Source organism: Nonomuraea sp. AD125B, assembly GCF_041402765.1.
GTDB classification, from domain to species: Bacteria; Actinomycetota; Actinomycetes; order Streptosporangiales; family Streptosporangiaceae; genus Nonomuraea; species Nonomuraea bangladeshensis.
On the sequence record NZ_JBGLOU010000025.1, the window covers coordinates 56,211 to 109,704 of the forward strand.

At 72.0% G+C, this 53,494-nt stretch carries 63 protein-coding genes (2 of these 63 only partly in view); 32 read left to right on the forward strand and 31 right to left on the reverse strand.

Annotated elements, in window-relative coordinates:
- Positions 1-401, forward strand: the 3' portion of a protein-coding gene (locus tag ACBR40_RS43180; RefSeq protein ID WP_371252483.1) for an NIPSNAP family protein. It extends 262 nt beyond the left edge of the window; only the last 401 of its 663 coding nucleotides appear in the window; the start codon falls outside the window, past its left edge; its stop codon occupies positions 399-401.
- Here the strand turns inward: ACBR40_RS43180 and ACBR40_RS43185 are convergent, their stop codons facing one another.
- Both ACBR40_RS43185 and ACBR40_RS43190 read right to left on the reverse strand, forming a co-directional pair.
- On the reverse strand, positions 402-725 hold the full coding sequence (locus ACBR40_RS43185) for a hypothetical protein (protein WP_371252484.1): 324 nt from the start codon (positions 723-725) through the stop codon (positions 402-404).
- Positions 722-1,474, reverse strand: a complete 753-nt coding sequence (locus ACBR40_RS43190; RefSeq protein WP_371252485.1) for an SDR family oxidoreductase — start codon at positions 1,472-1,474, stop codon at positions 722-724. The genes ACBR40_RS43185 and ACBR40_RS43190 overlap by 4 nt, the downstream gene beginning before the upstream one ends.
- Before the next feature lie 54 nt (positions 1,475-1,528).
- Here ACBR40_RS43190 and ACBR40_RS43195 point away from each other — a divergent pair, with 54 nt between their 5' ends.
- The 4 genes from ACBR40_RS43195 to ACBR40_RS43210 are packed head-to-tail and all read left to right on the forward strand — an operon-like array spanning position 1,529 to position 4,816.
- Positions 1,529-2,257: an enoyl-CoA hydratase family protein gene (locus ACBR40_RS43195; RefSeq protein ID WP_371252486.1), complete on the forward strand. Its 729-nt coding sequence runs from the start codon at positions 1,529-1,531 to the stop codon at positions 2,255-2,257.
- Positions 2,258-2,301: 44 nt separating this feature from the next.
- On the forward strand, positions 2,302-3,069 hold the full coding sequence (locus ACBR40_RS43200) for a CoA-transferase (protein WP_329592613.1): 768 nt from the start codon (positions 2,302-2,304) through the stop codon (positions 3,067-3,069).
- Positions 3,069-3,791, forward strand: a complete 723-nt coding sequence (locus ACBR40_RS43205) for a CoA-transferase (RefSeq protein ID WP_344205113.1) — start codon at positions 3,069-3,071, stop codon at positions 3,789-3,791. The genes ACBR40_RS43200 and ACBR40_RS43205 overlap by 1 nt, the downstream gene beginning before the upstream one ends.
- The gene (locus ACBR40_RS43210; protein ID WP_371252487.1) at positions 3,788-4,816 is read left to right on the forward strand and encodes an NAD(P)H-dependent flavin oxidoreductase; all 1,029 of its coding nucleotides are present in this window, start codon (positions 3,788-3,790) and stop codon (positions 4,814-4,816) included. Before ACBR40_RS43205 ends, ACBR40_RS43210 begins: the two co-directional genes overlap by 4 nt.
- On the opposite strand, the gene ACBR40_RS43215 is transcribed toward ACBR40_RS43210, so the two are convergent.
- Both ACBR40_RS43215 and ACBR40_RS43220 read right to left on the reverse strand, forming a co-directional pair.
- A complete protein-coding gene (locus ACBR40_RS43215; RefSeq protein ID WP_371252488.1) occupies positions 4,770-5,474 on the reverse strand; it encodes a DNA alkylation repair protein in 705 nt (234 codons plus the stop codon). The genes ACBR40_RS43210 and ACBR40_RS43215 overlap by 47 nt on opposite strands.
- Positions 5,471-6,139 carry a TetR/AcrR family transcriptional regulator gene (locus tag ACBR40_RS43220; protein WP_344205119.1) on the reverse strand — a complete coding sequence of 223 codons (669 nt, stop codon included), beginning with the start codon at positions 6,137-6,139 and terminating at the stop codon, positions 5,471-5,473. The genes ACBR40_RS43215 and ACBR40_RS43220 overlap by 4 nt, the downstream gene beginning before the upstream one ends.
- A 97-nt stretch (positions 6,140-6,236) precedes the next feature.
- Here ACBR40_RS43220 and ACBR40_RS43225 point away from each other — a divergent pair, with 97 nt between their 5' ends.
- Genes ACBR40_RS43225 through ACBR40_RS43245 form a run of 5 tightly spaced genes read left to right on the forward strand, consistent with a single transcriptional unit; the run spans position 6,237 to position 10,900 of the window.
- Complete coding sequence (locus tag ACBR40_RS43225) at positions 6,237-7,412, forward strand: acetyl-CoA C-acetyltransferase (protein WP_344205121.1); 1,176 nt, start codon at positions 6,237-6,239, stop codon at positions 7,410-7,412.
- Between the two features lie 26 nt (positions 7,413-7,438).
- Positions 7,439-8,959, forward strand: coding sequence for a glycoside hydrolase family 3 protein (locus ACBR40_RS43230; RefSeq protein ID WP_371252489.1), 1,521 nt, complete (start codon positions 7,439-7,441; stop codon positions 8,957-8,959).
- A gap of 3 nt (positions 8,960-8,962) precedes the next feature.
- Entirely contained in the window at positions 8,963-9,634 is a 672-nt protein-coding gene (locus tag ACBR40_RS43235; protein ID WP_364450474.1) for a pentapeptide repeat-containing protein, read from the forward strand.
- Positions 9,635-9,680: 46 nt separating this feature from the next.
- Positions 9,681-10,295, forward strand: a complete 615-nt coding sequence (locus tag ACBR40_RS43240; protein ID WP_371252490.1) for an RNA polymerase sigma factor — start codon at positions 9,681-9,683, stop codon at positions 10,293-10,295.
- On the forward strand, positions 10,292-10,900 hold the full coding sequence (locus ACBR40_RS43245; RefSeq protein WP_371252491.1) for a hypothetical protein: 609 nt from the start codon (positions 10,292-10,294) through the stop codon (positions 10,898-10,900). The genes ACBR40_RS43240 and ACBR40_RS43245 overlap by 4 nt, the downstream gene beginning before the upstream one ends.
- Positions 10,901-10,913: 13 nt before the next feature.
- Here the strand turns inward: ACBR40_RS43245 and ACBR40_RS43250 are convergent, their stop codons facing one another.
- From ACBR40_RS43250 to ACBR40_RS43260, 3 genes are read right to left on the reverse strand one after another with little or no spacing between them, the layout of a single operon-like run.
- Positions 10,914-11,105, reverse strand: coding sequence for a ferredoxin (locus tag ACBR40_RS43250; protein ID WP_371252492.1), 192 nt, complete (start codon positions 11,103-11,105; stop codon positions 10,914-10,916).
- A gap of 9 nt (positions 11,106-11,114) precedes the next feature.
- Entirely contained in the window at positions 11,115-11,993 is an 879-nt protein-coding gene (locus ACBR40_RS43255; RefSeq protein WP_371252493.1) for a pyridoxamine 5'-phosphate oxidase family protein, read from the reverse strand.
- Positions 11,994-12,001: 8 nt separating this feature from the next.
- Positions 12,002-12,454, reverse strand: a complete 453-nt coding sequence (locus ACBR40_RS43260; protein WP_371252494.1) for a VOC family protein — start codon at positions 12,452-12,454, stop codon at positions 12,002-12,004.
- 115 nt (positions 12,455-12,569) lie between these two features.
- Here ACBR40_RS43260 and ACBR40_RS43265 point away from each other — a divergent pair, with 115 nt between their 5' ends.
- Positions 12,570-13,157 (forward strand): CGNR zinc finger domain-containing protein, encoded by a 588-nt coding sequence (locus tag ACBR40_RS43265; RefSeq protein WP_344205133.1) that lies wholly within the window; start codon positions 12,570-12,572, stop codon positions 13,155-13,157.
- Positions 13,158-13,170: 13 nt separating this feature from the next.
- Here the strand turns inward: ACBR40_RS43265 and ACBR40_RS43270 are convergent, their stop codons facing one another.
- Positions 13,171-14,019 carry a LysR family transcriptional regulator gene (locus ACBR40_RS43270; RefSeq protein ID WP_344205134.1) on the reverse strand — a complete coding sequence of 283 codons (849 nt, stop codon included), beginning with the start codon at positions 14,017-14,019 and terminating at the stop codon, positions 13,171-13,173.
- A gap of 81 nt (positions 14,020-14,100) precedes the next feature.
- Here ACBR40_RS43270 and metE point away from each other — a divergent pair, with 81 nt between their 5' ends.
- The gene (metE, locus tag ACBR40_RS43275) at positions 14,101-16,263 is read left to right on the forward strand and encodes a 5-methyltetrahydropteroyltriglutamate--homocysteine S-methyltransferase (RefSeq protein WP_371252495.1); all 2,163 of its coding nucleotides are present in this window, start codon (positions 14,101-14,103) and stop codon (positions 16,261-16,263) included.
- Positions 16,264-16,270: 7 nt separating this feature from the next.
- On the opposite strand, the gene ACBR40_RS43280 is transcribed toward metE, so the two are convergent.
- Genes ACBR40_RS43280 through ACBR40_RS43305 form a run of 6 tightly spaced genes read right to left on the reverse strand, consistent with a single transcriptional unit; the run spans position 16,271 to position 22,053 of the window.
- Positions 16,271-17,116, reverse strand: a complete 846-nt coding sequence (locus tag ACBR40_RS43280; protein ID WP_371252496.1) for a phosphotransferase family protein — start codon at positions 17,114-17,116, stop codon at positions 16,271-16,273.
- A gap of 58 nt (positions 17,117-17,174) precedes the next feature.
- Positions 17,175-18,089: a carbohydrate ABC transporter permease gene (locus tag ACBR40_RS43285; RefSeq protein ID WP_344205138.1), complete on the reverse strand. Its 915-nt coding sequence runs from the start codon at positions 18,087-18,089 to the stop codon at positions 17,175-17,177.
- Positions 18,090-18,091: 2 nt separating this feature from the next.
- A complete protein-coding gene (locus ACBR40_RS43290) occupies positions 18,092-19,003 on the reverse strand; it encodes a sugar ABC transporter permease (protein WP_364450447.1) in 912 nt (303 codons plus the stop codon).
- The gene (ngcE, locus tag ACBR40_RS43295; RefSeq protein ID WP_371252497.1) at positions 19,003-20,412 is read right to left on the reverse strand and encodes an N-acetylglucosamine/diacetylchitobiose ABC transporter substrate-binding protein; all 1,410 of its coding nucleotides are present in this window, start codon (positions 20,410-20,412) and stop codon (positions 19,003-19,005) included. The genes ACBR40_RS43290 and ngcE overlap by 1 nt, the downstream gene beginning before the upstream one ends.
- A 36-nt stretch (positions 20,413-20,448) precedes the next feature.
- Positions 20,449-21,183, reverse strand: a complete 735-nt coding sequence (locus ACBR40_RS43300; protein WP_371252498.1) for a sugar isomerase domain-containing protein — start codon at positions 21,181-21,183, stop codon at positions 20,449-20,451.
- A complete protein-coding gene (locus ACBR40_RS43305) occupies positions 21,184-22,053 on the reverse strand; it encodes a MurR/RpiR family transcriptional regulator (protein ID WP_091092422.1) in 870 nt (289 codons plus the stop codon).
- A 79-nt stretch (positions 22,054-22,132) separates the two neighbouring features.
- On the opposite strand from ACBR40_RS43305, the gene ACBR40_RS43310 reads away from it, so the two are divergent.
- Positions 22,133-23,113 (forward strand): N-acetylglucosamine kinase, encoded by a 981-nt coding sequence (locus ACBR40_RS43310; RefSeq protein WP_371252499.1) that lies wholly within the window; start codon positions 22,133-22,135, stop codon positions 23,111-23,113.
- A gap of 59 nt (positions 23,114-23,172) precedes the next feature.
- On the opposite strand, the gene ACBR40_RS43315 is transcribed toward ACBR40_RS43310, so the two are convergent.
- The 9 genes from ACBR40_RS43315 to ACBR40_RS43355 form a co-directional block, all read right to left on the reverse strand.
- Positions 23,173-24,075, reverse strand: a complete 903-nt coding sequence (locus ACBR40_RS43315) for a hypothetical protein (RefSeq protein ID WP_371252500.1) — start codon at positions 24,073-24,075, stop codon at positions 23,173-23,175.
- Entirely contained in the window at positions 24,072-24,617 is a 546-nt protein-coding gene (locus ACBR40_RS43320) for an RNA polymerase sigma factor (protein WP_371252501.1), read from the reverse strand. The genes ACBR40_RS43315 and ACBR40_RS43320 overlap by 4 nt, the downstream gene beginning before the upstream one ends.
- An 86-nt stretch (positions 24,618-24,703) precedes the next feature.
- On the reverse strand, positions 24,704-25,522 hold the full coding sequence (locus ACBR40_RS43325; protein WP_344205147.1) for a carbohydrate ABC transporter permease: 819 nt from the start codon (positions 25,520-25,522) through the stop codon (positions 24,704-24,706).
- Complete coding sequence (locus ACBR40_RS43330; RefSeq protein ID WP_364450427.1) at positions 25,519-26,403, reverse strand: sugar ABC transporter permease; 885 nt, start codon at positions 26,401-26,403, stop codon at positions 25,519-25,521. Before ACBR40_RS43330 ends, ACBR40_RS43325 begins: the two co-directional genes overlap by 4 nt.
- Positions 26,403-27,650 (reverse strand): extracellular solute-binding protein, encoded by a 1,248-nt coding sequence (locus ACBR40_RS43335; protein ID WP_344205150.1) that lies wholly within the window; start codon positions 27,648-27,650, stop codon positions 26,403-26,405. Before ACBR40_RS43335 ends, ACBR40_RS43330 begins: the two co-directional genes overlap by 1 nt.
- Before the next feature lie 11 nt (positions 27,651-27,661).
- Complete coding sequence (locus tag ACBR40_RS43340; RefSeq protein ID WP_344205151.1) at positions 27,662-29,011, reverse strand: cellulose binding domain-containing protein; 1,350 nt, start codon at positions 29,009-29,011, stop codon at positions 27,662-27,664.
- 87 nt (positions 29,012-29,098) lie between these two features.
- Complete coding sequence (locus ACBR40_RS43345; RefSeq protein ID WP_344205153.1) at positions 29,099-29,845, reverse strand: SIS domain-containing protein; 747 nt, start codon at positions 29,843-29,845, stop codon at positions 29,099-29,101.
- Positions 29,842-30,711 carry a MurR/RpiR family transcriptional regulator gene (locus ACBR40_RS43350; RefSeq protein WP_344205154.1) on the reverse strand — a complete coding sequence of 290 codons (870 nt, stop codon included), beginning with the start codon at positions 30,709-30,711 and terminating at the stop codon, positions 29,842-29,844. Before ACBR40_RS43350 ends, ACBR40_RS43345 begins: the two co-directional genes overlap by 4 nt.
- Positions 30,712-30,792: 81 nt before the next feature.
- Positions 30,793-31,872, reverse strand: coding sequence for an acetyl-CoA acetyltransferase (locus ACBR40_RS43355; protein ID WP_371252502.1), 1,080 nt, complete (start codon positions 31,870-31,872; stop codon positions 30,793-30,795).
- Between the two features lie 256 nt (positions 31,873-32,128).
- Here ACBR40_RS43355 and ACBR40_RS43360 point away from each other — a divergent pair, with 256 nt between their 5' ends.
- A complete protein-coding gene (locus ACBR40_RS43360) occupies positions 32,129-32,977 on the forward strand; it encodes a LysR family transcriptional regulator (protein WP_371252503.1) in 849 nt (282 codons plus the stop codon).
- A 31-nt stretch (positions 32,978-33,008) separates the two neighbouring features.
- Positions 33,009-33,626 carry a MerR family transcriptional regulator gene (locus ACBR40_RS43365; RefSeq protein ID WP_371252504.1) on the forward strand — a complete coding sequence of 206 codons (618 nt, stop codon included), beginning with the start codon at positions 33,009-33,011 and terminating at the stop codon, positions 33,624-33,626.
- A gap of 4 nt (positions 33,627-33,630) precedes the next feature.
- Here ACBR40_RS43365 and ACBR40_RS43370 read toward each other — a convergent pair whose 3' ends face one another.
- Positions 33,631-34,515: a hypothetical protein gene (locus ACBR40_RS43370; RefSeq protein ID WP_371252505.1), complete on the reverse strand. Its 885-nt coding sequence runs from the start codon at positions 34,513-34,515 to the stop codon at positions 33,631-33,633.
- A 79-nt stretch (positions 34,516-34,594) separates the two neighbouring features.
- On the opposite strand from ACBR40_RS43370, the gene ACBR40_RS43375 reads away from it, so the two are divergent.
- Positions 34,595-35,014: a TIGR03668 family PPOX class F420-dependent oxidoreductase gene (locus tag ACBR40_RS43375; protein ID WP_371252506.1), complete on the forward strand. Its 420-nt coding sequence runs from the start codon at positions 34,595-34,597 to the stop codon at positions 35,012-35,014.
- On the opposite strand, the gene ACBR40_RS43380 is transcribed toward ACBR40_RS43375, so the two are convergent.
- Positions 34,998-35,672, reverse strand: a complete 675-nt coding sequence (locus tag ACBR40_RS43380) for a ThuA domain-containing protein (protein WP_344205161.1) — start codon at positions 35,670-35,672, stop codon at positions 34,998-35,000. The two genes, ACBR40_RS43375 and ACBR40_RS43380, sit on opposite strands and share 17 nt — an antisense overlap.
- 86 nt (positions 35,673-35,758) lie before the next feature.
- Between ACBR40_RS43380 and ACBR40_RS43385 the strand changes: the two genes are divergently transcribed.
- A complete protein-coding gene (locus ACBR40_RS43385) occupies positions 35,759-36,652 on the forward strand; it encodes an RNA polymerase sigma-70 factor (RefSeq protein ID WP_344205304.1) in 894 nt (297 codons plus the stop codon).
- A gap of 7 nt (positions 36,653-36,659) precedes the next feature.
- On the forward strand, positions 36,660-37,421 hold the full coding sequence (locus tag ACBR40_RS43390; RefSeq protein WP_344205163.1) for an SDR family oxidoreductase: 762 nt from the start codon (positions 36,660-36,662) through the stop codon (positions 37,419-37,421).
- Between the two features lie 43 nt (positions 37,422-37,464).
- Here ACBR40_RS43390 and ACBR40_RS43395 read toward each other — a convergent pair whose 3' ends face one another.
- Positions 37,465-38,037 (reverse strand): TetR/AcrR family transcriptional regulator, encoded by a 573-nt coding sequence (locus ACBR40_RS43395; RefSeq protein WP_371252507.1) that lies wholly within the window; start codon positions 38,035-38,037, stop codon positions 37,465-37,467.
- Positions 38,038-38,144: 107 nt separating this feature from the next.
- Here ACBR40_RS43395 and ACBR40_RS43400 point away from each other — a divergent pair, with 107 nt between their 5' ends.
- The 3 genes from ACBR40_RS43400 to ACBR40_RS43410 all read left to right on the forward strand — a co-directional run bounded on the left by ACBR40_RS43400 (position 38,145) and on the right by ACBR40_RS43410 (position 41,901).
- The gene (locus ACBR40_RS43400) at positions 38,145-39,794 is read left to right on the forward strand and encodes an FAD-dependent oxidoreductase (protein WP_344205167.1); all 1,650 of its coding nucleotides are present in this window, start codon (positions 38,145-38,147) and stop codon (positions 39,792-39,794) included.
- On the forward strand, positions 39,791-41,230 hold the full coding sequence (locus ACBR40_RS43405; protein WP_371252508.1) for an ATP-binding protein: 1,440 nt from the start codon (positions 39,791-39,793) through the stop codon (positions 41,228-41,230). The genes ACBR40_RS43400 and ACBR40_RS43405 overlap by 4 nt, the downstream gene beginning before the upstream one ends.
- Before the next feature lie 71 nt (positions 41,231-41,301).
- Positions 41,302-41,901 carry a dihydrofolate reductase family protein gene (locus tag ACBR40_RS43410; protein ID WP_371252509.1) on the forward strand — a complete coding sequence of 200 codons (600 nt, stop codon included), beginning with the start codon at positions 41,302-41,304 and terminating at the stop codon, positions 41,899-41,901.
- Positions 41,902-41,905: 4 nt separating this feature from the next.
- Here the strand turns inward: ACBR40_RS43410 and ACBR40_RS43415 are convergent, their stop codons facing one another.
- Together ACBR40_RS43415 and ACBR40_RS43420 are read right to left on the reverse strand one after the other, a co-directional pair.
- Complete coding sequence (locus ACBR40_RS43415; protein ID WP_329583460.1) at positions 41,906-42,193, reverse strand: hypothetical protein; 288 nt, start codon at positions 42,191-42,193, stop codon at positions 41,906-41,908.
- A gap of 80 nt (positions 42,194-42,273) precedes the next feature.
- Complete coding sequence (locus ACBR40_RS43420) at positions 42,274-43,065, reverse strand: trans-aconitate 2-methyltransferase (RefSeq protein WP_371252510.1); 792 nt, start codon at positions 43,063-43,065, stop codon at positions 42,274-42,276.
- Between the two features lie 173 nt (positions 43,066-43,238).
- Between ACBR40_RS43420 and ACBR40_RS43425 the strand changes: the two genes are divergently transcribed.
- Positions 43,239-43,784 (forward strand): hypothetical protein, encoded by a 546-nt coding sequence (locus ACBR40_RS43425; protein WP_371252511.1) that lies wholly within the window; start codon positions 43,239-43,241, stop codon positions 43,782-43,784.
- 370 nt (positions 43,785-44,154) lie between these two features.
- Entirely contained in the window at positions 44,155-44,694 is a 540-nt protein-coding gene (locus ACBR40_RS43430) for a flavoprotein (RefSeq protein WP_371252512.1), read from the forward strand.
- On the opposite strand, the gene ACBR40_RS43435 is transcribed toward ACBR40_RS43430, so the two are convergent.
- Complete coding sequence (locus ACBR40_RS43435) at positions 44,683-45,231, reverse strand: ATP-binding protein (RefSeq protein WP_371252513.1); 549 nt, start codon at positions 45,229-45,231, stop codon at positions 44,683-44,685. The genes ACBR40_RS43430 and ACBR40_RS43435 overlap by 12 nt on opposite strands.
- 258 nt (positions 45,232-45,489) lie before the next feature.
- On the opposite strand from ACBR40_RS43435, the gene ACBR40_RS43440 reads away from it, so the two are divergent.
- The 4 genes from ACBR40_RS43440 to ACBR40_RS43455 all read left to right on the forward strand — a co-directional run bounded on the left by ACBR40_RS43440 (position 45,490) and on the right by ACBR40_RS43455 (position 47,450).
- Entirely contained in the window at positions 45,490-46,311 is an 822-nt protein-coding gene (locus ACBR40_RS43440) for a helix-turn-helix domain-containing protein (protein WP_371252514.1), read from the forward strand.
- Positions 46,298-46,522, forward strand: coding sequence for a DUF397 domain-containing protein (locus ACBR40_RS43445; protein WP_371252515.1), 225 nt, complete (start codon positions 46,298-46,300; stop codon positions 46,520-46,522). The genes ACBR40_RS43440 and ACBR40_RS43445 overlap by 14 nt, the downstream gene beginning before the upstream one ends.
- 103 nt (positions 46,523-46,625) lie before the next feature.
- Positions 46,626-46,925: a hypothetical protein gene (locus ACBR40_RS43450; protein WP_371252516.1), complete on the forward strand. Its 300-nt coding sequence runs from the start codon at positions 46,626-46,628 to the stop codon at positions 46,923-46,925.
- Positions 46,926-46,994: 69 nt separating this feature from the next.
- A complete protein-coding gene (locus ACBR40_RS43455) occupies positions 46,995-47,450 on the forward strand; it encodes a hypothetical protein (RefSeq protein ID WP_371252517.1) in 456 nt (151 codons plus the stop codon).
- Here ACBR40_RS43455 and ACBR40_RS43460 read toward each other — a convergent pair.
- The gene (locus ACBR40_RS43460; protein WP_371252518.1) at positions 47,447-47,989 is read right to left on the reverse strand and encodes a hypothetical protein; all 543 of its coding nucleotides are present in this window, start codon (positions 47,987-47,989) and stop codon (positions 47,447-47,449) included. The two genes, ACBR40_RS43455 and ACBR40_RS43460, sit on opposite strands and share 4 nt — an antisense overlap.
- A 284-nt stretch (positions 47,990-48,273) precedes the next feature.
- Between ACBR40_RS43460 and ACBR40_RS43465 the strand changes: the two genes are divergently transcribed.
- The 3 genes from ACBR40_RS43465 (at position 48,274) to ACBR40_RS43475 (ending at position 51,475) form a co-directional block, all read left to right on the forward strand.
- On the forward strand, positions 48,274-48,510 hold the full coding sequence (locus ACBR40_RS43465) for a helix-turn-helix domain-containing protein (protein WP_371252519.1): 237 nt from the start codon (positions 48,274-48,276) through the stop codon (positions 48,508-48,510).
- A gap of 391 nt (positions 48,511-48,901) precedes the next feature.
- Positions 48,902-49,957, forward strand: a complete 1,056-nt coding sequence (locus ACBR40_RS43470) for an LLM class flavin-dependent oxidoreductase (protein WP_344205186.1) — start codon at positions 48,902-48,904, stop codon at positions 49,955-49,957.
- Positions 49,958-49,978: 21 nt separating this feature from the next.
- Complete coding sequence (locus tag ACBR40_RS43475; protein ID WP_344205187.1) at positions 49,979-51,475, forward strand: AMP-binding protein; 1,497 nt, start codon at positions 49,979-49,981, stop codon at positions 51,473-51,475.
- On the opposite strand, the gene ACBR40_RS43480 is transcribed toward ACBR40_RS43475, so the two are convergent.
- Positions 51,451-52,062: a TetR/AcrR family transcriptional regulator gene (locus tag ACBR40_RS43480; protein WP_344205189.1), complete on the reverse strand. Its 612-nt coding sequence runs from the start codon at positions 52,060-52,062 to the stop codon at positions 51,451-51,453. The two genes, ACBR40_RS43475 and ACBR40_RS43480, sit on opposite strands and share 25 nt — an antisense overlap.
- Before the next feature lie 98 nt (positions 52,063-52,160).
- On the opposite strand from ACBR40_RS43480, the gene ACBR40_RS43485 reads away from it, so the two are divergent.
- Both ACBR40_RS43485 and ACBR40_RS43490 read left to right on the forward strand, forming a co-directional pair.
- Positions 52,161-53,306 (forward strand): cytochrome P450, encoded by a 1,146-nt coding sequence (locus ACBR40_RS43485; RefSeq protein ID WP_371252520.1) that lies wholly within the window; start codon positions 52,161-52,163, stop codon positions 53,304-53,306.
- A gap of 115 nt (positions 53,307-53,421) precedes the next feature.
- A protein-coding gene (locus ACBR40_RS43490; protein WP_371252521.1) for a hypothetical protein crosses the window boundary here: on the forward strand, positions 53,422-53,494 show its start. Its footprint extends 134 nt past the window's final position; 73 of the gene's 207 nt are visible here — the first part of the coding sequence; the start codon lies at positions 53,422-53,424; its stop codon lies beyond the right edge, outside the window.

Here is a 53,494-nt window from a genome sequence, read left to right on the forward strand (position 1 = left end):
TCGACTCCGACGACGTGCTGCTGCTGCGGGCGCTCACCGAGCCCGCCCCGGGGTCACGGCCGCCGGTGGGGGCCGTCGCGCCGCCTCCGGCCGCGTACGTCGCCACGATCTACCCCGTGGACGGCGACCTCGCCGCGCATTTCGCCACCGTGGTCGCGCCCGCGCTGACGGAGGCCGGGGCGCCGCCGGTCGCGTCGTTCGTCACCGAGCACGCCGAGAACACCTTCCCCCGGCTGCCGGTGCGGAGCGGGGAGAACGTCCTGGTGTGGTTCGCCCGGTGGGAGCGGGACTCGGACGTGCCGGACCTCGCGGCCGTGGACCTGCCGCTGGTGGAGTCGCGGCTGACGGCGGCGCCCCAGCGGCTCCGGCTGCGCCCCACGGCGCGCTCCGCCATGCGCTGATCATCCTCGCGGGGACCGCTCACGCCGGCGTGCGCGGCGCAGCAGCCCCCAGACGACGGCGGGTTGCGCGAGGCCCGTGAGGAGCAGGGTCGCCCACGCCAGGTACGGGACCAGCCACCACAGCTCGTCGGGCACCGCGCCGAAGGCGGCCAGCTCGCTCCAGAGGATGCTCAGGGGAAGGCTGACCAGCGCCAGCGGCCACAGCACGACGCTGTCCTTGCCCATGAGCAGGCCGACGAGGGAGACCGCCCCGGCCGCCACGATGACGGCCGCGTAGATCGTGACGGCGATGTCAGCGGCGCTGAAACGCGGATGTCGCATCATGAGCGCTCCCCCTCGGCCTCGTTCTCCGCGAGGTTACGCCAGAGGGGGATCTCGCCGCCGCCGTCCACCCGTACCTCGGCGCCCGTCACGTAGCCGGGGGCGGCGAGCCACAGGCACGCCTCCGCCACGTCGGCGGGGGTGGCGAGGCGGCCGGCCGGGATCGCAGCCCCCAGACCCTGATCACCGCCCTGGTCGCCGTAGTGGCCGGTGGCGGCGGCCTCGGTCGCGGCCAGGCCCACCACGACCGTGTTCACCCGAACCTCGGGCGCCCACTCGGCGGCCAGGCAGCGGGCCAGGTGGTGCAGGCCCGCCTTGGCGGCGCCGTAGGCGGAGGTGCCGGGCGAGGGGCGGGTGCCGCTCGCGCTGCCGATCATCACCACGGCCCCGCGCGTGGCCGCCAGCAGGGGCCGGGCGTACTGCGCGACCAGGAGGGGGGCCGTCAGGTTGAGCTCGATGACCCGGGCGTGCAGGCGCGGCGAGGTGCCCGCGAGCGGCGCGTACGGTGATCCGCCCGCGTTGTTGACCACCACGTCGAGCCGCCCGAACCCGGCCATCAGCCGCTCGACGTCCTCCGGCTCGCGCACGTCGGCGGGGACGAACCGGAACTCCGCCCGCTCGGGCGGGTGGCGGGCGCACACGGTGACGTCGGCACCGGCCCGCGCGAAGGCCCGTGCGACGCCGAGGCCGATGCCCTTGGTGCCGCCGGTCACCAGGACGGACCTGCCGGTGTAGTCGTAAGTGACGGTCACGGGTGCTACCGTACCAAGCAAGCGTTAGGTGCAACCAGGAGGTGGGGCGGCGGGATGGGGATCACGCTGCGGGCCGGGCCGGTCGCCGAGGTCGTCATGGACGTCCCCCCGGTGAACGCGCTGACCGTACGAGCCTGGGAAAAGCTGGCCACGACCCTGCGGGCGGCCGGGGACGACCCCGCGACCCGGGTGGTCGTGCTGCGCGCCGAGGGACGCGGCTTCAACGCCGGGGTGGACATCAAGGAGCTGCGGGACTCCCCCGGCCACGAGGCGCTGGTCGCCGTCAACCGGGCCTGCTACGCCGCCTTCGCCGCCGTCTACGAGTGCGCGGTCCCGGTGATCGCCGCCGTTCACGGGCACTGCCTGGGCGGCGGGGTCGGCCTGGCCGGCAACGCCGACGTCGTGGTGGCCGCCGAGGACGCCTACTTCGGGCTGCCCGAGGTGGACAGGGGCGCGCTCGGCGCGGCCACCCACCTCGCCCGGCTGGTGCCGCAGCACCTGATGCGGGCCATGGTCTACACGTGCAGGAACGTCACGGCGGCCGAGCTGCACGCGTTCGGCTCGGTGCTGGAGGTCGCGCCGCGCGACAAGCTGCGCGAGGCGGCGCTGGAGGTGGCGGGGCAGATCGCGGCCAAGGACCCGTACGTCGTCCGCCGCGCCAAGGAGTCGCTCAACGGCATCGACCCGGTGGACGTCCGGCGCAGCTACCGCTTCGAGCAGGGGTTCACCTTCGAGCTCAACCTGATGGGCGCGGGCGAGCGGCACAGGGAGCGGTTCCGGTGACCCGCCCGAAGGCGACCGGGACGCAGGGGACCGGGACGAAGGTGATGACCGCCGAGCAGGTCGCGGCCGGGCTGGAGAGCGGCATGACCGTCGGCATCGGCGGCTGGGGGTCGCGGCGCAAGCCGATGGCCCTGGTGGCCGCCGTGCTCCGCTCTCCCGTCCGTGACCTGACCGTCGTCTCCTACGGCGGGCCCGACGTCGGCATGCTGTGCGCGGCCGGGAAGGTGCGCCGGGTGGTGGCCCCGTTCGTCACGCTCGACTCCATCCCGCTGGAGCCGCATTTCCGCCGCGCCCGGCAGGCCGGGGAGATCGAGTTCACCGAGTACGACGAGGGCATGTTCATGTTCGGCCTGCTGGCGGCGGCGCACCGGCTGCCGTTCCTGCCGACGCGGGCCGGTCTCGGCTCGGACGTGCTACGGGTCAACCCCGAGCTGCGGACGGTGTACTCGCCGTACGGGGACGGGGAGGAGCTGGTGGCGGTGCCCGCGCTCACCCTGGACGTGGCGCTGGTGCACCTCAACCGGGCCGACGCCCGGGGCAACGCCCAGTATCTCGGACCCGACCCCTACTTCGACGACCTCTACGCCAAGGCCGCGGCCCGCTGCTACGTCTCCTGCGAGCGCCTGGTCGACACCGCCGACCTGCTGAAGGAGGGGCCGGTGCAGTCGCTGCTGATCAGCCGGTCCATGGTGACCGGCGTGGTGGAGGCGCCCGGCGGGGCCGGGTTCACCGCGTGCGAGCCGGACTACGGGCGCGACGAGGAGCGGCAGCGGCGCTACGTGGAGACGGCGCTACATGGAGACAGGGCGTGATGACGAGCAGGGCTGACGTGTGCGTGCTGGCCTGCGCGGAGGCGTTCCGCGGCGACGGCGAGATCCTCGCGGCCGGGATCGGCGGGGCGGTCACGGTGCTGGCGGCGCGGCTGGCGCGGCTGACGTTCGAGCCCGATCTGCTCACCCACGACGGCGTCTGCCTGCTCACCGGCGACGTGCCCGCCCTGGGGCGGCCTCCGGAGGTCGTGGAGGGGTGGCTGCCGTTCCGCGACCACCTGTGGCTGGTGCTGAACGGCCGCCGGCACGTCATGCTCGGCGCGAGCCAGATCGACCGGCACGGCAACACCAACATCTCCTGCATCGGCGACTGGGCCCGGCCGAAGGCGCAGCTCCTCGGCGTGCGCGGCGCGCCCGGCAACACCCGGTGCGACCCGACGAGCTACTGGATCCCCCGGCACACGCCGCGCGTGTTCGTGCCGCGGGTGGACGTGGTGAGCGGGCTCGGCACCGACCGGGGCGCGTACGACCTGCGCCGCGTGGTGACGAACCTCGCCGTGCTCGACTTCGCCACCCCGGACGGGTCGATGCGGCTGGCGTCGGTGCACCCGGGGGTGAGTGTGGCCGACGTGGTGGCCGCGACCGGCTTCGAGCTGACCGTGCCCGCCGAGGTGCCGGTGACGCGGGAGCCGACCGCCGCGGAGCTGGACGTGCTCGACCGGCTCGACCCCGGCCGGGCCCGCGAGCGCGAGGTCGCGGCGTGAGGACCGCGCTGACCGCCCTGGTGGGCTGCCGGCATCCGATCGTGCAGACCGGCATGGGGTACGTCGCGGGCGCCCGGCTCGCGGCGGCCGCCTCGCGGGCCGGCGCGCTGGGCGTCATCGGCGCGGCCACCCTGTCGGTCGAGGAGATGACCGCGGCCATCCGCCGCGTCAAGGAGCGTACGGACCAGCCGTTCGGCGTCAACCTGCGCTCCGACGCCGACGACGCGGCCGAGCGGGTCGAGGTGCTGGTGCGCGAGGGCGTGCGGGTGGCCTCCTTCGCGCAGGCGCCCCGGCGGGACCTGATCGCCCGGCTCAAGGACGCGGGCGTGGTCACGATCCCGTCGGTGGGCGCGCGCCGGCATGCCGAGAAGGTGGCCGCGTGGGGTGTGGACGCCGTCATCGTGCAGGGCGGCGAGGGCGGCGGCCACACGGGGCCGCTCGCCACCACCCTGCTGCTGCCCCAGGTGGTGGACGCGGTGGACATCCCGGTGATCGCGGCGGGCGGCTTCTTCGACGGGCGCGGCCTGGTGGCGGCGCTGGCGTACGGGGCCTGCGGCGTCGCCATGGGCACCCGTTTCCTGCTGACCGCCGACTCGCCGGTGCCGGACGAGGTGAAGAAGGTCTATCTGGCCGCCCGCGAGACCGTGGTGACCACCAAGGTGGACGGGGTGCCGCACCGGGTGCTCGCCACGCCGTTCGTGGCCGGGCTGGAACGCCTGCGCCTGGCCCGCGCGGTGCTGAACGGGGCCCGGTTCAAGCGGCTGTCGGGCCTGTCCTGGGCGGCGATGCTGCGCGAGGGCCGCCGGATGCGCCGCGGCAGGGAGCTGACCTGGGCGCAGGTGCTGCAGGCGGCCAACACGCCGATGTTGCTGCGCGCGGCCATGGTGGAGGGCAGGGCGGACCTCGGGGTGATGGCGTCGGGGCAGGTCGTGGGCGTCATCGACGACCTGCCGACGTGTCAGGAGCTGGTGGAGCGGATCATGGCCGAGGCGGCGGAGGTGCTAGGCCGTCTGGGACGTTCTTGAGCGCCTCGCGGCGGCTCAGGCCCGACAGGCCCTTGGCGCGGACGTAGCGGACGACCTCGGCCGGGTTGGTCTTGGCGTATTCGCGTAACGCCCAGCCGATCGCCTTGCGGGCGAAGAAGTCGTTGTCCGACAGGCTGGGCTCGATGCAGGCGTACAGCAGGGCGGTGTCGGTGCGGGCCCTGAAGCGGTTCTGGCAGAGGATCGCGGTGCGGCGCTTCCACAGGTCGGCGTCGTGCGCCCACTCCAGCATGAGGGGGCGCATCGAGTCGGGGTAGGCGGCGAGCAGGGCGCCGACGCGGTGGGTGGCCAGCTCGTCCACGAGGTCCCACCAGGCGCCGGTGACGATCATCTCCTCGTACATCGGGACGGTGTAGAGGGTCTGGAAGCGCCGGTAGTAGTGGTGACCGGACAGGTCCACGGCGGCGTAGCGCTCCTCGCGGTATTCCGCCTCGCGCCACAGCGCGAGCACCGCGCGCCGCCACTCGGGGGCGCTGTCGATGCGGTGCTCGGCGAAGACGCGCCGGAGCGTGGCCCGCCGCGGCACCGCCTGCACGCCGAGGAACGGCATGGGCGACTTCATGTAGGCCCGCATCGTCTCCGCCTTGTCCGGCTCGGCCGCCTCCTGGAGGGCCATCCGGACCGCTTTGCCGAGGCTCATCCCTGGGGCTGGGTCGTCCGCTCGCCGGTGGCGAGGCCGTCGAACAACACCGTGATGTAGTGCTCGGCCAGGCCGTTGGTGTTGAGCCTGCCCCCCGGGCGGAACCAGCGGACGGCCACCCAGATGGTGTCGCGGATCATCCGGTAGGTGAGCTTGGGGTCGACGTCGGCGCGGAACTGCCCGGCGGCCTGGCCGGCCTTGATCTGGGTGACCCAGATCTGCTCGACCTCGTCCTCGGCCTTGACGAGGTAGTTGAAGCGCTCGAACTGGCGCAGGTAGTTCCAGTCGTTCTGCATGACGGTGATGGCGGCCCGGTGGGGCTCCAGGGTGCCGAAGCCGATGCGGACCATCTCCGACAGCACCGTGCGCGGGTCGGCGGTGGTGTCGACGGCGGCGCGGTAGCGGGCGATGAGGTCGTCGAGGAAGGTGGAGAGCACCTCGTCGACGATCGTCTCCTTGGAGTCGAAGTGGTGGTAGAGACTTCCGGAGAGGATGCCGGCCTCGTCGGCGATCTCGCGTACGGTCGTGGCCTGGAAGCCCTTGCGCGCGAAGAGCTCCGCGGCGAGCTTGACGAGGTGGTCGCGGCGCTCGGAGGCCGAGCCTGATGCGGCCCGCTGGCGCTTCGCCGATGTGGTGGTGGTGCCGGAGTTCTTTCGCGTGGTCACGTCACCATTATGAGCCCTCGCACAATCGCTTGTTCACGCTACGAGCGCAGCTCATCCGGCATTCCGCGCTTTACCAAGCGCTTGTTAGGATGCCGGGATGAGAGAGGCGTACATCGTCGGCGCCGTCCGCAGCCCCGTCGGGCGCAGGAACGGCGGCCTGGCCCGCACCCATCCCGCCGACCTCGGCGCCCACGTGCTCAAGGAGCTGATGAGCGGCGTGGACGCCGACCCCTCGGCCGTCGAGGACGTCATCTTCGGCTGCGTGGACACCGTCGGACCGCAGGCGGGGGACGTGGCCCGTACCTGCTGGCTGGCCGCCGGGCTGCCCGAGGAGGTGCCCGGCGTCACCGTGGACCGCCAGTGCGGCTCGGCCCAGCAGGCGCTGCACTTCGCCGCCCAGGCCGTGCTGTCGGGCACGAGCGACCTGGTCGTGGCGGGCGGCGTGCAGAACATGAGCATGATCCCGATCTCCTCGGCCATGCTCGCCGGGCAGCCGCTCGGGCACGCGGACCCGTTCACCGGCTCCAAGGGCTGGGCCGCCAGGTACGGCGCCCAGGAGGTCTCCCAGTTCACCGGCGCGGAGCGGATCGCCGAGCGGTGGGACCTGTCGCGCGAGGAGATGGAGCGGTACGCGTACGAGTCGCACCGCAGGGCCCTGCGCGCCATCGACGCCGGATGTTTCCGGCGGGAGATCGCCCCCTGCGACGGCGTGACCGACGACGAGGGCCCGCGCCGGGACACCACGCCGGAGCGGATGGCCGCGCTGAAGCCCCTCGTCCCCGGCGGCCGGCTGACCGCCGCGCTCGCCTCGCAGATCTCCGACGGGGCCGCCGCCCTGCTCATCGCCTCCCCCCGCGCGGTACGCGACCACGGCCTCACCCCGCGCGCCCGCGTCCACCACCTCTCGGCGCGCGGGGACGACCCGATCACGATGCTGACCGCGCCGATCCCGGCCACCGCGCACGCGCTCGGCAGGACCGGCATGTCCATCGACGACTTCGACGCCATCGAGGTCAACGAGGCGTTCGCCCCGGTCGTGCTGGCCTGGATCAAGGAGACCGGGGCCGATCCCGCCCGGGTCAACCCGAACGGCGGCGCGATCGCCCTCGGCCATCCGCTCGGGGCGACCGGCGCGGTGCTCGCCGTCAAGCTGCTGCACGAGCTGGAGCGGACCGGCGGCAGGTACGGCCTGCAGACGATGTGCGAGGGCGGTGGCCAGGCGAACGTCACCGTCATCGAACGCCTGACGTCACAAGATGCCTCTAGCAAATAAGAAACTTTCCTATTAGATTCGGAGGCATGCCACAGAGCGGTGACCTGCTGCGCCTCGCCGACGCCGTCCTCTTCCCGGGCTTCGCCGGGCGGACGCCACCCGACTGGATCCGCCGCAGGCTCGGCGAGGGGCTGGCGGGGGTGGCGCTGTTCACGCGCAACATCGCGGACCCCGGCCAGCTCGCCGCGCTCACGGCCGCGCTGCGCGCCGAGAACCCCCTGGTGCTCGTCGGCGTCGACGAGGAGTCGGGCGAGGTCACCCGCCTGGAGGTGGCCGGCGGCAGCAGCCGGCCCGGCGCGTACGCGCTCGGCGTCGTGGACGACGTGGCCCTGACCGAGGCCGTCGCCCGCGACCTCGGCGCGGACCTGGCGCGGGCCGGGATCACCGTCGACTTCGCGCCGTCCGCCGACGTCAACTCCAACCCGGACAACCCGGTCATCGGGCTGCGGGCGTTCGGCGCGGAGCCCGAGCTGGTCGCCCGGCACACCCGGGCGTTCGTCCGGGGCCTCCAGTCGGCGGGCGTGGCGGCCTGCGCCAAGCACTTCCCCGGGCACGGCGACACCTCCGTGGACTCGCACCACGGCGTGCCCGTGGTCGCCGGGGACGGCTTCGAGGACGCGCTGCTGCCCTTCCGCGAGGCGATCAAGGAGGGCGTCAGGACGGTGATGACGGGGCATCTGCTGGTGCCGGCGTACGACGCCGAGCTGCCCGCCACGCTCAGCCCCAAGGTGCTCACCGGGCTGCTCCGCGAGGAGCTGGGCTTCGACGGCGTGATCATCACGGACGGCATCGAGATGGCGGCGGTGTCGGAGGCGTACGGCATCGGGGGCGCCGCCGCCCGCGCCATCGCCGCCGGGGCGGACGCGATCTGCGTGGGCGGCGAGCGGGCCGACGAGGGGACGGCCGTGGAGATCCGCGACGCCATCGCCGCCGCCGTGGCCGACGGACTGCTGCCCGAGGAGCGGCTGGCCGACGCCGCACGCCGGGTCCGCGAGCTGGCGACCTGGGCCGCCGCCTCCTCGGGCGGCTCTACGGGCAGCTCTACGGGCGGCTCTACGGCGACCGGGACCGACTCAGGGGACGGTGGGCTTGGGCTGGTCGCGGCGCGGCGGGCCGTGCGGGTGACCCGCCGCTCCGCCGCCCCGGTGCTGCCGCTGTCCGGCCCGGCGTCCGTCGTGGAGCTGGCGCCCGAGATGAACCTCGCCATCGACAAGAACACCCCGTGGGGCGTCGGCGAGCCGCTGTCGCGCCTGCTGCCCGGCACCACCGTCGCCAGGCTGACCGCCGCCGAGGCGACGGGCCCGGCGCTGGAGCGCCTGCTCGGCGCGGCGACCGGCCGCCCGCTGGTGATCGCGGTCCGCGACGCGCACCGCTACGCCTGGCAGGGCGAGGCGCTGCGGCACCTGCTGAGCGCCCGCCCGGACGCGGTCGTGGTCGAGATGGGCCTGCCCGCGCGGGCGGACCTCGGCGCGGCGCACGTCGCCACGTACGGCTCGGCCCGGGTCTGCGGCCAGGCGGCGGCGGAGGTGCTGACCGGTAGGCTCTGAGCCGTGGAGTTCGACGGCGAGGACCTCTCACGCAAGGCGCTGAGCGAGCGGCTGCCGCCCGGCGAGCCGCACGTCTTCCGCGGCTGCGACCTCACCGAGACCGACCTGTGGGGCGCCTCGCTGGGCGGGGCCGTCTTCGAGGCGTGCGTGCTCGACCAGACCGACTTCCGCCGGGCCGACCTCGACGGGGCGGTGTTCACCGGCGGAGGCGGGATGCGGGTCCGCTTCAACGACGCCGACCTCATCGACGCCGCCTTCACCGACGTCGACCTGTCCTCGGCCCAGTTCGCCGGGGCGCTGCTCACCGACGCCTCCTTCACCGGCTGCCGCATGATCGGCGCCTCGCTGACCGCCTCGCGCGGCACCGGCTTCCGGCTGTCCCGCTCCAACCTCACCCTCGCCAACCTCGGCGGCTGCTCGCTGCGGGGCGAGCTGGTCGAGGGCGTGCGCTTCGACGACGCCGACCTGTCGGGCTGCGACTTCACCGGCGCCACCTTCAGCGACTGCCGCTTCATCGGCACCCGGCTGCTCGGCACCACGTTCGCCAAGGCCGACCTGCGGGGCGCCGACCTCGGACAGCCCGACGACGCCAAGCTGCGCGCCTTCGCGGGCGCGGTGATCAACCAGACCCAGGCCAACGCCATCCTCGCCGCCCGGGGCATCACCGTCCTCTGACGCCGATCGCACGGAACCCGCGCCGGCGTGCGGACACGGACGAGTCGTGAGCACTGATCTCGAATTATGGTCCCGCGCGGCCGAAGGGAGCGGCGAGGCCTTCGGCGCCTTGTTCGACAGGTACGCGCGCGACGTCTACAACCACTGCTTCCGCCGCACCGCGGACTGGTCGGCAGCCGAGGACCTCACCTCGGTGGTGTTCCTGGAGGCGTGGCGGCGGCGCGGCGAGGTGCGGATCCATCGCGAGAGCGCGCTCCCCTGGCTGCTCGGCGTGGCCAACAACGTGCTGCGCAACCGGCACCGGTCGCTGCGCCGCCACCGGGCGGCGCTGGAACGGCTTCCCGCCCAGGCGTACGAGCCCGACCCGGCCGAGGACGTCGCCGGACGGCTCGACGGCGAGCGCCGGATGCGCGCGATCCTGGCGCTGGTGGACCGGCTGCCGCAGGCGGACCGCGAGGTCCTGGCCCTGTGCGTCTGGTCGGAGCTGACCTACGAGGAAGCGGCCGTGGCCCTGGGGGTCCCGGTGGGCACCGTGCGGTCGCGGCTGTCGCGGGCGCGGAGCCGCCTGAAGGACCTCCTGGAGAAGGAACCCCGGCCACGGCCCGGACACGGATGGAGTGAGCGTCTCTCGGCGCTCCGCAAGAAGGGAGAGGAGCTGTGACCGACCTCCGGCCACCGGCGGAACGCGACCTTCCCGCGGCCCGGCACGCGCTCAGGAAGGCCCATCTGATGACCGTGATCGAACAGCCGGTGCGCTCGCGCCGTCGCCGGCTGGGCCTCGCCGTCCTGGCGACCGCGGTCGCCGCCGCCCTGGCGGTCGGCGTCCCCGTGACGCTGGGCCAGGGCGCCGTCCCGGCGAACGCGGTGATCCGCGAACCTGACGGGTCCATCAAGCTCTACATCACGGACTACCGGCATCCCGAGGTGATCGAACGCCGGTTGCACGACCTCGGCGTTCAGGCGGACGTCACCTTCCTGCCCACCGGCCAGGACTGCAGGGAGCCCCGGGGCACGTACCTTCCCGACAACCCCGCCCTGCTCACCAGCGACCCGCCGGCCGAAGGCGAGGACGACTACTGGAGGCTGCATCCGGAGCAGATCGGGCCGGGGCAGACGTTCGTCTACACCATGTGGTACGAGGAACAGGGAGAGAACCGCATGTTCAGCGCCCGCTACCGGGTCGCGACCGGCCCGGTGGCGCCCTGCGAGGTCGTCCCCGGCGGGCCCGTGATGGAGGAGGGCCCGGAGGGCGGCGTCGGCGGCTGACGCGGCGCACGGGTCAGTCCCCGTCCAGGAGGACGGCCTGTACGGGGCACGCCCGGGCGGCCTGCTCGACGGCGGGCCACGACACGTCGGCCGGTGCGGCGTCGTACACCAGCTCGTCATCGTCGTCGAGGGCGAACACCTCCGGGGCGGCGAAGACGCATTGGGCGTGGGTCTGGCACAGGGTCCTGTCGACACGGACGTGCATGGTCGCCTCTCAGCTGGGGTTGAAGCGGGAGTACTTGCCGAACGACCACCGTTGGGGGACGTCGCCGGCGATGTGGACGACCTTCTCGACGTCGAAGTCGACCAGGCGCTGCGCGCCCGGCACGGCGGCCGCCCTGCCGGTGTCCCAGTCCACGCGGGCGCGGCCGGTCAGATGCAGGGTGTGGCCGTTCTCCCAGTCGAGGAAGAGCAGCCCGCAGCGCGGTTCGATTGCGAGGTTGCCCAACGTCATGTACATCGCGTTGCCGGCGTAGTCGGGCCAGGTCAGCCGCCGGTCGCCGGTCACGGTGACGAAACCGGGGTTGCCGCCCCGGTGGGAGGCGTCCACGCCCAGCCCGGCCGCGTACGTGGCCACGAAGAACGTGTCGGCTTCGGCGATCCACCGCCGGTGCTCGGCGGCGAGCGCGTCGCTGACGAGCACCGACCTTCCGGTCGAGGGGGCGTCGGCGACGTAGGCGCGGGTCTGGATGTACTTCGGGCAGTTCGCATACACCTGCTCGGTGTGGAGCACCAGGCGGCCGCCGTCGTCGTGGGCGCGGCCGTTGACCCGCATCCGCCTCCGGGTGGCCGGCTCGATCGCGATCAGGCCGACCGGCCGTTCGGCGCCGAAGAGGCCGGCGAGCGGTTCTCCGGGCAGGCGGTCGGCGACGACGGTGCGGTCGTCGGGCGCGGTGACGAACCCCGGCGGGCCGGCGAGCGCGCCGGCCCACGCGGCGCCCGTCTCGTCCGCGGCCGCGACGACCACCAGGCGCTGCTGCCCCAGGAAATCCGCGGCCACCTGGGGGACGGTCGTGCCCACGCCCGCCGACCCCCAGTCGTCGGCGGTGAGACCGGCGCGGCGCTGCACGGCGTGCTCGCCTCGATGGAACACGTGAACTCCTAGAAGAAGCCGCAGGTGGGGGCGCCCTGGACGGGGGCCGCTGCGGTCTCGGCGCCGGTCGGCGCGTAGATCTCCAGGCGGATGCCGTCCGGGTCGGTGAAGAAGACGCCGCCGGAGGACGCGCCCTCGCCGTGCGGGACGACCCCGTCGTAGGCGAACCGCACGCCGAGGTCACGCAGGACGGCCTCGTGGCGGCGGACCGCCTCGATGTCGGGCACCTGGAACGACAGATGGTGCAGTCCGGGGCGATCCGCGGAGAAGGCGCCGCCGCTCTGCTGCCACAGCGTCAGGACGAGGCTGCCGTCGCGGCCGAGGAAGGCGAACCTCCGCTCGCCGTCGGTCTGCTCGGCCAGGGTGTCGAAGCCGAAGACCTGGCGGTAGAAGGCGGTGGAACGTGCCAGGTCGGTCACGTTCAGGGCGACGTGCCCGGTCTGCAGGGCCGGCGTGGTCATGAGGAATCTCCAGAGTGAGCGCGATTTCTAACGGCTGACTGCCGCTTCAAGCGTTAGAAATATCGCAGACGATTTCTCATGGTGTCAACTCGCCGGTAGCGTTAGAAAAGTGGAAGTGGCTCACCTCGCAGGCGGCGGCGCCCCGCTCCTCGGCGAACCGCCGCCGATCGAACTCGCCAACACCTCGTACGCGGTGCGGGGCCGCCCCAAGGACGGCCTGCAGAGCATCGAGCACCTGGCCGCGTGGCTGCGCGACCTGCGCCCGCGCCTGGCGGTCCCGCTCACCGACGCCGACCTGCGCGAGGTGAGCGACGGCGACCTGCACGCCGCCAGGGAGGTCAGGGACGCCGTCCGGGCCCTCGCCGTCGCGGCCGTCGACGGCCGTGACCCCGACCCCGCCGCCGTCGAGGCACTGAACCGTCACGCGAGCCGCACCCCGCGCTGGCACGAGCTGCGCATTGCTCCGGAACCCCACCTGGCGGTCCGCACCGCGGGCCGCCCTGTCGCGGCCGCGATCGCCGCGCTCGCCGAGGAGGCCGTCGTCCTGTTCGCCGGGCCGCTCCGCCATGAGCTGCGCGCCTGCCACGGCCCCGGCTGCGTGCTGCACTTCGTCCGCGACACCACGCGGCGCGAGTGGTGCTCAGCCGGCTGCGGCAACCGGGCGCGCGCCGCCCGCCACTACGCCAAGGTGCGGCAAGGCTGAGAGGTCAGGCCCCCTACCTGGTCCACAGGGCGTCCTGGACGGCCTGCACCAGGGCCATGAGCTCGGGCGTCACCCGTTCCCTCGACCACGCCAGCGCGTACGTGATCCGCAGCTCCCCCGCCTCCAGCGGCACGAAGCGTACGTCGTCCCTGCGTACGGCGCGGACCAGGAGCTGCGGGATCGGCAGCACGCCCGCGCCCGCCGCCACCAGGTCGAGCCCGGCGGCGAAGTCGTCGTCGGGCACCAGCCGCGCGTGGCCGGGCAGCCCGGCCCACGGGCGGGCGGACGGGGTGAGCAGGGTCTGGCCCGCCAGGTCGTCAGGAGCCAGCCGGGGCCGGGCGGCCAGGCGGTGCCCGGCCGGCACCGCCACGTGGTCGACGGTCACGTGGAAGCGGGCCGCCGTGACGAACGCGGCCGGGGCCGGGGTGGCCAGGATCGCCGCCGAGACCTCGCCCGCCGCCAGCGCCCGCGCGGCCTCGGCACGCCCGGCCGCCCGCAGCTCCACCCCGATCGACGGGGTGCGCCCGGCCAGGCGGCGGACGACGCGGGCGGCGAGCGTGCCGACGAGCGGTGGATAAGCCAGGTGAATGATCGGGCGGGCGAGCCTGGCGGCCTCGGCGGTGAACGCGGCGACCGACTCCAGCGCCTGCTCGGCGTAGGGCAGCAGGGCCTTGCCCGCGGCGGTGAGGCGTACCTCGCGGGCCGAACGCTCGAAGAGGCGGACCCCGGAGGCGCGCTCCAGCCGGGTGATGGCCTGGCTCATCGCCGGCTGCGACATGCCCAGGTCGGCGGCGGCGGCCGAGAAGCTCAGCCTGGCGGCGACCCGCGTGAAGCAGTGGATCTCCCTGAGCATAAGCAGCATCGATCCATGGTGCACCACCAGGCCCAGGCTCGGCACGATCACGGCGATCACTCGTACGCAGAAGAGGAAGCCGAGGGCAAGATGACGCCGTTTCCGACGTCCACCGTGCTGGGATATCCGCGGATCGGGCCGCGCAGGGAGCTGAAGCGGGCGCTGGAGTCGTACTGGGACGGGCGCAGCACGCGGGCCGAGCTGGAGCGGACCGGGGCGGAGCTGCGCGCCCGGACCTGGCACCGGCTGGCCGGGCTGGGGCTGGAGGGGCTGCCGTCCAACACGTTCTCCCTGTACGACCACGTGCTCGACGCGGCGGTGCTGCTGGGCGCGGTGCCGGAGCGCTACCGGGAGGCCGCCGACCCCTACTTCGCGATGGCCAGGGGCACCGACGGGCTCGCGCCGCTGCGGATGACGAAGTGGTTCGACACGAACTACCACTCCCTGGTCCCCGAGCTCGGCCCGGAGACCACGCTCAAGCTGGACGCCGCCAAGCCGCTCGGCGAGATCCGCGAGGCGCGCGCCCTCGGCTACGAGACCCGGCCCGTGTTCGTGGGACCGGTGACGTTCGTGCTGCTCGCCGGGGCGCTCGACCGGCTGGACGACGTGCTCCCCCTCTACGAGGAGCTGCTGGGCGAGCTGGCCGCCGAGGGCGTGGCCTGGGCGCAGCTCGACGAGCCCGCGCTGGCGGCCGACCGGACGCCGGAGGAGCTGGCCGCCGTGCGCGCCGCCTACGACCGGCTGGGCGCGGTGCGGGCGCGGCCCCGGCTGTTCGTGGCGTCGTACTTCGGGGAGCTGGGCGCGGCGCTGCCCGCGCTGGCGGCCACGCCGGTGGAGGCGATCGGCCTGGATCTGGTGCGGGGCGGCGTCCCCGCCGCCGACCTCACGGGCAAGACCGTGGTCGCGGGCGTGGTGTCCGGACGGGACGTGTGGCGGACCCCGACGGAGCGGGCGCTCGCCACGCTGGCGGCCCTGTCCGCGACCGGGGCGGAGCGGGTCGCGGTGAGCACGTCGTGCTCGCTGCTGCACGTGCCGCACGACGTGGCGGACGAGCCGGAGCTGGATCCGGGGCTGCGGGCCCGCCTCGCCTTCGCCGACCAGAAGGTGGCCGAGGTCGTGGCCCTCGCGGGGGCGCTGGACGACCTGCCCGCGGCCGGCTTCCAGGAGAGCGGCCCGTCCGTGGCGCTCGCGGACCCGCCGCCCGCCGGGGGCCGGGCCCCGTACCCGGTGCGGGCGGCGGCGCAGGCCGCGCGGCTCGGGCTGCCGCCGCTGCCGGTCACCACGATCGGCTCGTTCCCGCAGACCGGGGAGCTGCGCGCGGCCCGCGCCGCCGTCGCGGCGGGCACCCTGGCCGAGGACGCCTACGAGCGGCGCGTCGCCGCCGAGATCGAGCGGGCGATCCGGCTGCAGGAACGGCTCGGCCTGGACGTGCTCGTGCACGGCGAGCCCGAGCGCAACGACATGGTGCAGTATTTCGCCGAGCGCCTCGACGGCTTCGCGGTCACCAGGAACGGCTGGGTCCAGTCCTACGGCTCGCGCTGCACCCGGCCGCCGATCCTGCACGGCGACGTGCGCCGGCCGGCGCCGATCACCGTCCGGTGGGCGGAGTACGCGCGGTCGCTGACGGACCGGCCGGTCAAGGGCATGCTGACCGGGCCGGTGACGATCGTGGCCTGGTCGTTCCGCCGCGACGACCTGCCGCTGCGCGACGTGGTGTTCCAGGTCGCGGAGGCCGTCAGGGAGGAGGTGGCCGACCTGGAGGCGGCCGGGGTGCCGATCATCCAGGTGGACGAGCCGGCGCTGCGCGAGCTGCTGCCGCTGCGGCGGGCGGCCCAGGAGGAATACCTGGAGTGGGCGGTGGCGGCGTACCGGAGGGCCACGTCGGGGGTCGGCGACAGCACCCAGATCCACACGCACCTGTGCTATTCGGACGCCGACCAGATCCTGGCCGCGATCGACGGGCTGGACGCCGACGTGACCACCATCGAGTCGGCCCGGTCGGGGACGCGCATCCTGGGCGCGGTGGAGGGGTTCGGGCGCGGGCTCGGGCCGGGCGTCTACGACATCCACTCGCCCCGGGTGCCCTCGGCCGAGGAGGTCGAGGACCTGCTGCGCAGGACGTTGCGGGCGCTGCCGGCCGGCCGGGTGTGGGTCAACCCGGACTGCGGGCTGAAGACGCGGACGTACGAGCAGGTGGAGGCGGCGCTCGCCAACGTGGTCGCGGCCGCCCGCCGCCTGCGCGCCGAGGTCTGAGCGAGGGTCAGGCGAACGTCCAGGGCAGATGGGCGAGGGCGGCGTCGGCGTAGTGGCGGGGGCCGGTGCTGAGGCCGTAGGCGAGGTCCTCGATCAGCGCGCAGCGGGCGTAGAAGCGCACGCGGGCGCGGTCGTCCTCGTCCAGGGAGCCGGGGTAGTGGGCGACGAGCAGCTCGAAGACCTCGGGGCCGAGGTCGCGGTAGAGGCGGGCGAAGTCGTGCGCGGGATCGGTGACGGCGGCGTCGCTCCAGTCGATGACGCCGGTCACCGCGCCCGTGGCCGGGTCCACCAGGATGTGCTCAGCGCCCAGGTCGTTGTGGCAGAAGCGCAGCGAGCGGGGCTCGCCCGGCGGCTCCTCGGCCAGGAACCGCTCGACCAGGGGACGCTGGTCCCCGGGGACGTGCCGCTCGACGTCGCGGTAGTCGAGCTCGGCCTCCTCCAGCAGGGTCGCGGCCGGGTAGAGGTCGAGCGGGGCGAGCTCGCCCAGTCGGGTGGTGTCGGCGGCGTGCAGGGCCGCGAGGAAGCGCCCGAGCGGCTCGGCGAGCCGTTCGGGCCGCTCCATCGGGGACGTGTTGAGCGGCTCGCCGGGCAGCTTGCGGTAGGCGAGGGCGCCCACCTCGGCGTCGGCGAAGACGACCTCGGGCACCGGGAGCGGCGACAGCCCGGCGACGGCCGCCAGGAGGTCCACCTCCTGCCGGAGCGCCTCGGGGTCGGCCGTCTTGGGCAGCCTGATCAGCAGCTCGCCGTTGACCTCGTGCACGGTGTGGTCGAGGCCCCGGCCGAGCGGGCGGACGGAGCCGACCTCGTAGCCGGGGAGGTGGCGGGCCAGCAACGCGCGGATGTCGCCAGTCACACCCCGCACCCTAGATCCGGACGGGCCGGGCGCGCGAGCGATTTGCCCGCAGACCGGCCTATTTCACCGCACCTGCCGTCAAACCAGCCTGGATCTGGCGCTGGAAGACCGTGTAGACGACCAGCATCGGCAGGATGGCCAGGGTCAGCGCGGCGAACAGGGCCGACCAGTCCTGGTCGTAGCCGGCGGCGGTCGAGATGTCGGCGATGCCCTGGGTGAGCACCCACTTGTCCCGCTCCTGGAGCAGCACCAGCGGGAGCTGGTACTGGTTCCACTGGCCCAGCACGTTGAAGATCGTGATGCTGACGATGCCCGGCCGCGCCATCGGCAGCATGATCTGGAAGAACACCCGCGTGTGCGAGGCCCCGTCCACCATGGCCGCCTCCCCCACCGCCGCCGGCAGCGTGCGGAAGAAGGCCGACAGGAAGAAGACGGTGAACGGCATCGAGTACGCGATGTACACCAGCACGAGCCCCGCGTGCGTGTTGAGGCCGATGAACGGCCCGACGACCGGCAGGTTCCCCATGTTCTGGACGACGAAGAACAGCGGCGTCAGCGCCAGGTAGACGGGGAAGGCCAGGCCGGACACGAACAGCAGGTAGATCGCCCGGTTGCCGCGGAAGGGATAGCGGGCCAGCACGTACGCCGCCATCGACCCGACGAGCATCGTGCCGAACGTGCTGAACGCCACCACGACCACGCTGTTGAGCATGTACTGCCCGATGTGCGCCTGCTCCCAGGCCCGCCCGAAGTTGTCCCAGCGCAGGGCGGCGGGCAGCGACCAGGCGTCGCCGAAGATCTCGTCCTCGCTCTTGACCGAGGCCAGGAACGTCCACACCATCGGCACGATCACCAGCAGCGTCCAGACCAGCAGCGCCACGTGCGTGAGCACGCTGAGCGGCCCGAGCCGCCGCCTGCGCTCCGCGCGGGCGAGTCTGCGCGAGTTCGCCACCGTCCAAGTCGTCGTGCTCATCTCTAGTACTCGATTCGTTCGCGCCTGGACAGGCGCAGCGACAGGACGGAGAACCCGACGATGAAGACGAACATCATCACGCCGAGCGCGGAGGCGTAGCCGAAGCGGAAGTACTGGAAGGCGTTGCGGTAGATCTCGGCGGCCATGACGGTGGTCGACCAGTCGGGGCCGCCGTGCTGGTCGGTCATCACCCACACGATCGCGAACACGTCCAGGGCGAGGATGCCGAGGTAGACCCAGGCGACCTGGAGGGTGTCCCAGAGCAGCGGGAGCGTGATGCGGAAGAAGAGGCTGACCCGGCCGGCGCCGTCGATCTGCGCCGCCTCGAACATGTCACGCGGGATGCTCGCCAGGCCCGCCGAGAACAGCACGACGTAGAAGCCGACGGCCTGCCACACCATGACGCCGAGCACCGACCAGAACGCCACGTCCGGGTCCGACAGGAACCCGATCGGTTTCATGCCGAGCGCCATGAGCGGGCCGTTGAGCATGCCGCTGCCGTCCGGCCGGAACACCTGCTGGAACAGCACCGCCACCACGGCGACGGCCAGCACCTGCGGGAAGAAGAACACCACCCGGTAGAACTTCGACCCGCGGATGCCGGTCACGCCCTGCGCGCCGCCCACGTTGAGCAGGAAGGCGAAGAACAGCGCGATGACGATCGTGCTCAGCGGCAGCAGCACCAGCAGGGCCGCGTTGTGCGTGACGGCCTTCCAGAAGATCTCGTCGCCGAAGAGCCGGACGAAGTTGTCCAGGCCGATGAAGGCGGGCGTGGCCGTCACGCCCCGCCAGTCGGTCATCGCGATGTAGAACGCCTGGGCGTACGGCGAGATCACGTAGACCAGGTAGAGAATCACCGGGGCTGCCAGGAACGCGGTGATGAACAGCCCTCGGCGATATCTGTTGAACAGCATCAGCGCTTGTACTTCTTGATCGAGGAGTCCTTCTTGAGCTCGTCGGCCTTCTTCTGCAGGCGCTCCAGGTAGGCCTCCGGCTTGAGCCCGCCGGTCATGAGTTCGCCGGTGGCGGCGACGGCCTCGTCCTTGAGCTGGGCGTACCAGGTCTGCCAGCGGTAGTAGACGACGTTCTGGCCGGCGTCGGCGAACGCCTTGGTGGCGCTGGCCGCGCCCGGGGAGAGCTGACGGCCGTCGCCCGCGCCCTTGACCACCGAGACCGTCTTGACCAGCTCGCTGAAGTCGCCGGCCGCCTTCTTCGACAGCATGGCGCGCAGGTACTCCATGCCGCCCTGCGGGTTGGGCGACTTGGACGGGACGATGAAGTTCTCACTCGGCTGGCTGTGCAGGGTGCCGTACGGCATCGCGTCGGAGCCGGTGATGTCGGGGATGGGGAACATGCCGTACTCGAAGTCGGCCGGGGTCGTGGTCTTCTGCTCGTTTTCCAGCCAGGAGCCGGAGGGCAGCATGGCGACCTTGTACTTGTTCTGGGCGGTCTGGGTCTGGACGTGGTCGAGGCCCGGGGTGCCCTCCATGAGGTATTTGGCGCCGATCTCGGCCCAGGCGGTGGCCGCGGTCTTCATGGCCTCGCTGGTCCAGGCGCCGTCCTCCAGGTTGTCGATGTTGACCAGGACCTCGTTGCCGCCGATCTTGGCGGCCGTGGTGAGCAGCGGCTCGTACAGGTATTGGGGGAACTTGCCGGCGTAGGTGAAGGGCGCCATCTTGCCGGACTTCTTGATGGTCTCGCAGAGCTTGAGGAACTCGTCCCAGGTCTTGGGCGCCTCCCAGCCGTTGTCGCGGAACGCCTTCTGGGAGTACCAGATGCCGAAGATGTAGTTGACGTAGCCGAGCACGCTGAAGGTGCCGTCGTAGGTGCCGAGGTCGATGACGGCCTGGTCGATCGTGTCGCGGACCTTGACGTTGGGGTCGTCCCAGCTCGGCGCGTCGAGCAGCGGCGTGAGGTCCTGGAGCTGGGAGTCCTGGGCGAGCGCGCCGAAGTCCATGGCGTTGGCGCCGGAGTTGTCGATCACGTCGGGCGGGTTGCCGCCGGCGAAGCGCGGCTGGAGGACCTTGGTGATCTCCTTGGTCGCGTTGTGCTTGATCTGCGCGCCGGGGTACTTGGCGGCGAACAGCGGCTGGTGGATGTTCTTGGCGTAGTCCTGGCCGAAGCCGCCGTCGAAGATCCACACCTCCAGCGGCTTCTTGCCGTCCACGCCGAACGGGTTGGCGGCGCTGGTCGCGACCGGCGCGGCCGAGCCGGACGCCGCGGGCTTCGCGGCGGGGGTGGCGCACGCGGCGAGCGCGCCGGCCACGGGCACGAGGGCCGCGCCACGGAGGAGTTCACGCCTGCTGATATGGGGGGTGGGCATAACGACTACTCCTGACTTCCTACGATTCGCGGATCGTCACGCTCCGCGTCTGATGCGGCCCTGGTAGCGGCTCTCCAGGGCCTTGTTGTGCTCGTCACCGCCCGTCACGTTCACGGACAGGTAGACCGGGGGCGTCTCCCCCAGCGCGACGAGCTCGTCCACCGCCTCGGTGACCACCAGCTGCGCCAGCAGCGCCGAGGTGATCGTGGACACCGCGCCGTAGCTGCCGCCGCCGGGCAGGTCGAGGATCGCGTCACCGTACGGCGCGCCGTTGTCCAGCACGACGTCGGCCAGGTCCATGAGCTTGGCCCCTGACGGGTGGCGCGAGGTCATCCCGGTGCTGTGCGCGACCGAGGTCAGGGCGATGAGGGGGTGGCCGCGGTCCTTGACGAGCCTGGCCAGCTCGACGACCGCGCCGTTGATGCCGGAGCTGGAGATCAGCACGAACACGTCCTCCGGCGCGACCGGCGCGAGGGCGTAGATCTCGTGCGCGACGGCGGGGTCGCGTTCCAGCTCGGGCGTGAGCACGCCCGGCGGGTGGCCGCCGTACAGGACCAGGTCGCGGGGCGAGAGGCGGTTGCTCGGGACGAGGCCGCCGGCCCGTCCGGCGATCTCCATGGCGATGGCCTCGGAGTGTCCCGAGCCGAACGCCTGGACCACCCCGCCGGCCCTGAGCGCGGCCACCAGCAGCGCGGCCGCGCGCCTGACGGGCTCCGCCTGGCTCTCGGCGACCCGCCGGGCCAGCTCCAGGACCTCGTTGACGTACGACATTCAGCCTCTCTCCACCCGGTGACTCTCCACGGCGCTGATCGTGCGCTCGAACGCCTCGTTCGTACGCTCGTAGGTGCGCTGGGCGACGGCCACGTACACGGCGTCCAGCACGAAGACCTGCGAGTGGACGGCGGCCAGCCCGCCCAGCCGGAACGTCGTCTCCCTGCTGGCGGTGGTCAGCACCAGGTCGGCCAGCTCGGCCAGCGGGCTGCGCGGGAAGGAGGTGACCGCGACCGTCAGCGCGCCGTGGCTGCCCGCCTCGGCCAGCGCCTCCATGACCTCGCGGGTGCGGCCCCGGTGGCTGACGCCGACCGCCACGTCGCCCTCCTTGAGCAGCGCCGCCTCGGCCAGGGCCACGTGGGCGTCGCCCGCGCTCCAGCCGGGGACGCCGATCCTGCGCAGCCGCCCCTCCAGCATCCTGGCGACGTCGCCGCTGGTGGAGACGCCGACCAGGAGCACCCGGGGAGCCGCCACGATCGCGTCGGCGACCCTGGCCACGGTGTCCAGGTCGAGCTGGGCGGCGGTGTCCTGGATGAGGCGGGTGTCGGCGGCGGCCATGACCTCGATGGCGCTGTCGAGCGGGTCGTCGGGACCGATCTCGTGGCCCACGCCCGCACCCCAGCCCGCCTGGGCGGCCCGGCCGGTCTCGGTGGCGAGCGCCACGCGCAGCTCGGCGTAGCCGGAGAAGCCGAAGGCCCGGCAGAACCTGGTCACGGTCGCGGGCGAGCTGCCGGCCCGCTCGGCCAGCGCGATGATCGTCGATCGCGCGGCCTCGGCGGGGTCGCCGAGTATCACCTCGCCGACCCGGCGTAACGCCTCCGGCAAACCGGGTAGTTCTGTCTCGACGCGTCCGAGCGCACCTGAAGTCACGAATATTCCTTCCGAATACCCGGCCTTGCGGCGAAAATTATTCTTGCTAACCGGCGTAGTCAACCCCCAGACTCGGACCGTGACGAAATCGGGAGTGGGCGAAGCGCTGGTGATCGGCGTGGACGCCGGAGCCACCTCCACCCGGGTCGCCGTGCACACGCTGGACGGCACACGGGTGGGCTACGCGCGGGCCGGCGCGGGCAACCCCACCGCCCACGGGATGGCCAAGGCGGTGGCCGCCATCCGGGACGCGCTGTCGGCCGCGCTCGACGGGCTCGACAGCGGGCGGGTGGCGGCCTCGCTGGCCGGGGTCGCCGGGCACGTGCCCGAGCTGACGCCGGAGCTGGCGAAGGTCTGGGCCGACCACGGCGTCGCCGAGGGGCCGCAGTGCGAGGGCGACCTGCTCATCGGGTACGTCGCCGGCTCGGCCGAGCCCGACGGGGCGCTGCTGCTGTCCGGCACCGGCGCGGCGGCGGCCAGGATCACCGGGTTCCGGCTCGACGCCGTCGCCGACGCGATGGGCTGGCTGCTGGCCGACGCGGGCTCCGGGTTCTGGATCGGGCGCGCGGCGGCGATGGCCGTGGTCGACGCCTTCGACCGCGGCCTGCCGGTCACGGCCGTGGACGACCCGGCGGAGCGGCTCGTGTCCCTGGTCGCGCGCGACTTCCTCGGCGCCGAGCGGCCGGACACGCCGCGCGCGGTCGCCGCGCGGATCGTCCGGCTGGCGCAGGCCGACCACATGCGGCTGGCCACCCTCGCCGCGCTGGTCAGCCGGGCCGCCGCGGCGGGCGACCCGATGGCCGTCACGATCGTCGAGGACGCCGCCGACCGGCTGGCCGCGACGCTGCGCCGGGTGCACGTCTCCGGCCCGGTGGTGCTCGCCGGCAGCGTGCTGACCAGCGAGGGCCCGGTGCGCGCGGCCGTGACCGCGCGGCTGCCCGGCGTGCCGGTCGGCACGGCCCGCGACGCGGCCGGCGCGGCCGCCTGGCTGGCGGCCCGCCCCCTGCTGGGCGACGCGGCGAAGGCGCGCCACGCCGTCTTCACCGGGCTCAGCCCGTAGGGCACCCCGGCGCCTTCACCGGGCTCACTCCGTAGGGCACCCCGGCGCCTTCACCGGGCTCACTCCGTAGGGAACGCGTCGCCGCGGACCGGGTTCCTCGCCAGGTGCTCCTTCGTCACCAGGAGGCGGACCGCGCCGTCGCGGATGGACTCGGCGTCCCAGACGTACCAGCCGGGTCCCACCCCCGACGCCTCCTCTCCCGGCCGCGCCGAGAAACCGCCGTGCGGGCGCGGCGTGATGAGCTGGTAGACGACCTCCAGGCCACGGGCCCGCGCCGCCGCGCTCACCTCGCCCACGGTCCGCCCGCCGATCGCGACGCCCTCCAGGGGCTCGCCCTTGGCGTCCGCGCGTCCCGGAGCCTCGTACGCCTCCCCCGGCCGCGCGGACCGGCCGAGCTTGACCCAGGCCCGCCCCTCGAACGTGACCGGCAGCCTGATCACCAGCACACAGCCAGCCCGCCCCACGACGCATCCCGACGGCTCGCTGTCGGTCCTCATCGCCGTGCTCCCTCGCGTGGCGCCGCCCGCGCTCGCCACCCCCATCTGCACCACGCCACCGGCCCGGCTCGGCCCGGCCGGCACGATCTGCAGGTGCACGTCGAGGCCCACGGCGGCGAACCCCCGGGTGTAGGCGTCGTACTGGGCGTAGGCGTCCTTGACGCGGGCCACCCACTCGCCGCCCTCCCTGGTGATGTCCAGCTCGGTGCTGGCGTAGACGGCGGTGCCGCCGGGACCGGCGAGCAGGCCCGGGCCGAGCACCGCCCCGGCGGCGAGCACGGCGGTGGCGGCGGCCCCCGCCAGGAGCCGCCTGGCGGGTGTCCCTAGCCGGCGGGCACGGCGGGCCGGAGCGGGCTCCACCTGCCCGGCGGTGATCGCGGCGAGCAGGGCCCGCGCCCCCTCGGTGGACGACTGCCCGGTCAGCTCCTCGTCGCGCACCCGCGCGAGGCGCGTCAACTCGTTCATACGCTCTCCATGACGATGCGGCCTGCGGGAACGCCGGCCGCGGCCAGTGCCTTGGTCAGCCGCCGGCGCGCCCGGTGCAGCCGGATGCGCACGGCGTTGCGCGAGCAGCCCAGGACGGCGGCGATCTCGCCGTGGTCCAGCCCCTCCCAGGCGACCAGCGAGATCAGCTCGCGGTCGTCGTCCGACAGCACGGCGAGCGCCTGAGCGACCGCCTCCAGGTCGGCGGGCAGGTCGTGGGCGGGCGAGGGGGTGCGGGCGTACAGCTCGGCGAGACCGGCGTCGAACGCCACCGCATGGGCGTGGCGGCGGTGCTCGCCGCGGCGGTGGTTGGCCAGCACGTTCCTGGCGACGCCGTAGAGCCACAACCGGGCCTCCTCGCCTGGCGGCAGCGCGTCCACGCGCCGCCAGGCGATGGCGAAGGTCTCGGCCACCACGTCCGCGGCGTCCTCGGGGGAGTCGCAACGGCGGACGGCGTAGCCCAGGATGCGGTCGTACGTCTGTCTGTAGACGGCCTCGAACCGGATCTTCCGGTCATCATCCACGGGCGGTTCCCATGGCCGGCCTCCTCGGGGTCGGTGGCGGGACACCCTCTACATGTCGCCGACCGCACCGGCATTTCGCCCCTATTTCAGCCCTTGACCGCCCCCGCCGTCATCCCGGTGCCCACCCGCCGCTGCAGGAACAGGAAGAGCAGCAGCGCGGGCAGCGCGAACAGGCTCGCCGCCGCCATCGTGGCGCCCCAGTCGGTGCCGAAGACGTCGCGGAAGGACGACAGCCACACCGGCAGCGTCCGCTTGTCCTGGTCCTTGATGATGAGCACGTTGACGAAGGCGAACTCGTTCCAGGCCGTGATGAAGCCGAACAGCGAGGTCGCCATCAGCCCCGGCGCGAGCAGCGGGAAGATCACCCGGCGGAAGGCCACCAGCCGCGAGCAGCCGTCCACCTGCGCCGCCTCCTCCAGCTCCGCCGGGATGGCGGCGAGGAACCCGCGCAGCGTCACGATCGTGAACGGCAGCGTGATCATGAAGTAGACGCCGGTCAGCATGGCCAGCGAGTCCAGCAGCTCGCTGTCGCGGGCGATGATGAACACCGGCACCAGCAGCGCCTCCCACGGCGCCATCTGCGCGGCGAACACCGCGACCACGAACGCCGAGCGCCCCCGCCACCGCATCCGCGCCACCGCGAACGCCGCCAGCAACGCCACCACCAGCGCGATCAGCACCGCCGCCCCCGTCACCACGAGGCTGTTGCGCCAGTAGACCCAGAAGCCCGGCGCCTCGATCGCGGTGACGAAGTGCTCCAGGGTCGGGTGCGCCGGCCAGAACGTGGGGGTGGCCGACTGGATGTCCCTGGTCGGCTTGAACGCGGTCAGGAACATCCAGTAGACCGGGAAGATCGTCGTGGCGAGCACCGCCAGCGCCGCTATGTTGAGCAGGAGCCGCCTCATTGGCGCACCATCCTTCGCAGGTTGCTGACCAGGGCCACGGCGAGCAGCACCACCGTGAGCATGGCGACCGCCGAGCCGAGGTCGTAGCGGTGCAGCACGCGGGCGACCTTGAACGCGTACACCGGCAGGGTCGTGGTGGCGCCGTCCGGGCCGCCCTGGCTGAGCACCCAGATCTGCGGGAAGCACTTGGCCACCCAGATCACCTCCAGCGAGGCGACCAGCGCGAAGAGCTGCCTGAGCATCGGCAGGGTGACCTTCATGAAGATCTGCGGGCCGCTGCCGCCGTCGATCCGCGCCGACTCGTACAGCTCGGACGGGATCGTGGTGAGCCCGGCGTAGAGGGTGAGCGCGGCGAACGGCACCGACTGCCACACCACGAGGATCACCAGCACCGCGAACGTGGCCGTGCCGTCGGCGAACCAGGTGTAGCCGCGGAAGGAGTCGAACCCGAGCGTGACCAGCAGCCAGTTGACCACGCCCAGCTCCGACTGGAACAGCCACTGGAACACGGTCGTGGCCGCGATGATCGGCGTGGCCCAGGCGAGGGCGAGCGCGCTCATCAGGGCGAGGCGCAGGCCGCGGCCCAGCCGTACCAGCATGAGGGCCACGCCCGTGGACAGCGTCACGATGAGCACGACGTTGATCGCCGTCCAGGCCACGGTGCGCCACAGCACCCGCCAGAACTCCTCGCCGGCCAGCAGCTCGGCGTAGTTGTCCAGGCCCGCGAGGGTCGCGCCGCCCCGGATCAGCTCGCCCATCCGGAAGTGCTGGAACGAGATCACCGCCGCCTTGAGCAGCGGATACAGCAGCAGGAAGGCCCCGCCTGCCACCGCGGGCGCGATGAGCAGGTAGGGCCAGAGCGAGGAAGTGCGCTCCCGCATCAGGATCCGCTGTTCAGGGTCGTGGTGATGGCCGCCGAGACCTTCTTCGCCTCCGTCGCGGGGTCGGCGCCGGTGAGCACGGCGGTCATGTACTGCTTGATCACCGAGGTGGCCTCGACGGCGGCCCAGTTGGGGGTGTTGGGGGTGGCGCGGCCGCCCGCGGCCGCCGCGGCCATGGCCGCCGTGCCCTCGTCGCCGGCGAGGACGCCGGCCAGCGAGGTGCGGTTCGGCACGAAGCTCATCGCCTTGGCCAGCTCGGTCTGGAACTTCTCCCCGGCCAGGGCCTTGACCAGCTCGTACGCCTCCTCCTGCCGCTTGGACGCGGCCGGGACGATGAGGTCGGAGCCGCCCGTGAAGACCGTGCCCGGCTTGTCGGCCGTCTTGCCGGGGATGGGGAAGAAGCCCATCTTGCCGGCCAGTTTCGGCTCGACCTCCAGCACGCGGGCCGCGATGCCGGGCACGGCGATGATCTGGGCGACCTTGCCCTGCGCGAACACCTCGTGCTGCGGCGGGTTGGCCTCGTCGGCGTCCTTCGGGCCCTTGCCGAGCGCCTGGAGCCGCCGGTAGAAGTCCATGCCGGCGAGGGCCTGCGGGGTGTCGAGGGCGCCCTTCCACTTGCCGCCCTCCTGGACGGCCAGGTCGCCGCCCTCGTCCCAGACGAAGCCGGCCAGGGCGTACCAGGTCTGGCCGGTCAGGTAGATGCCCTGGTCGCCGCCCCGGTCGAGCTTGGCGGTGACCTCCAGCCACTCGTCGCGGGTCTTCGGCGGCTCCTTGACGCCGGCCTTGGCCCAGAGGTCCTTGTTGTAGACGACGACGCGGTTGGCGGCGTACCACGGGATGCCGTACTGGTGGCCGTCGACGTTGCCCGGCTGGGCCAGGCCGGGCAGCCAGTCCTCGCCCTTCAGCTCGGCGATCTTGGCGGTCAGGTCGGTGACGCCGCCGCTGGCGGAGTACTGGGCGACCTGGGTGTTGCCGACCTCGATCACGTCGGGGGCGTCGGTGCTGGCCAGGGCGGCGGTGACGCGCTCGCCGATGCCGTCCCACGCCTGGATCTGCAGGTCGAGGTCGATGCCCTGGTGTGCGGCCTCGTACTCGGTCTCGAACGACTTCAGCAGGTCCTGCGTGACGCTGCCGTCCATGATCCAGACGGTCAGCTTGACCGGGCCCGCGTCGTTCCGGGGCTGCTCCGTGGCTCCGCAGGCGGTCAGCGCGAACACGGCCGCCAGCGCCAGGATGCGGTTGTTCATGGCGCTTCCTCTTAGGAGTTGGGAACGGTGTCGCGGAAGGCGGTGCCGGCGGCGCGCAGGGCGCCGACCCTGCTCACCACGTCGGCGGGCGGGACGACCTCGTTCTTGCTGTAGTAGAGCCAGTCGACCTGCTGGCGGTACGTACGCGTGCCGGTGGCCGCCTGGAGATCGATGAACCACTGGTTGAACATGATCCACATCGGGGTCTCGGGGTAGTAGATGTCCCCGTGGTCGGCGAACAGCCGGCCGTCCACGTAGTAGCGGATCCGGCCGCCGGAGACCTGGATGACCAGGTCGTGCCAGCCCGCGAAGCTCGCCCGCTCCTCGGTGTGGGTGTTCACGGCCTGCCAGGGCTCGCCCTGGTAGGTCTCCCAGCTCGTGGTGTAGAGGATGTTCGACGGCTCGCCCCAGCCGCCGTTGGGGAGGTACTCGAAGTCCAGCTCGCCGTAGTCGGGGTCCAGGTTGAAGCGGAGCGGGGTGATGGTGAAGAACGTCTGCACGACGTGCTCGCCGTCGGGGCCGCTGGTGGGCGCGTCGGTGAAGCGGACGCGGGCGCCGTAGGTGCCCTCGAAGAACTTGCGGTTCGCGGTGGACAGCTCGGCCTGCACGGTGCCGGAGGCGGTGCCGTTCGTGGTGGAGTCGAGGGTCAGCAGGCCGCCGGGGAACGAGACGGCCGACGGCGACCAGGTCGCGCCGGGCACGCCGGGGCCGCCGGAGCTGGAGCGTACGGTCCAGCCGCGCTGGGCGAGCAGCGGGTCGGACGGGCCCGAGTAGGTGAAGTCGTCGAACAGCACCCCTGTCGAGCCGGGGCCGGTCGGCGTGATGGTGGGTGTCGGCTCGGTGCCGTGGGGCTTGCCCCAGGCGAGTGCGCCGTTGACGTGGACGGTCACCTTGTCCCAGTTCGCGTACGCGGTGCCGGGACCGTAGGAGTAGTCGTCGCTCTGCGTGAACGACTGCCAGTCGGCGCGGTAGAAGCGCAGTTGCAGGTCGCCGGTGTCGGCGCCGGGGGCGAGGGCGCCCGAGGTGAAGCCGACCTCCAGATACTGGTCCGCGCCCGACTGGCGGACGAACCTGCCGGTCACCGTCGAACAGCCCACCACGGCCCAGGAGCAGGCGAAGCGGTAGGTCTCGGTGCCCGTCAGGTAGTAGCGGATGACGACCTGGTTGAGCGGGATGGTGGTGGTGCCGTCGTTGAAGAGCTTGAACCAGGGCTCGGCCTGGGCCGTGGTCGCGCCGGGGGCGCTGGTGCGGTACTGGAGGCGTACGGCCTGGGCGGCGCCGGCCGGGGTGACGAGGGCGCCGACGAGGAGGACGAGCGGGAGGGCTAAGGAGAGAGCGATTTGGGCGACTTTTCTGGACATTGGGGGGTGTCTCCTTGCATGCCGGACTGGCCCCGTGGCGAGGCCAGGAGGAGCAGGGTGATCAGGCTGGGTCGACCAGGCTGGTGATCAGGCGCCGCGTCGGATGCGGCCGGCGTAGCGCGCTTCGAGCGTGAGGTTGTGGGCGTCGCCCTCCGGGACGTTCGCGGAGAGGTACACCGGCGGGGTCTCGCCCGCGTCGAGCAGGTTGCGCACGGTGCGGGTCACGACGAGCTGGGCCAGCAGCGCCGAGGTGATGGTGGAGACGGCCCCGACGGCGCCGCCGCCGGGAAGGGGGAGCACGGCGTCGCCGTACGGGGCACGGTTGTCGAGGACGACGTCGGCGAGGTCGGCGAGCCGCCGGCCCGAGGGGTGCCGGGACGGGACGGCTTCGGTGTGGGCGCGCGAGGTGATCGCGACCAGGTCGTGGCCGCGCTCCTTGACCAGCGTGGCGAGCTCGACCACCACGCCGTTGACGCCCGAGTTGGAGATGAGGACGAACAGGTCGTGCGGCTGCACGGGAGCGAGGTCGAGGATCGTGCGGGCGACGGCGGGGTCGCGTTCGAGGTCGTAGCGGTCCAGCTCGGCGCGGGGGGCGTCGCCGTGGAGGACGATGTCCCTGAGCGCGAGCCGGTTGGTGGGGACGAGGCCGCCGGCCCGGCCGGCGATCTCCATGGCGACGGCCTCGGAGTGTCCCGAGCCGAACGCCTGGATGACGCCGCCCGCGGTCAGCGCCTTGGTGAAGAGGTCGGCGGCGCGGTCGAGCTCGGGGTCGGCGGGAAGCTCGTGGACGAGGGCGGCGACCTGCGCGGCGTATTGTTCCGGATCTATCGTCATGAATCCCCTTCCGGTAGGCGGTGTCCGGCGACAGCGCGGACGGTGACGTCGAAGGCCTGCTTGGTGCGCTCGTACGTGCGCTGCGCGACCGACACGTACACGACGTCGAGCACGAGGAGCTGCGAGTGGATCGCGGCGAACCCCTCCGACCTGAAGCTCGTCGCCCGGCTGGCCGTGGTCAGCACCAGCTCGGCCACCTCCGCGAGCGGCGAGCGCGGCTGCGAGGTGACCGCCACGGTGATCGCGCCGTGGCTGCCCGCCTCGGCCAGCACCTCGATGACCTCGCGGGTGCGCCCGCTGTGCGAGATGCCGATCGCCACGTCGCCCTGGCCGAGCAGCGCGGCGTCGGTCAGCGCGCTGTGGGCGTCGGACCTGCTCCAGGTCGGCACCCGCATGCGCTGCAGCCGGTACTCCATCTCGCTGGCCACGGCCGCGCTGCTCGACACCCCGAACAGCAGCACCCGCCCCGCCCGCGCCACGGCCTGCGCCACCTTCTCCACCACGGCGAGGTCGAGCTGGCCGGCGGTCTCCTGGATCAGGCGGATGTCGTTGCCGGACACCACGCCGAGCACCTTGTCGAGGCTGTCGTCGGGGAGGATCTCCTGGCCGATGTCGGTCTGCCAGGTCTGCCGCGCCTGCCGGCCGGTCTCGGTGGCGACGGCGACGCGCAGTTCGGCGTAACCGGCGAAGCCGAGCGCGCGGCAGAAGCGGGTGATGGTCGCCGTGGAGGTCCCGCTCCGCTCGGCGAGGTCGACGATCGTCAGCCGGGCGGCCTCGGCGGGGGCGGCGAGGATGGTCTCGGCCACCTTGCGGAGGGCGTCGGGCAGATCGGGGCGCTCGGCCTGGATGCGGGTGAGAAGTTCCACGCCGTGAAAATTATGCACAGCATCTGGTGCCGTCAAGGTGTTCGGGCGATAATTTTTGACATGTCACTCCGGGCGGCGACCTCACGCGGTGAGGAGGGCGGCGCTGCCGTAGCTGCCGCCGAAGCCGGTCACCAGGGCCACCTCGTGCCGGCCCGCCCGCAGCTCCCTGACGGCCTGGGCCACGTTGTTGAGCCCGTGCACGTACCCCTCGGACAGCAGGCCGCCGTGCGGGTTGACCCAGGCGTGGCGGCGCTCCAGCAGGTACTCCCCCAGCTCCTCACGGGCGACCAGCCCGAAGTCCTCCAGCTGCCTGGGCACCAGCCACGAGTACGCGTCGTACGGCAGCATCACGTCCACGTCCGCGGGCCGCAGGCCGGAGGCGTCCCAGAGCATGGGGGCCACGTACGCCGAGAAGATCGCGCTCACGTCGGCCGCCCGGTCCATGGACGAGCAGCCCGGCCCGCCCCCGCGCACGACCGCCCGCACCCGCGGCCCGTCCAGCTCGCCGCTCACCAGCAGCGCGCAGGCCCCGTCGGTCTCCTGGCAGCAGTCCACGGTGCGCAGCGGCGTGGCGACGTACGGGCGGGCGAGGTACCCCGCGAGATCCAGCGGCTCCCGGCGCAGCGCCCGGGGGTTGTCCCTGGCGTTCTCCCTGGACTGGGCGACGACGGCGTGCAGGTGCTCCTCGGTCAGGCCGCTGTCGTGCAGGTAGCGGGTGGCGGCCAGGGCGAACAGCGGGATCGGCCCGGCGAGCCCGTACGTGAGCCGCTCTTGAGGGCCGGTGGAGACGGTGTTCATGCGCCGGCCGGACCGGCCGTTGAGCGCGCGGTAGACGAGCACGTGCCTGGCCAGCCCGGCGTGGATCAGCATGGCCGCGTCGCCCAGGATCGAGGCCGCCTGCGTGCCGCCGCCGGCGATGTCGTTGTGCCAGCCGAGCCGTTCGACGCCGAGGGCGCGGGCGATCTGGACGACGGGCGCGGAGTCGCCGAGGTGGTAGCTGAGCATCGCGTCCACGTCGCCGGGCCGCAGGCCGGCGTCGGCGCAGGCGGCGCGGCACGCCTCGACGGCGAGCTCCAGCTCGGCGCGCCCGGAGCGCCGGGTCAGCGCCGTCATCCCGATCCCGGCCACGGCGGCCCGCCCGGCGAACGCCTGCGTTCCCACCCGCCCACGCTATCCGGCCAAGCGCTTGCTAGGCAAGCGCCTATCGGCCGGCCGCAACCCCGTCCTCGGCCCGCCCGAAGCCCGCTCCCCCTGGCCGCCCGGCCGCGCCCGCACCGCCCGCCACCAGCCCGTACCGCCCGCCTCCCGGCCAGGTCACGCTCCCGTGGTGACTGAGCGTCTTCACGGGAGCTGTCCCGTCTTGTAATACGGAGGTGCGATCTTCCGACAGCCCATCATGATCACCCCGAGGTGAGCGATGGATCTACGCTACGTCCGGTACGCCATGGCCATCGCACGCGCGGGCAGCCTGCGCCGCGCCGCCGCCGCGCTGCACATCGCCCAGCCCACGCTGTCGGAGCAGCTCCGGGCGCTGGAGAAGGAGATCGGCGTCGAGCTGTTCAGCCGCTCCTCCAGCGGCGTGCAGCTCACCGAGGCGGGCGAGGCGTTCCTCGCCCAGGCCACGGTCGCGGTGGACGCCTTCGAACGGGCCGTGGCGGCGGCCAGGAGCGGCGGCAGGGACGCCCGCCTCGGCGTCGCCGACGGCCTGGCCGACGTGGTCGCCCGCGTGCTGTCGCAGCTCCACGGCCTGCGGCTGCGCGTGGCCCCCATGAGCACCGCCGAGCAGATCGTCTCCATCGTGGACGGCACCCTGCAGGCCGGCCTCGGGTACGCCCCCGGCTCGCTGCCGCGCGGCGTGGCCAGGATGCTGGTCCACCGGTTCCCCGTGCGCGCGCTCATGCACCGCGACCACCCGCTCGCCGGGGCGGACGCGGTGTCGCTGGCGGACCTCGCCGCCGAGCCGCTGGTGATGCCCGAGTCGGACGCGGTGGCGGGCGCACGCCGGTTCCTGGAGGGCTTCGTCCGGAATCGGCTGCATCCGCGGCTCGGCCCGGCCGCCGCGACCCACGACCTGGCGATCACGATGATCGAGCGCGGCGCCGGCTATACGCTCTGCGTGCACGAGGGGACGCCGGTGCCGGACACCCTGACGTTCCTGCCGGTGAAGGAGGACGTGCCGCCGCTGGAGGTGGTCTTCCTGTGGAACCGGCAGGCGGACGTCCCCGAGCTGGTCAGCGCCGCCCGGCACGTCGCCCGCACTGGATAGCACTAATATCCAATAGCGCTATCATCCTGTGATGCGCATCTCCGAACTCAGCTCCCGCTCCGGCGTCGCCATCCCCACGATCAAGTACTACCTGCGCGAGGGGCTGCTGCACCAGGGCGAGCAGACGGCGGCGACCCGCGCCGAGTACGACGACTCCCACCTGCGCAGGCTCCGCCTCGTCCGAGCGCTGCTGGAGGTGGGCAAGCTGCCGGTGTCCTCGATCAAGAAGATCATCGACGCCGTGGACGACGAGTCGCTGCCCATCCACCAGATGCTCGGCACCGCCCACTACGCCCTCGGCCCCACGGTCGAGCCGGAGCCCGGCGAGGAGTGGCGCGCCGCCCGCGCCGACGTGGACGCCCTCATCGACGACCTCGGCTGGCGCATCCACCCGGAGGCCCCGACCCGCGACGAGCTGGCCCAGACGCTGGTCCGGATGCGCCAGCTCGGCCTGCGCGTCGACCTGCGGCCCTACGTCGAGGCCGCGCGCAAGCTGGTCACCGAGGTCGAGATGGACACCATCGCCTTCGACGGGCCGCGCGACGCCGCCGTGGAGGCGCTGGTGCTGGGCTCGGTGCTGTACGGCAAGGCGTTCGACGCGCTGCGCCGCATGGCCCAGGAGTCTGAGTCGGCCCGCCGGCTGACGTAACCCTCTAGAGCAGGCCGTTGACCCGCAGGATCCGCACCGCCCGCACCGTGGCCGCGCCCCGCCACTCCAGGAACCCGGCGGGCGAGATCCGCGCGTAGTCCACCGTCCAGCCGCCGTCGTCCTGCTGGCCCTCCGCCAGGCGTACGAGGTCGGCGGCGATCACCTCGGGCGCGAACAGCTCGCGGACCGGCCGCCCGGGGAACGGCGCGAAGTCGAGCGGCCGCAGCGCCTCGTCCGCCGTGCCGCCCTCCACGGGCACCCGGCCGTCCGCCGGGATGTGCCCGGCCAGCCGCTTCAGCAGGTCGGCCGCGCGGGGCTCGGTGTCGTGCACGGCGTCGAGGAAGCCGACGGCGAACGACAGCACGTACGCGTGCGGCCGCTCCTCCAGCGCCTGGATCGCGTCCAGGCAGTAGCGGGTGGCCCGCAGCAGCCAAGGGTGGGCGGCCACGGCCGGGTCGTGGGTGGCCACCCGGTGCGCGGCCGCCGCCGTCACGGCGGTGGTCTGCAGGGCCGACACGCCCGGATCGGCGCCCGCCCACCAGGGCGCGGTGCCGTCGGCCACGGTCAGCGGCAGCGCGAACGGCAGCCCGCCGTCCGGCAGCGTCACCGACTCCAGGTAGTCGCAGAGCGCCACGGCCGCCGGGGACGTGCGCGGCGCGACCTCCTCGAACACCTCGAAGGCGTGCAGCGCGGCGCCCGGCTGGCTCTCCGGCGAGCGCAGGTCGGGCTCCAGCCCCCACCCGTAGCCGCCGTCCGGGTTGCGGTAGCCCTCCAGCGCGGCCAGCACGCCCGCCTCGCCGCCGCCCATGAGCGACGCGTACCGTCTGCGGTCGAGCAGCCGTGCGTGGGTCGCGAGAAAGCCGGGGATCAGGTCGAGGTTCACGTTCATGGGCCCATCGTGCCCGGGGCCGCGACGTGCAGTCTTGTAGGTTCCGGACGCCGGCCGCCTCGGACGGGAGAATGGGGGCGTGGACGAGGAGGAGGCGCGGCGCCGGTTCGCCGCGGCGCGGGTGGCGCGGCTGGCCACGGTGCGCGGCGACGGCGGGCCGCGCCTGGTGCCCGTCGTGTTCGCCGTGGCCGGGGAGCGCGTGGTGAGCGCCGTCGACCACAAGCCGAAGACGACCACCAACCTGCGCCGGCTGGCCGACATCCGCGCCGAGCCGCGCGTCACCCTGCTGGCCGACCACTACGACGAGGACTGGTCGCTGCTGTGGTGGGTCCGCGCCGACGGCCTCGCCAGGGTCGTCGCGGCCGGCCCGGAGCGCGAGGCGGCGCTGGACGCGCTGACGGCGAAATATCCGCAGTACCGCGACCGCCGCCCCGCCGGGCCCGCCGTCGTGGTCGAGGTGACCCGCTGGCGCGGCTGGGCGGCTACTCCGACACCGTGACCGGCCGCTTGAGCAGCCAGAGCGCGGCCCGTTTGAGCATCGTCCTGTGCACCTCGTTGTCGTAGGAGCGGGTGTCGTGGCCGAGCGCGTCGTAGAACACCCGGCCGCGCCGCACCGGCCGCGCCCACACCAGCGGCTGGCCGTTCGCCGAGGCCAGCGGCTCGACGTCGGGCAGGATGTCGAGGTCGCTGTAGACCTCGTCCACCACGTCGAAGTCGCGCAGGCCCGCCACCACCGGGTGCGCGCCGTGGACGCGCACGCTCGTCCAGCCGAGCGGCGGATGGTGCGACTTGGGCCAGGTCCAGTGGCCGCCGAGCACGCGCGGCCAGCCCTGCCAGTCGTCGAAGCAGATGGACGCCGCGTGCATGCACAGCAGCCCGCCGCCCCGGTCGAGATGGTCGAGGATCGCGGTGCGGGCCTCGGCCGGCAGCTCGAAGCGCCACTGGGGGCGCAGGTCGGCGAAGCGGTCCTGGCCCATCCGCCAGCGCAGTGCGTTGACCGTGATGAGCTGGACCTCCGGCGGCTCGCTGAGCGCGCCCGCGATGTCCTCGGTGATCTCGGAGTCGATCCCCACCTCGGTCAGCAGCTCCGCCAACGCGGCCGATGTGGCGGCGAAGTCGTGGAACACGCCTCCCGACAGGATCAGGTTTCTTGCCACTCTCCCAGCTCATCACGGTTGTGGCGGCATGGCCACCCCGGGAACCGGCAGCCCCGGCATTCGGCCCTCCAGGGGGAGACGGCATGATGCCAGCCGTGGAGACACGTACGGACGCCGACTTGGATTTCGAGCAGCACCGGCCGACGCTGCTCGGGCTCGCCTACCGCCTGCTCGGCAGCATGTGGGACGCCGAGGACGTGGTGCAGGAGGCCTGGCTGCGCTGGCAGGGCGCCGACCGGGACCAGGTCAGGGAGCCGCGGGCGTTCCTGATGACCGTGGTGTCGCGGCTGGCGCTGGACCAGCTCCGCTCGGCGCGGGTGAAACGGGAGGCGTACACCGGGCCGTGGCTGCCCGAGCCGGTCGCCACGGGCGAGGCGGGGCCCCTGGACACCGCCGAGCTGCGCGACACCGTCTCCTTCGCGACGCTGCACCTGATGGAGCGGCTGTCGCCGCCGGAGCGGGCGGTGTTCGTGCTGCGGGAGGCGTTCGAGCTGCCCTACGACCAGATCGCCGAGATCGTCGAGGTCTCGGTGGCCAACGCCCGCCAGCTCCACCGCCGGGCCTCGGTGCGGCTGGCCGAGGGCCGCGACCGGTTCACGCCCTCGGCGGAGGACCACACGCGGCTGCTGCGCAGGTTCGTCGCGGCGGCGACCGGCGGCGACCTCGACGCGCTGAAGGACCTGTTCCACGAGGACGTCGTGGCCTGGAACGACGGCGGCGGCAAGGTACGCGCCGCGCTGCGCCCGATCCTCGGCCGGCGCAAGGTGGTGGCCTTCCTGGGCGGCCTGATCAGCCGCTACGAGTACAGCGACGCCCGCCTGCTGGACGTCAACGGCGGGCCGGCCCTCTGGACGCGGTTCGCCGGGACCGAGCAGCTCACCATGATCGAGATCAGGGACGGCCGGATCCACGGCATGTACAGCGTCCTCAACCCGGACAAACTCGCCCGCGTCCGCCCGGCCGATCAGGACGATCTATAGTCAGCCCATGGATCTCGGCATCTCGGGCAAGGTCGCCCTGGTCACCGGAGGCAGCGCGGGCATCGGACTCGCCACGGCCAAGAGCCTCGCGCGCGAGGGCTGCGACGTCTGCGTCGTCGGCCGCACCCCCGAACGGCTCGCGGACGCGGTGGTGGAACTCCAGGAGTTCGGCAAGGTCGTGCACGCCGTGCTGGCCGACGTGGAGGACCCGTCGGCCGCGCGGCGCGTCGTCGAGGAAACTCGCGACGTGCTCGGCCCGGTGGACATCCTGGTCGCCAACGCGGGCGGCCCGCCGCCCGGCCGCTTCACCGACGCGAGCCTCGCCGACTGGGACGTCGCCGTCCAGCGCAACCTGCTCGGCACCGTACGCCTGATCCACGCCGTGCTGCCGGAGATGCGCTCGCGCGGCTGGGGCCGGATCGTGACGATCACCAGCCGGTCGGTGCGCGAGGCGCTGGACGGCCTCGCCCTGTCCAACGCCACCCGCTCGGCCGTGGCCGGGGTGGTGCGCACCCTCGCCCGCGAGGTCGCCGGTGACGGCGTGCTGGTCAACAACGTGCTGCCGGGCCCGATCGACACCGACCGGCTGCGCGAGACGTCGGGCGGCGAGGAGAACCTCGCCGAACGCGGCAGGGCGGTGCCGGTCGGCCGGATCGGGCGGCCCGAGGAGGTGGGGGACGTCGTGGCGTTCCTGGCCAGCGAGCGGGCCTCGTTCGTGAACGGCGTGTCGCTGCTGGTCGACGGCGGCGAGAGCCGGGTCATCGCCTGAGGCCGGGTCAGCGCCTGAGTACGGGTCAGCGTCTGGGCCCGGGTCAGCGCCTGAGCAGCGTGCGGACGATCGCGGCGGCCCAAGCGGCGTCATCCTCCGGCGGGTCGACGTAGTAGGACAGGTTGGCCCGGTGGAAGCAGGCGCCCATCAGCATGGACGCCGCCGCGCCCGCGTCGATCTTCCTGTCGATCCGGTCGCGGTCCTGCTCGCCGGCGATCACGTCGGCGAGCGCCAGGATCGGCACGTGCGGGCCCGACCCGCTCCTGGCGAGCATGGCGCGGAAGCCCTCCGTGAGCGAGGGGTCGGCCAGCACTCCCACGGCGATGCCCGCCGCCCGCGTGTAGAACTCCAGCGCGGCCAGCGTGAACGCGGTGAGATGGTCGGCCACGTCGCCGGTGCCGGCCGCGAGCCGCAGCCGGGTGAGCGCGGGGCCGAGCGCGGGCAGCCGCTCCAGCAGCACCGCGAGCAGCAGCGACTCCTTGCCGGGGAAGTGCTTGTAGAGCAGCGCCTCGGAGCAGCCGGCCGCCGCCGCGATGCGCTTGGTGGTCGCGCCCACGATGCCGAACTCGCGAACGACCTGCTCGGCGGCGTCGACGATGCGCTCGCGGGTGCCCATCCGCCCATCATAGAAGCGGTGACCTGAGCGAATTCCCGCCTGGCCGCCCGCGCATGACATGCTTCCCATAGGGGCCGTTCCAGGGACCAAAGGGGAGAGGCATAGGCATGGACAAGCCGGTCATCGTGACGGTGGACGACGACCCGGGCGTCTCGCGGGCCGTGGCGCGCGACCTGCGGCGCCGCTACGGCCAGGAATACCGCATCGTCCGTGCCGAGACCGCGCGCGACGGCATCGAGGCGGTCAAGGAGATGCGGCTGCGCGGCGACGACGTGGCGGCCATCCTGGCCGACTACCGCATGCCGCAGATGAACGGCGTGCAGTTCCTTGAAGCCGCCATGGACATGTACCCGTACGCGCGGCGGGTGCTGCTGACCGCCTACGCCGACACCGAGGCGGCCATCCAGGCGATCAACGTCGTGGACCTCGACCACTACCTGCTCAAGCCGTGGGACCCGCCGGAGGAGAAGTTCTACCCGGTCATCGACGGGCAGCTCGACGCGTGGCTGCGCACCGACCGGATCGAGCGCTCGGAGCTGCGGGTGGTGGGCGACCGGTGGTCGGCGCAGTCGTACCGGGTGCGTGACTTCCTGGCCCGCAACCACGTGCCCTACCAGTGGATGCTCGCCGAGGACCCGGAGGGCGCGCAGCTCGTGAAGGCGGCCGGCGAGGGCTGCCACCTGCCGCTGGTGGTCACCACCGACGGCACCACGCTGGAGTCGCCCGACCAGGCCACGCTGGCCACGACCGTCGGCCTGTCCACCACCCCGGCCACCGACTTCTACGACCTGATCGTGGTCGGCGGCGGCCCCGCCGGGCTGGGCGCGGCCGTCTACGGCGCCTCGGAAGGGCTCAACACCGTGCTCGTCGAGTCGCACTCCTCGGGCGGCCAGGCGGGCCAGAGCTCCAGGATCGAGAACTACCTGGGCTTCCCCGACGGCGTCTCCGGCCAGCAGCTCGCCGACCGGGCGCGGCGGCAGGCGCTGAAGTTCGGGGCCGAGCTGCTGACCGCGCGCAAGGTGACCCTGCTGGAGCCGCGCGGCCAGGCCCGGGTGGTCGGCTTCAAGGACGGCGGCGAGATCGCCGCGCACGCGGTCATCCTGGCCACCGGTGTCACCTACCGGCGGCTGGACGCGCCGGGCCTGGACGAGTTCGTCGGCCGGGGCGTCTTCTACGGCGCGGCGCTCACCGAGGCGCCCGCCTGTTCCGACGCCGAGGTGCACATCGTGGGCGCGGCCAACTCGGCCGGGCAGGCGGCCGTCTACCTGGCGGGATTCGCGAGCAAAGTTCATTTGTTGGTGAGGGGTGATGGTTTGGAGAAGTCCATGTCCCACTACCTCATCGAGCAGATCGCCGCGATCCCCAACATCGAGGTGCACCTGGAGACGGAGGTCGCCGGCGGCGGCGGCGACGGGCACCTGGAGCGGCTGACGCTGTCGACCAGGGGCGAGCAGCGCACGGTCGACGCCCAGTGGCTGTTCGTGTTCATCGGCGCGGAGCCGTTCACCTCGTGGCTGGGCGACACGGTCGAGCGCGACCCGCGCGGGTTCGTGCTGACCGGGCCCGACCTGGTCCAGGGCGGCCGGCGGCCGCGCAACTGGCCGCTGCGGCGCGAGCCCTACTACCTGGAGACGAACGTGCCCGGGGTGTTCGCGGCGGGCGACGTACGCGCCGAGTCGATCAAGAGGGTGGCCTCCGCCGTCGGGGAGGGCGCGATGGCCGTCGCGCTCGTGCACCGCTACCTGGAGAAGCAATGACCGAGACAGACACCCGCGTCGACATCGACGAGCTGCGCAAGCTCTTCCTGTTCGAGCGGCTGACCGACGCCCAGCTCGCCAAGCTCGCCGCCAGCGGCCGGATGGCCACGTTCGCGGCGGACGAGGACATCGTCCGGCAGGGCGAGCCGGCCGACTGCTTCGCCGTGCTGATCGAGGGCGAGATCCAGATGATCAGCGAGACGGTCAGCGCCGGCACCGTCGCCATGCCGCGCGTCTCCCAGCCCGGCGTGTACGGCGGCGCCACCAGCGCCTACCTCGGCGACCGCGCCCCCCAGACCTACCAGCACACGCTGCGCGCCACCGCCCCGTCGCGGATGTTCATCCTGCCCGCCAAGAAGTTCGCCTACATCGTGGCTGAATGGTTCCCGATGGCGATGCACCTGCTCGACGGCATGCTGTCGGGCGGGCGCATGCAGCGCGAAATCATCGACCGGCGGCAGCGGCTGACCGCGCTCGGCACCATCACCGCGGGCCTCACCCACGAGCTGAACAACCCGGCAGCGGCGGCCGTACGCGCCGTCGGCGAGCTGCGCCAGCTCATCAAGAACTCCCGGCTGCAGCTCGCCCAGCTCGCCGAGGACGGCATCCCGCCGGAGAAGCTGAGGGCGCTCATCGAGGCGCAGGAGGCGTGCACGAGCAAGCTGGGCAAGCAGCCGCAGCGTTCGCCGCTGGAGATCTCCGACGCCGAGGACGAGCTCGGCGAGGCGCTGGACGAGCTGGGTGTGGAGGACGCCTGGGATCTCGCTCCCGCGCTGGTCCAGGCCGAGTTCTCGCTCAAGGACCTGGAGAAGATCCGCGGCAAGGTGGGCGAGGAGCACGCCCCGGCGGCGGTCCGCTGGCTCGCCGAGGCGGTCGAGATCTCGCAGATGCTGAGCGAGGTGGGCGAGGCGACCGAGCGCATCACCACGCTGATCCGCTCGGCGAAGCAGTACTCCCAGATGGACCGGGCGCCGTTCCAGAACGTGGACGTGCACGAGCTGCTCGACAGCACGCTCGCCATCTTCCGTGGCAAGATCCCGCCCGGCATCACGGTGGTCACCGACTACGACCGCACGCTGCCGCCCATCCCCTGCTACGCGGGTGAGCTCAACCAGGTGTGGACGAACCTCATCCACAACGCCCTCGACGCGATGGGCGAGGTCGGCACGCTGACCGTACGCACGGCGCACGACGAGGACGAGGCGATCGTCGAGATCGGCGACACCGGCCACGGGGTGCCCGAGGCGATCCTGGACCGCATCTTCGAGCCGTTCTTCACGACCAAGAGCGTGGGCGAGGGCACCGGGCTCGGCCTCGACATCTCCTACCGCATCGTGGCCGGCCGGCACGGCGGCGAGATCAAGGTGCGCTCGGTGCCCGGCGAGACGTGGTTCGAGGTGCGCCTGCCGCTCCGGGAGCCGGTGCCGACGGCCTGATCTCGGCGCGGGCGATGAGTTTTCGTGTCCGCACTGGTCTTCTCTCTTGAACACCTCGAAGGGAGAACGACATGAAGATCACCCTGGCGACGTTCCTGACGATGGACGGGGTCATGCAGGGGCCCGGCGGCCCCGAGGAGGACAGGAGCGGCGGCTTCGAGCACGGCGGCTGGCAGTTCCCCTACGCCGACGAGGAGATGGGGTCGCACATCACCCGCTGGTTCGGCGAGGCGGACGCGTTCCTGCTGGGCCGGCGGACGTACGACATCTTCGCCGGCTACTGGCCGGCCGTCACCGACCCGGACAACCCGATCGCCGGGCCGCTCAACGCGCTGCCGAAGTACGTCGTCTCGACCACTCTGCGCAGCGCGGACTGGCACAACACGACGATCGTCCGCTCGCTGGACGACATCGCCGCGCTGCGCGCCCAGCCCGGCCGGGAGCTGCAGATCCACGGCAGCGGCCTGCTCGCCCAGGCGCTGCTGGACCGGGGGCTGATCGACGAGCTGCGGCTGTACACGTTCCCGGTCGTCCTCGGCAGCGGGAAGCGGCTGTTCGAGCCGGGCCGGGTGCCGACGGCGCTGCGGCTGGTCGAATCGGTGAGGGGCGAGAGCGGCTGCGTGCTCAACGTCTACAGGCCGGCGGGCAAGCCGGGTTACGGCTCGTTCTGAGCGGTCACGGCTCGTTCTGAGCGGTCACGCTCACCGGCATGTTCGACGGCTCGCCACCGAACATGATCACGATGTCGCGGCCGTTGGCGTAGCTCACCACCGGCCGCCGCAGCGCCTCGCCCGCCTGGCGGGCGACCGTCTGCCACAGATCGACCATCTCCGGGCTGTCGGCGGTGATCCTGAACCGGCCGCTCGCCCGCAGATGCTCGGTCACCAGCGGGACGAAGCCCGCCTCGGCGCGGACGCGCTCGTCCGGGGTCAGCGGGGTGCGCCGTAGGGCTGGGTCAGTCATCGTCGATCTCCTCATTGCGGCCGTCTGGTCCAGCTTGCCACGCCCCGGGGCCCGGCGAGCACCGCCGCGTCCGCAACCGGTCAGGACCGGCGGCCGACCGTCAGGACGGCCGACCAATGGCGGGTGAGCCGCCCGTCCGGACGGGCGGCGAGCAGGCGGCGGACCTCCCCGTAGAGGTGCGCCCGCTTGTCCGGCTCCATGGCGATATGACCGGAGAACGTGTCGAGCAGCGCGAGATAGGCGTCGGCCGTGTAACGCAGCGCCCACAGGTAGCGCCGCGCCGCCACGACCGTGAACCGCCCGGAGGCGGCGAACTCGGCGGCGGTGGGATCGACTTCGTCCTCCGGCGGCGGCCACGGGCCGGGGTGGCCCTCGCCGATCTCCTCGTACACCTTCTGGATCTCGGCGAAGAACGGGTCGAAGCCGACGGGCAGCGCGTGGTCGGCGTTCCACACGGCCAGGTGGCCGCCGGTGGCGAGCAGCCGGGCGGCTTTGTCGTACTTGACCGCCGGATCCACCCACTTCCACGCCGTGGCCGCGTACACCAGGTCGAACCGGTCCCCCGCCGGCGGCTCCCACTCCTCGAAGGCCGACGTCACCACCGACACCCCGGCGAACCCGGCCAGCCGCCGCCGTGCCTCCCGCGCCAGCGCGGGCCCGAGCTCGACCGCCGTGACGGGGAAGCCCATCCGCGCCAGCGGCACCGTCGCCTTCCCCGGCCCGCACCCCACTTCGAGCAGCCGCGCGGGCGGCCTGAGCCCGGTGATCATGAGCAGGTCGGCGTAGAGCTCGCGGGGGTAGTCGGGGCGGGCGTCCTGGTAGATCTCGGCCGCCACGTCGAAGGTCGCGCGCAGCCGCGCATCAGGGGACACTCCCCCGATTCTGGCAGCCCTCGCCACCGATGGTCGCCGTCCAGCCACCCCAAGGTGACCTCCGGCTCTACAAGGCCTTGATGTGACGGACGATGCGCTCCACCAAAAGTTCCTCTTCCCCTTGCGGAGACACCGTAAAGTTTCCACTCATGTACATGGAGTCACATGCATACGTGGACGAGTCCATGCGGATCCACGATGGACTCTATGTACTGGCCGCTGTCATCGTGCCCTGCGAGTATGCGGACCAGCACCGAGCCGCGCTGCGCGCTCTGCTGCTGGGGAAGCAACCCCGGCTGCATTGGCGCGACGAACGGCCGAAACGCCGTCTCGAGATCACCCACGCTGTGGCGGCCCTCCGCCCGAACACGGTCATTGTCATCGGCACCCGCCTCATGCCGGCGAAACAGCGACGAGCGCGGCGCAAGTGCCTGGAACGGCTGCTCTGGCATCTCGCATGTCGTGATGTGTCGCGCGTCGTCATGGAGCGGCGGAGCACTGAAGGCAACAAGGAGGGCCTCGACATGGTCAACGCGCTACGCGCCCGCGAAGCACTGCCTCAGGACCTCCATGTCGAGTGGACCAGCCCACTGGTCGAAGAACTCCTCTGGCTTCCCGACGTGGTGGCGGGCATCTTCGCGAGAGCCGAGACGGGCGACCGGACTCTGGAGGATCTCCTGTCGGGAGATCACCTGGTCGAGCGCATCAGCTGCGATTAGCGCCGACAGCGCAAAGCCCGGGTTCCCGTCAATTCCGGCGGTAAGCCCGGGCTCACTTCCTCTCCCCCTCACAGGGGGCGGCATAAAAAGGATACCCCTCAGACACCCGATTGAACATCGCTATCCGTAACGCCTCTGTGCCTCTGCGGCACTCGACCGTCGTCGCCGACCCGCAACCTCCACCCCTCCGGCGTGCTCGCCCACCAGCGAGGCACGAACGGGTGCAGCCGCGTACGCGCGACCCCCTCACGCCACTGCGAACCATGCGGAGCGACCGCAGTGGCGAGGCGGCGGGCATGCTCTTCCCAGGAGCATGAGCAGATGCTCACTCACCGGGCCCGAGCGGCGAAGCCCTTCTAGGCTGGCGGGCGTGCGCGTGTTGTACGTCGTCACCAGCGCTGCCCCATCTCACGCCGGCCCGGTCACCGACCTCGTGGCGGGGGCACAGGCCGCCCGCTGGCGGGTCTTCGTCGTCTCCACTCCCCTGGGCCTGCGCTTCCTCGATCGGGCACGCCTTGAGCAGCAGACGGGAGAGCCGGTACGCAGCGAGTTCCGGATGCCGGGAGAGGGCAACGAACTGTCCAAAGCCGACGCGGTCATAGCGGCGCCGATGACCTTCAACACGATCAACAAGTGGGCATTGGGGATCACGGACAACTTCGCGACCGGCCTGCTGTGCGAGCTGACCGGCTACGGCGTGCCAATCGTCGCCGTCCCCATGCTCAAACCCGCCCTCGCCAGGCACCTCGCCTTCCAGAACAGTCTCCACGTGCTGCGACAGATGGGCGTGACCTTGATGTTCGACCCGTCGGCCCCCTACGAGAGACGTCTGCCCGCCTGGGACGATGGGCGGCGCATCCGCCTAGGGCAGGGTCGCCCTGGAACTTGCGTGACACGCTCATCGGCATGAGGGACAGTAGGTGGCGGTCAAGGATATCCAGGCCGCGGATGCCAGGGCGAAGGTTCCTCTGGCGGCCTCCTCATAACTCTCCTGGCCAGTGGTCCGCCGTCTGACGAAGAAGGTGCCCTCCTCGTAACACAGGACGTACGTCTCACAACTCGACGCCTCGACCACCCGCAACCGGCCATGCGAGATGTACGGCTTCCAGCCGTACATCAGAGATCGCCCGCTCCGGCGCACGCCAGACGCCACGAGACGAAGACCCCGTCCCGACTGCGCCATGAGATCTTCTTCGCCGACGCAGGGCGCCGACGTGTCGACACCGGGGTCTGTGACTTCCAGTCGCACAAAGCCCCGCCCGAAACCGAGCTGCACGTCCACCCAGTCACGACGAACGCCACCGGGGACGTGCCGGACCGCGTTCGTCACCAGTTCCGAGACCACCAGCGCGGCATCGTCCCGGACCTCCTGAGGGCCGTCCGTCAACCATTGGGCCACCGTTTCCCGAGCACGCCGCGACGATTCGGCAGCGCGGGTCAGTGTCACGAATTTTCATCTGTACACATCCGGAAAAGCCAGAAAAACGACATTCGTCGACATTCATCTCACCACCTCTCATGAACCTTGCGCTCAAGTCACCAGCGTTCATCGCGCTGTGAACCCCGGCCGAGCAACTTCTCATCGAAGGACTCTCCACAGGTTGGCCCACAAGAGCTACTTTTAGTAGTCGGCTAGTAACACACTTGCTGCACACATCGAGTTCACTGATGTGTGTGTACTTGTGAACGGACCGGTGATGCGCCTATGGGCGTCAGCCAACTGGACCCAGGAGCGAGTCCTCTCGCCCTTTTCGGCGCCGAATTGAGGAGGCTGAGGGAGGAAAAGGGAGTAACCCAGGAGGCGATCGCGGACTACGCGCACGTCAGCAAGAGTCTCGTCAGCCAGATCGAGAACGCCAAACGCACACCGCAGTGGGACTTCACCGAGCAGGTGGAAGCACTTCTCGGCCTGCAAGGCGATCTGCTCCGCCTCCTCCCCCTGGTGCTCAAAACGGGACCGAACTGGTTTCGTCAGTGGCCCAAAATCGAAGCGAACGCCCACAATCTGCGGACATGGCAACCACTCGTGGTGCCAGGGCTCCTGCAAACCGGAAACTACGCGCGCGCGATCCTGCGCGGGCAACCGGGCATAACCGAACAGCGAGTAGAGGAGATCGTCGAGGGCCGGCTCGCCAGGCAGTTGGTGTTCGAACGTCCTGAGCCTCCTTTGTATGCGGCAGTGATCGACGAGAGTGTTCTCGCTCGCCCCATCGGCGGCGCAGAGGTGATGCATGGACAACTTGAGCATCTTCTGACGCTCCTGACGCATCCCTGCATCACCCTGCAAGTCGTCCCGATGGAGGCCGTACCAACGATCGGTTTTCTGGGCGGATTTGTGATCGCCCAGCAGCCCAACGGCCCGGACGTGGTATATCTCGACACCGCCGCCGACGGCGAGATGACGGATCGCGCTGACCGGGTCCGCAGAGTTAGTCTCAGATTCGATGCCATCCGGTCATACGCCCGACCTGTCAACGAGACCGCCGAAGCGATACGCGAGAAGATGGTGATGCATGAGAATCGATGACGAACTGGCCGTGGAACTCCGGAACGCACAATGGCGGAAAGCCTCCTTCAGCGGTGCGGATGGCGGCGACTGCATCGAAGTTGCCTCACTGAGCGGCGACCGCATCGGTATCCGGGACACCGAGCGACCGGAGCTGACCCCTTGGGTCGTACGGGGCAGCGTCTTCCGAGCCTTCGTCTCGGGCGTCAAAGGCGGCGAATTCGACTTCTGACCTCCGACAGCCGGCCGAAGGCCCTTTGAGCGACCTGCTGAAAGGGCCTTCGTTTCCCGCAAACGGGCGCTTCCGGCACGTGTCCTGTCGTACAGTCACCGGCATGGGCACCACGGACCGGAGAGCGCGTAGCCGCAGCCAGGTCGCGACCGAACGGTTTCCGTGGATACGTCACCTGACGGCGGACGACATGCGAGTGTTCACCCTGGAACTTGAGCAAGCGCTACACAAGCCGACGTCACAACAGATCTTGGATGCCACGGTCCAGGAGATCATCGCGGGCTGGCGGGCGACCGCCCGGATCAAGGCCGGCCCTGAGCATTACGCAGCGGCCCTCAAGCCGACGACCGGCGACTTCGGTCCCGTGGAGACGCCGCTACGGGCACGCGCGTCTCATCCGTGATGGGCGGCGCAGCCGCACGGATCTACTTGGCTCTCGACGTGCCCGACGTGAGGGACATACCGTCGGGCCATGCCAGAGTTGCATCCGGCGCTGGCCCGGCAAGGGCTTCTGGTCATCGAGCAGGGCCTGGACGCTCCGCATGACAGCGACCTCATCCCCTTGTCCCGGGATGTCATCGACAGCGACGTAGCGGCTGTGCTGTTCGCCCACGACGACGCTCTGGAATGGGCCGTGTACGAGTACGACACCGGCTGGACCCCACTGGGCCTGACCGCGATCCGCGCCACCGGCACCGATCCTGACACGCAGGAAGCGCGCCTCGCCATCCGCTACGACGCCGACGAGCGCAGCCGGATCAGGAACTGGAGCCCGAGAGGGCGGCACCTCATCCGTGTACGCGTCCTGCGGGCCGAGCGGATCGCCCAATTGCGGGTGGCCGCGCGGATCATCGCAGCCCCACGCGGTTGGGCGATCATGGTGTGGCGGGGGCGACGCGCACCCGCCATTTACGTGAGCGACGGCTAACAGATGACGCGCAGGTAGTGCAACGAGTAGGCGTTCCTCCTGCTTCTGGGGACGCCCTCGGCGAACCCGTCGACGACCCAGCGGTACTCCTCGCTGCCGGTGCCGGTGCAGGCCCACATGTACTGGATCTCGGCGAAGTGGCCGCGGGACCAGGCGATGGAGGTGCGGTGCACGTTGCGCCAGATGCCGACGCCCAAGTAGCGCTGCAGGGTGAGCCGCGGGCCCTGGGGGATGTAGCCGGCCCCTGTGCACCATTGCCGGCCGACGCCCTGGATGTGCCACCGGCCGTTGTGCCGGACGAATTCGGGGTCGCCGACGTAGAGATGGCACGTCCAGGCGGGCGCCGCGGTGCGCTCGATCCCGGCGGACAGGTTCTGATCCTCGTACGTGGTGCGGCCTCGCGGGCCCGGGTCGTCGGGCGCGGGCACGAGTTCGGCGCGCGGCTGCGGGGTGGGACCGGCGTGGGCGGGCAGCGTGGTGAGCGTCGCCCCGATCAGGCATGACGCCGCCAGTAAGACGATCTCTCCTCGGACACGCATGGTGCCTCCATGGGTCGATGGAGCTACGCGAGACCCAGGCGGCTGGTGGGCCTGACGAAGCGGATTTGCCCCCACACCGATGACAGCGGATTTGGGCTACAGGGTTCAAGGCAGACAAAGGACTTCGCATAATTCCTGATCAGGACGGTCCGTCGGCCATCCTCACAGAAGCGACTAGTACCGCCTCCACTTCGCCCGCAGACGGCATGGTGAGCACGTAACTTCTGGGCATCGACCTTGACGATCCCGAAGTCCAGCGCGAGAACGCCGCGATCGATCGGGATATGCGGCTGATCGAGACGCTGGTAGGCATTCGCCGGCAACGCGGTCTGACACAGAGCGACGTCGCGGAACGCATGGGCCGCAGCCAGCCGGCGGTGTCCGGCTTCGAACGTCTTGGGGGGCAACCCTCATTTCTCCACCATCCGGCGCTACGCCCTGGCCATCGGCGTGGACGTCTTCCCTTCGGTGAGCATGCCAGGAGAAGTCAGCCAGACAAGCTTCACACCCGCCGCCGGTAGCTGAGACACCCCGCCATACCTCCTCGCCGCCGATCTCCTGCGGCACGGCCGAGCAAGGCAACGCTGGTGGCCCCGGAGACCGGTCAACCTCCAGGGGAGCGCGAGGGGGCCGGCAGGCCCTCTCGCCAGGGATCGGGGCGGAGCCTCGATCCCCTTGTCAGAACGCCCGAGCGTCAGCGAGGTCCTTTGGGGTGGGCTCCCGCCGGTCAACCCGGTAATCGGGCAACGGGCGGGCGCTTGCGAGGGGGGTCGAAGGGGGGCGGAGTCCCCCTGGGAGGTGCTGTCTGGAGCTTCTTCGCGCGAAGCGCCCCCGGGCGGAAGGCCGTGCTTTTGGGCCCGAGCGTGATACGCTCCCAAGCGAGCGCTTGGTTTACCTCCGAGGGGCCGCCGCATGAAGTTCTCGACCTTCCACCTCTTCCACCGCTTCGACGGCCAGAGCTTCAAGGACGTCTACGACTACCACCTGGAGCTCATCGAGCTGGCCGAGGAGCTGGGCTTCGACGGGGTACGGCTGGCCGAGCACCACTTCCGCGACTACGGCGTCGTCCCCAACCTGTTCACCATGCTCGCCCACGCCGCCGCCCGCACCGAGCGGCTGCGGCTCGGCACCGGGATCGTCGTCCTGCCCCTGCACAACCCCGTTCACGTGGCCGAGGAGGCCGCGCAGGTGGACGTGTTGTCCGGCGGGCGGCTGGAGCTCGGCATCGGGCGCGGCTACCAGAGTTACGAGTTCGAGGGGTTCGGGATCGATCTGGCCGAGGCGCGCGACCGGTTCAACGAGGCGCTGGAGGTGATCGTCGGGCTCTGGACGCGGGAGGCGTACCGGCACGAGGGGAAGTTCTACCGGACCGGGACGGAAGTGTCGCTGGTGCCCCGGCCCGTGCAGGCCCCCCATCCGCCGCTGCACGTCGCGGCGGTCTCCCCCGAGACCGTCACCATGTACGCCGAGCGCGGCCTGCCCATCCTGGCCGACCCGGCGGCGACGTTCAGGAAGGTCGTCAAGGCGGCCGAGACGTGGCGGGAGACGGCGGCGCGGGCCGGACATCCGGAGGGGGCCGAGCTGGTGGTGGCCCGCAGCGTGTACGTCGCCCCCACCCTCGAACGGGCCCGCGAGGACCAGGAGCGCTTCGAGGCGTCGTTCGACCGCTCGCGCATCTTCAACGACCGCAGCGCCCCCATCGACCCAAGGACCGGCCGGGCCGCCCAGGGCTTCGAGTACTACCAGGACCGCTATCTCAAGGGCGGCACGGTCTCGGCCGACTTCCGGTGGGAGCAGCTGGAGGTCATCGGGGACCCGGCGCGGGTCGTCGAGCAGATCACGCTGCTCAGGGACGCCGGGTTCTCGAACCTGCTCTGCGACTTCGGCAGCACCCGCCCGATGCCGCTCGCGGACATGAAGCGGGTCATGCGCTTCTTCGCCGCCGAGGTCATGCCCGCCTTCAAGTAACCCCCCTCCCGGAGGCTGACGATGATCCACAGCCTGTCCCTGTCCGACGTACTCGCCGAGCACGCCCGCAGCCGCCCCGGTACGACGGCCGTGGTGGACGGGGAGCTCCGGCTCACCTATCCCGAGCTGGACGCCCGCGTGTCCCGGCTCGCCGGCGCGCTGGCCGGACGCGGCGTCGGCGCCGGCGACCGGGTGCTGTGGCTCGGCCAGAACAGCCACGCCGTCCTGGAGCTGCTGCTCGCGTGCAGCCGCCTGGGAGCGGTGTTCTGCCCGGCGAACTGGCGGCAGTCGGCGGACGAGCTGCGCTTCGTGCTCCAGGATCTCGCCCCGGCGGCCGTGGTCTGGGAGCACTCGGACACCGTCGGCGCCCTCGACCACGACGACCGGTGGGTACGGGCGGGGGCGGACTACGAGGAGCTGGTGGCGGGCGGGACGGAGCGGGAGTTCCCGCAGGTCGCCGACACCGAGCCGGTCCTCGCGCTCTACACCGCCGCCTTCGACGGGCGCCCGAACGCGGCCCTGCTCAGCAGCGCCGCCCTGGTGGCGCACGCGACGTCGCTGCTCGTCGTACGCCAGATGGAGCCGGGCTTCACCTTCCTCAACAACGGGCCGCTCTTCCACGTCGGGACGATGATGTTCTGCCTGGCCACGCTGCAGATCGGCGGCACGAACGTCTTCACCCCCGCCTTCGACCCCGAGGAGGTGTGCCGGCTGGTGGACGCCGAGCGGGTGACGCAGGCGTTCCTGTTCGGGCCGATGATCGACGCGGTGGTGAAGGCGAACGCGGGCGGCAAGTACGACCTCTCCTCGCTGCGCTTCGTGGCCGCCTCCGACGAGTGGAACGCGATGATCACGGTCGACGACTCGCCGTGGTGCCGGTCGAAGATGGGCGGGTACGGGCAGACCGAGGTGGGCGGCATGCTGACGTTCCTCGGGCTGGCGGAGGGCGGGGCCGGGTACGCGGGGCGGCCGTCGCCGCTGGCGCAGGTGCGGATCATGGGGCCGGACGACGTGGAGGTGGCGGCGGGCGAGGTGGGCGAGATCTGCGCCCGCGGCAAAACCCTCTTCTCCGGATATCTCGCCCGGCCCGACTTAAATGCGGAAAAACTGCGGAACGGCTGGCACCACACCGGCGACCTCGGCCGCCGCGAACCCGACGGCACCATCACCTTCATCGGCCCCAAACTGCGCATGATCAAGTCCGGCGCCGAGAACGTCTACCCGGCGGAGGTCGAGCGTGCGCTCAAGTCCCATCCGGCCGTGGCGGACGCCGCCGTGATCGGCGTCCCGGACCCGGCCTGGCACCAGGCGGTCAAGGCCGTCGTGGCGCTGCGCGAGGGGGCCGCGGCGACCGCCGAGGAGCTGATCGAGCACGTCAGGGCGCAGGTCGCGGCGTACAAGAGGCCGCGGGAGGTGGCGTTCGTCGCGGAGATCCCGAAGCGCGGCTTCACCCCCGACTACGACGCCCTCGACGCCGCCCACGGCGGCGGCAACTATCCCGGTTCGCCGCCCGCCTGACGGGCGACCGGCAGGCCCGCCTCCAGGTGGGCGAGGGCCTGGTCGAACGCGGCGGGCGCGTCGAGCGCGGGATCGGCGGCCCACTCGAACCACACCGCGAGCATCACGCCCGAGACCGCCCCGGTGACGTTGCGGATCTCGGGGTCGTCGGGGCCGCGGCCCTCGCGCGCGGCCAGCTCGGCGCGCAGGCCGGCGAGGACGCCGCGGATGTTGTCGATGCTCGCCGTCCACAGCTCGGGGACGGTGAACATGAGCCGCTCACGCTCCAGGCCGTCGTTGCGCTCCTCCGGCGTCTGCGCCGCGAACGCCTGGCCGATCGCGGCGCGTACGGCCTGGACGGGGTTGAGCTCGGGCGGCGCGGCCCGCAGCGCCTCGATGAAGGGCGGGTACTGGTCCACCAGCACCAGATCCTCCTTCGTCGGGAAATAGCGGAACACGGTGCTGGGGGCGACCTCGGCCGCCTCCGCGATCTGCTCGACCGTCGTCTCCGCGTAGCCCCGCTCGCGGAACAGCCGCAGCGCCGCCTTCTGGATCAGGGCCCTGGTCTTGGCCTTCTTCCGCTCCCGGAGGCCCGGTCCGTCGCTCATGGCATCGCATTCTGGAGGGTTCGCCCCGGCACGTCCACTCACGGCCCATTTCCAACTTCCGCTAGTCAACTCCGATTTGAGAGTCTACTCTCACAATCATGCGCAGACTTCCCGTCGAACGTGACCCGCGACGCCCCCTCGACCCCCCGCCCGCCCTCCGCGGCCTGCCGCCCATGACCCGCCTGGAGATGGCCGACGGCCACCTCGGCTGGCTCGCCACCACGCTCGACGCCGCCCGCGTGGTCCTCGGCGACCCCCGGTTCAGCGCCCGGCAGGAGCTCAAGCACCCCGCCGTACGGTCGTCGGTCGCCGTCGCCGGGTCCGGCCGCCCCGCGCCGCCGGGCTTCTTCGCCACCACCGACCCGCCCGAGCACACCCGCTACCGGCGGATGCTCACCGGCCAGTTCACGGTGCGCAGGATGCGCCTGCTGGAGCCGCGCATCGAGCGCATCGCGGCCGACCACCTCGACGCCATGGCCGCGGCGGGGCCGCCCGCCGACCTGGTGACCGCGTACGCGCTGCCGATCCCGTCCATGGTCATCTGCGAGCTGCTCGGCGTACCGTACGCCGACCACGACTTCTTCCAGGAACGCAGCCGCGAGCTGGTCGCGCCCGACGGGGACGCCGCGGGCGCGAACGCCGACCTGCACGCCTACCTCGCCGAGCTGGTGCGCCGCAAGCGGGCCGAGCCCGGCGACGACCTGATCAGCGGGCTGACCGGGGAGCTCGCCGACGACGAGCTGGCCAACGTGGCGATGATCCTGCTCGTCGCCGGGCACGAGACCACCGCGAACATGCTCGCCCTCGGCGTCCTCGCCCTGCTCACGTCCGGCCTGACGTACGAGGAGGGCGCGGAGGAGGAGCTGCTGCGCTGGCTGTCGATCCTGCACCTCGGCGCGCCCAGCCGGGCCGCGCTGGAGGACGTGGAGGTGGCCGGCATACGGGTCGCGAAGGGCGAGACGGTGGCGCTGTCGCTGCCCGTGATCAACCGCGACCCGGCCTTCTTCACCGCCCCGGACACGCTCGACCCGGCCCGCCCGGACGCCCGCCGCCACCTGGCCTTCGGCCACGGCGTCCACCAGTGCCTCGGCCAGCAACTCGCCAGGAACGAGCTGCGCATCGGCTACCGCGCCCTGTTCGAGCGCTTCCCCGACCTGCGACTGGCCGTCCCCGCCACCGAGGTCCCACTCCGCCAGGACGCGGTGGTGTTCGGCGTCGGCCGCCTCCCGGTCACCTGGGATTGAAGGATCTGGTAACGGCTGATCTGGCACGACAACCAAGATCGAGGAGTGAGTGCGGGCCAGGCGTGGTGTTCACCACCGCCACGAGTTACCATCAAGTGCATATACTATTGATGGTATGTCTCAGTGGGGGATCGACCTGGAACCGGAGGTGGAGTCTTGGCTGGACGGCCTTTCTTTTCCGCTCTACC

Coding starts and splice junctions, on each gene's coding strand:
- ACBR40_RS43445 (WP_371252515.1), top strand. CDS start 46,298: ATGAGAATCGATGACGAACTGGCCGTGGAACTCCGGAACGCACAATGG.
- ACBR40_RS43205 (WP_344205113.1), top strand. CDS start 3,069: ATGACGAGCAGGGCTGACGTGTGCGTGCTGGCCTGCGCGGAGGCGTTC.
- ACBR40_RS43455 (WP_371252517.1), top strand. CDS start 46,995: ATGCCAGAGTTGCATCCGGCGCTGGCCCGGCAAGGGCTTCTGGTCATC.
- ACBR40_RS43325 (WP_344205147.1), bottom strand. CDS start 25,522: ATGAGGCGGCTCCTGCTCAACATAGCGGCGCTGGCGGTGCTCGCCACG.
- ACBR40_RS43390 (WP_344205163.1), top strand. CDS start 36,660: ATGGATCTCGGCATCTCGGGCAAGGTCGCCCTGGTCACCGGAGGCAGC.
- ACBR40_RS43480 (WP_344205189.1), bottom strand. CDS start 52,062: ATGAGCGACGGACCGGGCCTCCGGGAGCGGAAGAAGGCCAAGACCAGG.
- ACBR40_RS43285 (WP_344205138.1), bottom strand. CDS start 18,089: ATGAGCACGACGACTTGGACGGTGGCGAACTCGCGCAGACTCGCCCGC.
- ACBR40_RS43460 (WP_371252518.1), bottom strand. CDS start 47,989: ATGCGTGTCCGAGGAGAGATCGTCTTACTGGCGGCGTCATGCCTGATC.
- ACBR40_RS43225 (WP_344205121.1), top strand. CDS start 6,237: ATGAGAGAGGCGTACATCGTCGGCGCCGTCCGCAGCCCCGTCGGGCGC.
- ACBR40_RS43335 (WP_344205150.1), bottom strand. CDS start 27,650: ATGAACAACCGCATCCTGGCGCTGGCGGCCGTGTTCGCGCTGACCGCC.
- ACBR40_RS43290 (WP_364450447.1), bottom strand. CDS start 19,003: ATGCTGTTCAACAGATATCGCCGAGGGCTGTTCATCACCGCGTTCCTG.
- ACBR40_RS43345 (WP_344205153.1), bottom strand. CDS start 29,845: ATGACGATAGATCCGGAACAATACGCCGCGCAGGTCGCCGCCCTCGTC.
- ACBR40_RS43215 (WP_371252488.1), bottom strand. CDS start 5,474: ATGAGCCTCGGCAAAGCGGTCCGGATGGCCCTCCAGGAGGCGGCCGAG.
- ACBR40_RS43485 (WP_371252520.1), top strand. CDS start 52,161: ATGCGCAGACTTCCCGTCGAACGTGACCCGCGACGCCCCCTCGACCCC.
- ACBR40_RS43440 (WP_371252514.1), top strand. CDS start 45,490: ATGGGCGTCAGCCAACTGGACCCAGGAGCGAGTCCTCTCGCCCTTTTC.
- ACBR40_RS43415 (WP_329583460.1), bottom strand. CDS start 42,193: ATGACTGACCCAGCCCTACGGCGCACCCCGCTGACCCCGGACGAGCGC.
- ACBR40_RS43395 (WP_371252507.1), bottom strand. CDS start 38,037: ATGGGCACCCGCGAGCGCATCGTCGACGCCGCCGAGCAGGTCGTTCGC.
- ACBR40_RS43385 (WP_344205304.1), top strand. CDS start 35,759: ATGCCAGCCGTGGAGACACGTACGGACGCCGACTTGGATTTCGAGCAG.
- ACBR40_RS43405 (WP_371252508.1), top strand. CDS start 39,791: ATGACCGAGACAGACACCCGCGTCGACATCGACGAGCTGCGCAAGCTC.
- ACBR40_RS43330 (WP_364450427.1), bottom strand. CDS start 26,403: ATGCGGGAGCGCACTTCCTCGCTCTGGCCCTACCTGCTCATCGCGCCC.
- ACBR40_RS43400 (WP_344205167.1), top strand. CDS start 38,145: ATGGACAAGCCGGTCATCGTGACGGTGGACGACGACCCGGGCGTCTCG.
- ACBR40_RS43185 (WP_371252484.1), bottom strand. CDS start 725: ATGATGCGACATCCGCGTTTCAGCGCCGCTGACATCGCCGTCACGATC.
- ACBR40_RS43230 (WP_371252489.1), top strand. CDS start 7,439: ATGCCACAGAGCGGTGACCTGCTGCGCCTCGCCGACGCCGTCCTCTTC.
- ACBR40_RS43270 (WP_344205134.1), bottom strand. CDS start 14,019: ATGCTGCTTATGCTCAGGGAGATCCACTGCTTCACGCGGGTCGCCGCC.
- ACBR40_RS43470 (WP_344205186.1), top strand. CDS start 48,902: ATGAAGTTCTCGACCTTCCACCTCTTCCACCGCTTCGACGGCCAGAGC.
- ACBR40_RS43195 (WP_371252486.1), top strand. CDS start 1,529: ATGGGGATCACGCTGCGGGCCGGGCCGGTCGCCGAGGTCGTCATGGAC.
- ACBR40_RS43410 (WP_371252509.1), top strand. CDS start 41,302: ATGAAGATCACCCTGGCGACGTTCCTGACGATGGACGGGGTCATGCAG.
- ngcE (WP_371252497.1), bottom strand. CDS start 20,412: ATGCCCACCCCCCATATCAGCAGGCGTGAACTCCTCCGTGGCGCGGCC.
- ACBR40_RS43315 (WP_371252500.1), bottom strand. CDS start 24,075: ATGAACGAGTTGACGCGCCTCGCGCGGGTGCGCGACGAGGAGCTGACC.
- ACBR40_RS43250 (WP_371252492.1), bottom strand. CDS start 11,105: ATGCACGTCCGTGTCGACAGGACCCTGTGCCAGACCCACGCCCAATGC.
- metE (WP_371252495.1), top strand. CDS start 14,101: ATGACGCCGTTTCCGACGTCCACCGTGCTGGGATATCCGCGGATCGGG.
- ACBR40_RS43300 (WP_371252498.1), bottom strand. CDS start 21,183: ATGTCGTACGTCAACGAGGTCCTGGAGCTGGCCCGGCGGGTCGCCGAG.
- ACBR40_RS43200 (WP_329592613.1), top strand. CDS start 2,302: ATGACCGCCGAGCAGGTCGCGGCCGGGCTGGAGAGCGGCATGACCGTC.
- ACBR40_RS43475 (WP_344205187.1), top strand. CDS start 49,979: ATGATCCACAGCCTGTCCCTGTCCGACGTACTCGCCGAGCACGCCCGC.
- ACBR40_RS43465 (WP_371252519.1), top strand. CDS start 48,274: ATGCGGCTGATCGAGACGCTGGTAGGCATTCGCCGGCAACGCGGTCTG.
- ACBR40_RS43260 (WP_371252494.1), bottom strand. CDS start 12,454: ATGACCACGCCGGCCCTGCAGACCGGGCACGTCGCCCTGAACGTGACC.
- ACBR40_RS43370 (WP_371252505.1), bottom strand. CDS start 34,515: ATGAACGTGAACCTCGACCTGATCCCCGGCTTTCTCGCGACCCACGCA.
- ACBR40_RS43450 (WP_371252516.1), top strand. CDS start 46,626: ATGGGCACCACGGACCGGAGAGCGCGTAGCCGCAGCCAGGTCGCGACC.
- ACBR40_RS43340 (WP_344205151.1), bottom strand. CDS start 29,011: ATGTCCAGAAAAGTCGCCCAAATCGCTCTCTCCTTAGCCCTCCCGCTC.
- ACBR40_RS43360 (WP_371252503.1), top strand. CDS start 32,129: ATGGATCTACGCTACGTCCGGTACGCCATGGCCATCGCACGCGCGGGC.
- ACBR40_RS43365 (WP_371252504.1), top strand. CDS start 33,009: ATGCGCATCTCCGAACTCAGCTCCCGCTCCGGCGTCGCCATCCCCACG.